Genomic DNA, 55,097 nt, shown 5'->3' with positions numbered 1-55,097 from the left:
GCGAGAGCGTCGAGGCCGCCAAGCGCGCGCTGAGCTTCTTCCCGGCCCACTACCAGGGCGCCCTGCAAGAAGGCCAGGCCGTCACCAAGCCGGCCTTCGCCAGGACCTGATCATGAGCGGCGAAGTCTCTTCCCTGTTCCCGGCGGCCAGTGCCTCGGCCATTGCCCTCTATGCCCGCGAGACGGCAGGCTTCGAGGAACGCCTGGCCAGGACGGTCGCATTGCTGAAGCAGGCCCATGCCGACTACGGCGACGGCCTGATCCAGTCGACCAGCCTGGGCGCCGAGGACATGGTGATCACCGACCTGATCGCCCGCCATGCGCTGCCGATCTGTATCGCGACGCTGAACACCGGCCAGCTGCACGATGAGACCCTGGCGCTGATCCCGGCCATCGAGGACCGCTATGCACGGAAGGTCGAGGTCTTCAGCCCGGTGCAGGAGGCGGTGATCCATTTCGTCAGAACGAATGGCGAGCGCGCGATGTACGAGAGCCTGGCGCTGCGCAAGGCCTGCTGCGGCCTGCGCAAGCTGGAGCCGCTGGGTCGCATGCTGGCCGGCCGCACGGCCTGGATCACCGGCCTGCGCCGCGAGCAGAGCAGCAACCGCGCCGAGGTGCCTTTCTCCGAGCCGGATGGCCAGGGCCGCACCAAGCTCAATGTGCTGGCCGAGTGGAGCTGGGCGGACGTGTGGCAATACATCGCCACCCACGATGTGCCCTTCAACGCCCTGCATGACCAGTTCATGCCCAGCATCGGCTGCGCCCCCTGCACCCGCGCGATCTCGGTCGGAGAGGACTTCCGCTCGGGTCGCTGGTGGTGGGAGGACGAGAACGCCAAAGAGTGCGGCTTGCACAAAGCCCATAGCAATGAAGAACTGAAGTCAGGAGCCCAGGCATGAATGCCCCGATCACTCTGCAACAGCTGGCCGCCACGGTGGACCAGCGCCACCTCGACCATCTGGAAGAAGAAGCCATCTTCATCCTGCGCGAGGTGGCGGCCGCCTTCGAGCGCCCCGCCCTGCTGTTCTCGGGCGGCAAGGACTCCTGCGTCGTGCTGCGCCTGGCCGAGAAGGCCTTCAAGCAACGCGTGGCCGGCAACGAGTTCAAGGGCAAGCTGCCTTTCCCGCTGGTTCATGTGGACACCGGCCACAACTTCCCCGAGGTGATTGAGTTCCGCGACCGCCGCGCTGCCGAGATGGGCGAGCGCCTGATCGTCGCGCACATGGACGAGTCGATCAAAAAAGGCACGGTGCGCCTGGCCCATCCGCTGGAGTCGCGCAACGGCCACCAGACCGTGACCCTGCTGGAAGCGATCGAGGACAACCGCTTCGACGTGCTGATCGGCGGCGCCCGCCGCGACGAGGAAAAGGCCCGCGCCAAGGAGCGCATCTTCAGCCACCGCGACAGCTTCGGCCAATGGCAGCCCAAGGAACAGCGCCCCGAGCTGTGGAGCCTGTTCAACACCCGCATCCGTCCGGGCGAGCATTTCCGCGCCTTCCCGATCAGCAACTGGACCGAGCTGGATGTGTGGCTCTACCTGGCGCGCGAGAACATCCCGCTGCCGGGCCTGTACTACGCGCACCAGCGCCAGGTGATACGCCGCAAGGGCCTCTTGGTGCCGCTGACCGAGGTGACGCCGCCCGAGGCCGGCGAACAGGTCGAGACCGCCACCGTGCGTTTCCGCACCGTCGGCGACATGACCTGCACCTGCCCGGTCGAGAGTGATGCCGCCAGCGCCACCGACATCGTGGCCGAGACCCTGACCGTCACGGTCAGCGAGCGCGGTGCGACCCGCATGGACGATCGCACATCCGAGGCCTCGATGGAGCGCCGCAAGAAGGAAGGGTATTTCTGATCATGAGCGCACGACTGAACACTCTCGTCCACGACGCTGAGGTCGATACCCACCACCGCGCGCTGCGCTTCCTGACCGCCGGCAGCGTCGACGACGGCAAGAGCACGCTGATCGGCCGCCTGCTGTTCGACAGCCGCGCCATCCTGGCCGACCAGCTCGACACCTTGGAAAAACGCGCCGCCGGCCAGCCCATCGATTTGAGCTTGTTGACCGACGGCCTGGAAGCCGAGCGCGAGCAAGGCATCACGATCGATGTGGCCTACCGCTATTTCGCGACCAAGACGCGCAAGTTCATCATTGCCGACGCGCCCGGTCATGAGCAGTACACCCGCAATATGGTCACAGCCGCCGCCGGCTCGGACGCCGCCGTCGTGCTGGTCGACATCACCAAGCTCGATGTGAGCCAGGACCAGGTGCAGCTGCTGCCCCAGACCCGCCGCCACAGCCTGCTGGCCCATCTCTTGCGCGTGCCGAGCATCGTGTTCGCGATCAACAAGATCGACGCGGCCGAAGATCCGGGTGCCGCCTTCGCCGCCGTCAGCAAGGCCTTGCGGGCTTTTGCTGCACAGGCCGGCATCGAAGTCACCGCCATCGTGCCGGTCTCGGCGCTGCGCGGCGACAACGTGACCCAGCCGCTGGACGCCGCCTGGTATGACGGCCCCTCGCTGCTGCAGGTGCTCGAAGGCCTGCCGGCCGCGCAGGAGAAGGTCGAGGGTCAGCTCTTGATCCCGGTGCAATACGTCGCCCGCGAGGGTGAAGGCACCGGCAACCAGCCGCGCACGCTGTGGGGCCGCATCGCTCACGGCCAGGTCCAGGCCGGCGACACGGTGCAGATCCTGCCCAGCGGCGAGACGGCGGTCGTCGCCGAGGTGCGCCGCGCCGGCGAGACCGTCGCCCACAGCGTGGCCGGCGAGTCGGCCGGCGTCGTGCTGGACCGCCAGCTGGACGTCAGCCGCGGCGACTGGATCGTCACGCCGGGTTCGGCCAAACCCGTGCAGAGCTTCGCAGCGACCTTGGCCTGGCTGGACACCGAGCCCGCGCAGATCGGCCGCAAGTACTGGGTGCGCCACGGCAATCGCTGGGTCCAGGCCCGCATCAGCGTGATCGAGCACAAGCTCGACGTCAACAGCCTGGCCGAGACCGAGGCTCATGAGCTGGCGGTCAACGAGATCGGCCATGTGCGCATCGAGGTGCAGCAGGCCCTGCCGGTCGAGCCCTATGCCAGCAACCGCGTCGGCGGTGCGCTGATCGTCGTCGACCCGACGAGCAACCGCACCAGCGGCGCGCTCTTGGTACGCTGATCATGGCTGCCGGCAAGGTCATCTTCGTCAGCGCCGGCCCGGGCGCGGCCGATCTGATCACGCTGCGCGGCGCACGGGCGCTGGCGACCGCCGATGTCGTGCTGTTCGACGCCCTGACCGACCCGGCGCTGCGCGAACTGGCACCGCAGGCGCGCTGGCTGGACGTGGGCAAGCGCGGCTTCACCAACAGCACCGCGCAGACGGCCATCAACGCCCTGCTGGTCAGGCAGGCGCTCAGCCATGCCGTGGTCGTGCGGCTCAAGGGCGGCGATGCCAGCATCTTCGGCCGGCTCGAAGAGGAGCTGCTGGCGCTTGACCAGGCCGGCATCGCCTGCGAGGTCGTGCCGGGCGTCACCGCCGCGCTGGCCGCCGCCGCCCACACCCGGCGCCCGCTGACCCGGCGCGGCCAGGGCCGCAGCGTCAGCCTGACGACCGCGATGACGCAGGAGGGCGATCTGCGCGCGCTCCGCTCGGCCGACACCGAGGTCTTCTATATGGCCGGGCGCCAGCTCGCCGCGCTGTCGCGCAAGCTGGTCGAGGCCGGCTGGCCGGCCGACACGCTGTGCAGCGTGGTCTCGCGCGCCGGCTGCGTCGACGCGCTGGCCAGCGAGCACCCGGTGTCAGGTCTTGCGGCCGCCGCCTTGCTGCACAAGGGCCGGCCGACCGTCGTCACTGTGGGCGCCGGCGCCCGGGTGGTGGTGAAAACCGTGCCCAAAGCCCCTGAGCTTGAGCGGCCACAAAGCCGGGCCAAGACCCTCAGTGATTAAAATCTGCCTCTTGCCACCGCCGGGCCGTCCAGGCCCGACCGGCACCTGGCCCTCAAAAACCCGAGTTTTCCCATGACACACGTCGTTACCGAAGCCTGCATCCGCTGCAAATACACCGATTGCGTGGATGTCTGCCCCGTCGATTGCTTCCGCGAAGGCCCGAACTTCCTGACCATCGACCCCGATGAGTGCATCGACTGCGCCGTGTGCATCCCGGAGTGCCCGGTCAATGCCATCCTGCCGGAGGAGGATGTGCCGGGCAATCAGCAGCACATGATCAAGATCAACGCCGATCTGGCCAAGAACTGGCCCAGCATCACCAAGCGCAAGCCGGCCCTGCCCGATGCGGATGACTGGAAAGATCGCACGGACAAGCTGTCCGAGCTGATCCGCTGAGCCCGTTGAGCCCGCACGCCGCCGTGATGACAGCGCTGCCCGTGATCGAGACCGATGCCGTCATCGTCGGTGCCGGCCCGGTAGGCCTGTTCCAGGTCTTTGAGCTGGGCTTGCTGGAGATCAAGGCCCACATCATCGACTCGCTGGCCTATCCCGGCGGGCAATGCATCGAGCTCTATCCCGACAAGCCGATCTATGACATCCCGGCCGTGCCCGTGTGCACCGGCAAGGAGCTGACCGACAGCCTGCTCAAGCAGATCGAACCCTTCGGCGCGAGCTTCCATCTGGGCCAGGAGGTCACGGTGGTGCAGAAGCAGGAGGACGGTCGCTTCTTCGTCGCGACCGCCAAGGGCACGCAGTTCCTGAGCAAGACCCTCTTCATCGCCGGCGGCGTTGGCAGTTTCCAGCCGCGCAGCCTGAAGGTCGAGGGCGCCGAGGCCTTCGAGGGCTCGCAGCTGCATTACCGCGTGCGCGGCCCGGAGCAGTTTGCCGGCAAGCACCTGCTGGTGGTCGGCGGCGGTGATTCGGCGCTGGACTGGGCGCTGAACTTCTGCGCCGGCAATGCCGACGGCAACCCGCACAAGGCGGAGAGCGTGATCCTCTTGCACCGGCGCGACGGCTTCAAGGCCGCGCCGGCCAGCGTGGCCAAGATGCGCGCGCTGTGCGAGGCGCAGGAGATGCAGTTCCTGGTCGGCCAGGTCAGCGGCCTGGTCGAGGAAGGCGGCGCGCTGACCGGCGCCCGGGTCACCGGCGCCGACGGCGTCACCCGCATCGTGCCCTGCGACCAGGTGCTGGCCTTCTTCGGCCTGAGCCCGAAGCTGGGCCCGATCGCCGAATGGGGCCTGGCGCTGGAGCGCAAGCAGATCGTCGTCGACACCGAGAAGTTCGAGACCAGCGTGCCGGGCATCTTCGCGGTGGGCGACGTCAACACCTATCCGGGCAAGAAGAAGCTGATCCTGTCCGGCTTCCACGAGGCCGCGCTGGCCGCCTTCGGAGCCGCGCCCTATGTCTTCCCCGACAAGCGCATCCATCTGCAGTACACGACCACCAGCCCGAAGCTGCACAAAGTGCTGGGGGTCGAATCCCCCGTGTTCGACTGAGAACGCGGCGCCGCTACAATCCGGCCACGCTCCACGGCTTTGCTGTGGAGCTCTTCGCTAGGGGTGTTGGCTCACCAGATGAGCCGACTGAGAAAGTCCCTTTGAACCTGATTGAGGTAATCCTCGCGCAGGGAAGCAAGCAAGAGCCGCCGTCGACCACCATTCCTTTCTCCTGCCGACGTGTGCGTTCCTGTGACGCCGACCTGCCATCGCTTGCAGTCCCGATGGCACATCAACACCTGACCCTCCTGGCCACCGCGCTGCTGTGCAGCACGCTGGCCCATGCCCAACAAGCGTCCGAGGCCCTGCCCGCCGTCTCGGTCAGCGGCCGCTCGGCCGACACACCCGTCAGCATCGGCGGCTTTGGCGACACACCCATCGCCAAGCTGCCGATCCAGGCCACCTTGCTGGGCAGCGAGCGCCTGCTGGACCTGGGCCTGAGCTCGCTGGCCGGCATCACCGCACTCGATGCCAGCATCGGCGACGCCTACAACTCGCAGGGCTATGTCTCTTATCTGAAGATCCGCGGCTTCGACCTCGACAACCGCTTCAACTACCGCCGCGACGGCCTGCCCATCAATGCCGAAACCGCGCTCAGCCTGGCCAATAAAAGCAGCATCGAGGTGCTCAAGGGCAGCTCGGGCATCCAGGCCGGCACCAGTGCGCCGGGCGGGCTGGTGAACCTGGTCGTCAAGCGGCCCACCGCCGCGCCGCTGAGCAGCCTGCTGCTGAGCGTCAGCGAGCGCGGCACGGTCGAGGCCGGTGTCGACCTGAGCCGCCGCTTCGGCGAGGCTCAGGTCTTCGGCCTGCGCCTCAATGCCAGCGCCGCCGAACTGCGTCCGCAATTGCGCGACGCCAAGGGCGAGCGCCGGGCTGTTGCGCTGGCCGGCGACTGGCGTCTGGCACCCGACACGCTGCTGGAGGCCGAGTTCGAATGGAACCGGCAGAGCCAGCCCAGCCAGGCGGGCTTCAGCCTGCTCGGCGAGCGCCTGCCCGATGCGAAATCGATAGACCCGCGCATCAATCTGAACAACCAGGCCTGGAGCCAGCCGGTGGTGTTCGACAACCACCATGCGTCGCTGCGCCTGCAGCAGCGCCTGAACGCGGACTGGAAGGCGCAAGCCCATCTGGGGCTGCAGCGGCTGAAGACCGATGACCGGCTGGCCTATGCCTCGGGCAAATACGACCCGCTGACTTACGCCTGCGCACCCTGCGACCGCTATGCCGAGGACGGCAGCTTCTCGGTATGGGATTTCCGCAGCGAGAACGAGCGCCGCGACAGCGATGCGCTGGATTTGTCGCTGGCAGGCCGCTTCATCGCCGCCGGCCTGCGCCATGAGCTGAGCACCGGGCTGTTGTTGAGCCGCTTCGAGAGCCGCTTCCAACGTCAGGCCTACAACCTCGTCGGCGTCGGCACGATAGACGGCAAGACCCAGGTCGGCGCCGACCCCAGCCTGACCGACGAGAACACCGGGCGCGACGAGCGCAGCCGCGAGTTCTATCTGCGCGACACGATACAGCTCGGCGCCCAGTGGCAGGCCTGGCTGGGTCTGCGCCACACCCGGTTGACGCGCGACAGCGTGCGCACCGATGGCTCGCGCCCCACCCACTACAGCCAGAGCTTCACCACGCCCTGGCTGGGCCTGAGCTATGCGCTTTCCAGCCAGCACATGGTCTATGCCAGCTGGGGTGAAGGCGTCGAGTCCGAGGTCACGCCCAACCGCAGCCGCTACACCAATGCCGGCCAGGCCCTGCCGGCGCTGAAGAGCGAGCAGTTCGAGATCGGTTTCAAGGCTGGCAGCAACACGGTGGATTGGGGCATCAATGTCTTCGACACCCAGCGCCCGGCCTGGCGCGATGTCGGCGCCTGCGACGACGACAACAGCTGCACGCGCGTCGCCGATGGAGAAGCCCGCCATCGCGGCGTCGAGGCGCAAGCCGACTTGAAATGGCGCGGCGGCGGCCTGCTGGCCAGCGCGATGAAGCTGCGCGCGCGCCGCCAGGGCAGCGCCGACCCCAGTCTCAACGGCCTGAAGCCCGCCAATGTGGCCGAGCGCTCGCTGAAGCTGCAAGCGCGGCAGAGCCTCGGCCTGCCCGGCCTGCAGCTGCAAGCCGGCCTGGTGTATGAAGGCGCACGCGCCGTGCTGCCCGACAACAGCCTCAGCATCCCGAGCTGGACCCGTCTGGATCTGGGGGCGCGCTACGAGCACAGCCTGGGCAATCAGCTGCTGATCTGGCGAGTCGGCGTCGACAACGCCAGCAATCGCCGGGCCTGGAAGGAGTCCCCCTTCCAATACGGCCATGTGTACTTGTACCCACTCGCGCCCCGCACCTGGCGCGCAAGTTTGGAACTCAGCTTGTAAAGCCTAAAAAATCCGGTCTATAATGCAAGGCTCTGTTCCTCGATAGCTCAGTCGGTAGAGCGCCGGACTGTTACTCCGTAGGTCCCTGGTTCGAGTCCAGGTCGAGGAGCCAGAATTTCAGCCGCCGTGGTACTGATCCACCGCGACAAACAAGAAGAACCTACCGAACAATTCCTCGATAGCTCCGTCGGTAGAGCGCCGGACTGTTAATCCGTAGGTCCCTGGTTCGAGCCCAGGTCGAGGAGCCAGAATTTCAGCCGCCGTGGTACGGATCCACGGCGACAAACAAGAAGAACATACCGAACAATTCCTCGATAGCTCAGTCGGTAGAGCGCCGGACTGTTAATCCGTAGGTCCCTGGTTCGAGCCCAGGTCGAGGAGCCAGAATTTCAGCCGCCGTGGTACTGATCCACCGCGACAAACAAGAAGAACATACCGAACAAGTCCTCGATAGCTCAGTCGGTAGAGCGCCGGACTGTTAATCCGTAGGTCCCTGGTTCGAGCCCAGGTCGAGGAGCCAAATATTGAAGCCCTGCATGTGAAAGCGTGTGGGGCTTTTTTCTTGCCCAGTCACACTCCGCCATGAAGCCCCTCATCCGACTCTTCTTCAGAACCCTGCGCACCCTGCTCGGCCCGGTCATGCTGCTCAAGGAGCGCCTGTCCCGCCCGGCTCCCCTGCAGCGGCCCGCCGAGCAACAGACCGAGGTCGATCGCCAGTGCGACAACCTGGCGCTCTATCAGTTCACGACCTGCCCCTTCTGCATCAAGGTCCGCCAGGAGATGCATCGCCTGGCCCTGCCGATCCAGCGCCTGGACGCCCAGCATGAAGCCCAGCATCGCACCGCCCTGCAGCAAGGCTCGGGAGCAAGCAAGGTGCCCTGCCTGAAGATCACTGACGACGCCAGCGGCACCGTGCAATGGCTGAGCGAATCGGGCGCCATCATTGCCTATCTGCGCGGGCGCTTTGCGGCATGAGCGCCCTGCCGAACTGCCCGCAGTGCCAATCCGCATTCACCTACGAAGATGGATCCATGCTCGTCTGCCCGGAGTGCGGCCACGAATGGTCGGCTCAAGGTTCGGAGCCCGCGGTGACTGAAGAAGTGCGCATCATCCGTGACGCCGTGGGCAAGGAGCTGAAGGACGGCGACACCGTCACGGTGATCAAGGACCTGAAGATCAAGGGCTCGTCCCTGGTCGTCAAGGTCGGCACCAAGGTCAGAAACATCCGCCTGGCCGACGGCGATCACGACATCGACTGCAAGATCGACGGCATCGGCGCGATGGGACTGAAGTCGGAATTCGTCAAGAAGGCCTGAGCGCCGGCAGCATCGATGAACACCCATACTCTTGAACATCTGCGCGCCGGCACCCTCGCCGGCGCGCGCCGGCTGACACTGCGCGAGGGCCTCAGCGAATTTCCCCGCGAGATCTTCGAGCTGGCCGAGACGCTGGAAGTGCTCGATCTGTCCGGCAACCGGCTGGCCAGCCTGCCCGACGACTTGCCCCGCCTGCACCGGCTGCGCATCATCTTCTGCTCGAACAACTGCTTCACCGCGCTGCCGGCGGTGCTGGGCCGCTGCGCCCAGCTGGAGATGGTGGGCTTCAAGAGCAACCAGATCCGCCAGGTGCCGGCCGAGGCCCTGCCCGCGCGGCTGCGCTGGCTGATCCTGACCGACAACGAGATCGAGGCCCTGCCCGCCGCGATCGGCCGCTGCGGCCGGCTGCAGAAGCTGGCGCTGGCGGGCAATCGCCTGCGCGCGCTGCCGGCCGACATGGCCGCCTGCACCGGGCTCGAACTGCTGCGCATCTCGGCCAACCGGCTGGCGGCCCTGCCCGACTGGCTGCTGACACTGCCCAGGCTCAGCTGGCTGGCCTATGCAGGCAATCCTTTTTGCGAAGCCCTGGAACAGGCCAGGTTGGCGCAGGCACCGCTGACCACCATACCCTGGCACGAGCTGCGCCTGCACGAGCAACTCGGCGAGGGCGCCTCCGGCGTGATCCATCGCGCCGAGCGGCTGGGCTGCGGCACGCCGCTTGCCGTCAAGATCTTCAAGGGCGAGGTCACCAGCGACGGTCTGCCGCGCAGCGAGATGGCGGCGGCAATGCTGGCCGGCGAGCATGCGAACCTGATCCCGCTGCTGGGTCGTCTCAGCGGCCATCCGACCCAGGCCCAGGGCCTGGCGATGCAGCTGATCCCGCCCGAATTCCACAGCCTGGCCCAGCCGCCCAGCCTGGACTCCTGCACCCGCGACGTCTACCCGGACGGCAGCCGTTTCGAGCTCGACAACGCGTTGGCGCTAGCCCGGGGCATCGCCTCGGCGGCACACCAGCTGCACCAGCGCGGCGTCAGCCACGGCGATCTGTACGGCCACAACATCCTGCACAACGGCCGGGGTCAGGCCTTGCTGGGCGACTTCGGCGCGGCCTCGCTGTTCGACCCCGACGACACGCCGATGGCCCTCGCCCTGCAAGGACTGGAAGTGCGCGCCTTCGGCTGCCTGCTCGAAGAGCTGCTGGCCCACATCGCGCCCACGCCGGCCACTCAAGCCCGGCTTGAGTCGCTGGATGCACTGCGCCGGGCCTGCCTGAGCGATGCGGTGGCAAGCCGACCGCTGTTCGCGGATCTGGAGCGAGCGCTGCGCTGAGCGAAGCGGTCCTCGCGTCAGCTGCTTATGCCCCATGGTGAGCATCCACTACAGCGACAATCTCAACTCATGACGTCCGCGACCGACCCCGACCCCATGCCCCAGCCGCCGGCACCGCCGGACCTCGACGCCTGCTGCGGCAACGGCTGCGAGCCCTGCATCTTTGACCTGCATGACCTGGCGATGGACCAGTACCGGCAGGCCATGCGGGCCTGGCGGGCACGGCAGGAAGACCCAGGCAAAGCCTGAAACCGGGAGCCTGGGCATGCCGATCTCCGATCCCTTGCTGAGCAGGCTGCAGGCCCAGGGCGCGCCGCAATCGCACATCGAGCGCCTCGACGGCTTGATCGCCCTGGCCGGGGGCGACTCCCGCTGGCTGGCCATCATCCTGGTTGGCTCCTATGCCAAAGGCTGTGGCGACCGGGTTTCGGACCTGGACCTGGTGGCGATAGCGGCCCCGGGGCACGGCGACGCGGTGCTCCAGGCCGCGCATCAGTGGCTAGCTCGCTCGGAGGTTCTCGACCAGTTCGGCGGCACTCATGCCGGCGGCGGCGCATTTCACAAACTGGTCTACCTGGACTTCTCCAGCGTCGAATTCCATGTCTTCGAGCCCGGGAGCCCGTTCCGTTTGAAGCGCCCCTATCTGCCGGTTTGGGATCCGCAGGAGCTGCTGGCGAGCTACGTCACCGACGGCGAGCCGATAAGCCCCGAAGACTTCGCGGCCTACGAGTACGGCGACAAGGGGCTGATCTGGGAGCTGGTCGATTGCATCAAATGGCTGTCCCGAGGACGCAACGCGCTGGCGAAGGGCTACATCAAGAAGCTGGCGGCTGAGATCGAGAGGCGCGAGCCTGGTCGGTGAGTGGCCGCGCCTGCGCCACTCAGCGCACTCAACCGCCGTTGGGTGGCACCCTGAAGTTCTCGGCGATTCGCTGTTCAGCCCGCTGCAAAACCGACCCGGCCTTGTCGGCCCAAGCGTGCAAGAGCGAACGCCATCTCGGCAGGTCCCGGTGGCTCAGGGTCGGGAACCGGCAGGAGGCCGCCCTCGGAAGCGCATCAGCGACAGGAGATTCGATGTGTTTGACCATGGCGGGCGATGCTCGCGTCTGGTCTACCATCTGTAAAGTTGAATCAAATGACTTTCAGATTCACAATTTCTGATGCGTAACCTGAATCTTGATCAGCTGCAGACGCTGATCACCATCGCGGACCTGGGCACCTTCGCCGCCGCAGCGCAGGCGCTTCATCTCGCACCGCCCACGGTCAGCCTGCACATCAAGGAGCTGGAGTCGCGCCTGGATGCCGTCCTGCTGACACGCGGCAGAAGACATGCCGAACTGACACAGGCCGGCGATGCCCTGGTCAGGGAGGGGCGCAAGCTGCTGGCTGCCAGCGACGATCTGATGGAGCTGGTTCGGCGCCGGGCCTCCGGTCGGGAGGGCATCGTCAGGATCGGTGCGTCGGCCGGCGTGAGCACGCGCCTGTTGCCGCTGATGCTCGAGGCTTTGACGCGGCGCAATCCGGGCGTGGAAGTGCGGCTGGAGGCACTGGGCTCGGCCGAAGCCATGCGCCGTCTGAAGGCCGGCAGCCTCGATATTGGCATCGTCGCAAGCCCGCAGCCGCCCGTCGCCGAGGTCCGCTTGATTGCGTGGAGAAACGATCCCATGGTGGTGCTGCTGCCCTCATCTTGGCGGGCACCGGAGTTCGTCACGCCGGACTGGCTGGCCGGGCAACGCTGGGCTTCTTTCGCCCCGGCCACGCAGATGCACGGCCTCATCGCGGCCTGGTTCGCTCAGGCGGGTCTTCACCCGCGGCCCTTTCTCACGATGAGCTACCCCGGGGCCTTGAAGAGTCTGGCCATTGCCAGCCAGTGCGCGGCCCTTCTGCCGCTGGAAGAGGTGGAAGACCAACAGCACGCTCCGGACGTGCAAGTGCGCCATCTGTCCCCGCAGGTCATGCGGCCGATGGCCGTCGCGCATCGAAGCACCCCGGCGCCCAGCATCGCGGTCGCCAGCGTGCTGGAGACGCTCGCCGAGTTTGCCAACTGAGGGTTCAGGAGATCCCGTCGGCATGCTTGTCGTCAATGGATTCCCTTGATCGCCCATAGCGCCTGCGGGCGCAGTGATGCGCGATCTTCAGGGGGCCGTAGGTGGGCGCAGCCAGCTGTATCACGAGTAGCCAACGCAATATTTGAAACCGCTGTCTTGAGTCAGTCGAAACAGCGCTGATACCGCAGCAGCTCAGAGTTCGGTTCACCGTAAAACTCCGAGCTCTCCGATGCCCTCCTTCACTTCACGATGCGCCCTCGCGCTGGCCAGCGCCGGTCTGTGCGGCGCAGCCTGCGCCCAGATCAGCGCCGACGATGCACAGCTGGCCCGGCTGGCCGTCTGCGCCGACTCCTGGTACGAATGGAATCAACAGGAGCCGCAGCTCATGCGCGGCTTCGCCCAGGCCTTCCGGACGCGCTTCACCCAGGTGCCCAAGGAGCCGGCCTTCGACCCGAAAGCGCCGCTGACGGTACTGGGGCTGCCGGTGCTGCAAGCCTTCCCGGGCAGCGTCGGCATGGGCCTGGGCTTCTCGCTGAGCGTGCGCGCCGGCTTTGCCGAGGCGCGCCAGGCGATGGAGAAGCAGCTGGGCCAGGCCATGCAGTGCGAGCGCAGCGACGGCGCGATGGCCTGTGAGCTCAAGCTTGGCGAGAAGAAGACCGCGATGCTGATCGCGCCGCTGCAAGGCGACAGCCGCCAGCCGACACTGCTGGGCTGCTACTACTTCTATCAGCCCTGAGCAGGCCTGGCCGGATGGCCCATCAGGGCCGCGCCAAGGCCTCCACGGGGTCAAGTCTTGCCGCGCTGCGTGCCGGCAGGAAGCCGAAGACGATGCCGATCAGGGTCGATACCGCGAAGGCACCGATGATGGCGCTGCTGGAGAACACCATGCGGAAGTCCCCGGCGAAGTGATCGAACAGCGCGCCGGTTCCCAGCGCCAGCGCCACGCCCATCGCGCCGCCGAGCACGCAGACCAGCACCGCCTCGATCAGGAACTGGCGCAGGATGTCGCCCTGGCGTGCGCCCACCGCCATGCGCACACCGATCTCCTGGGTGCGCTCGGTCACCGACACCAGCATGATGTTCATCACGCCGATGCCGCCGACCAGCAGCGAAATCAGCGCGATCGACGAGATCAGCAGCGTGATGGTCTGCGTTGTCTGCGCTATGGTCTGGCGGATGCTGTCGGTATTCATCAGGAAGAAGTCGTCCTTGCCATGGCGCTGAGCGAGCAGCCGGCTGATGCCCTGCTCGGCCACGGTGCTGGCCACCGCATCGCTGACCCGCACCGTGATGCTGCGCAGATAGTCCTGGCCGGTCATGCGGCTCATCGCGGTGGTGTAGGGCAGCCAGACATTGAGCGCGTCGGCGTTGCCGAAGGCGCTGCTCTTCTTCTCGGTGACGCCGACGATGCGCAGCGGCACGCTGCCCAGCAGGATCACCTCGCCCAGCGCAGGCTCGCCATTGGGGAACAAGGTCTTGCGCGCGTTGTCATCGATCACCGCCTCCTGGGCCTGCAGGCGCACCGCGTCCGCGTCGAAGGCCTGGCCGGCCGCGAAGCTGTAGCCGCGCACGCGGAAGAACTGCTCGCCGACCCCGCTGATGCTGGCCGAGACATCGACATTGCGGTAGCGCAGGCCGGCGTTGACGCTGACCGTCGGCGTCACGCTGTCCACATAGCCGAGCTGGGCCAGCGCCTGCGCGTCGCCCGAGCGCAGCGTGCGGATCGCGCCGGCGCGCCGGTCGCCGAAGCCGCTGCCGGGCATGATGTCTATGGTGTTGGTGCCCATCGCGCTGATGTCGGACAGGATGCGCTGGCGCGAGCCCTCGCCCAGCGCGACCACCGACACCACCGAGGCGATGCCGATGATGATGCCCAGCATCGTCAGCAGCGTGCGCAGCCGGTGGTTGACCATCGCACGCAAGGCCATGCGCGTGGCCTCGCCGATGCGGCCGATCAGGGCGCCCAGGGCGCTGCCCGGCTTGGCCAGTGCCTCGCGCTGCAGCCGCGCCGGCGCCGGCGCGCCTGATCTGCGCCGGTCGGCGACGATCTCGCCGTCGCTGATCTCGATGACGCGCTGTGCATGGGCGGCGACTTGGGCATCGTGGGTCACCAGGATGATGGTGTGGCCGTCGGCATGCAGCTCCTCGAGGATCTTCATGACCTCCTGGCCGCTGGCCCGGTCCAGCGCACCGGTGGGTTCGTCGGCCAGGATCACATCGCCGCCATTCATCAGCGCCCGTGCAATCGAGACCCGCTGCTGCTGGCCGCCCGAGAGCTGGCCGGGCCGGTGCTGGGTGCGCTCGGCCAGGCCCAGCCGGGCCAGCAGGCGCTGGGCGCGCGCGTGGCGCTGCGCCGCGGCGGTGCCGGCGTAGATGGACGGGATCTCGACATTGCCGACCGCGCTGAGATCACCCAGCAGCTGGTAGCGCTGGAAGATGAAGCCGAAATGCTCGCGGCGCAGCCGCGCCAGTGCGTCGGGCGCCATCTCGCCGGTCTCCTGGCCGGCCACCTTGTAGCTGCCGCGGGTCGGCCGATCCAGGCAGCCAAGGATATTCATCAAGGTGGACTTGCCCGAGCCCGAGGGCCCCATGATGGCCACCATCTCGCCGGCCTCGATCGCAAGATCGACATTGCGCAGCACCGCGACGACGCCCTCGCCGGCCGGGAACTCGCGCGTCAGTCCGCGCACCTCCAGAAGCGCTGTGCTCATGCTCAGAACATCCGCACGCCGCGCGAGCGCGGCATCGCCGAGGCGCCGGCCGTGCCGGCCTCGCTGGTGATGACCTGCTCGCCGGCCTTCAGCCCGTCCAGCACCTGGGCCTGCACACGGTTGTTCAGGCCTATGCGCACGGTCTTCTCGACGATCTTGCCCTCACCCTCCAGCACCTTCACGCGGTAGCTGCCGTCACGCGCGCGTTGGCCCAGCGCTGCGCTGGGCAGGGTCAGGACTTGCTGGGCCCGGGCCAGCACGATGGTGGTCTGGGCCGTCATATTGATGCGCAGCCTGCCCTCGGGGTTGGGCACATCGAAGATGCCGTTGTAGTAGATCGCGCTGGTGGTGCTGGTAGAGGCCGAACTGGTGGCGCTGGTCTCGCTGGCCAAGGTCGTCGGCCCCGGCTCGACCGCGCGCAGCTTGACCTCGATGCGCCGGTCCGGCTCGCCCAGCAGGCTGAAGTAGACCGGCATGCCGGGCTTGACCTTGGGCACATCGGCCTCGGAGATCTGGGCCTTGACCGTCATGGTGTCCAGCCTCGCCAGCTTGATGATGGTGGGGGCCGACTGATTGGCATTGACCGTCTGGCCCTGCTCGGTGACCACGGCCACAACCATGCCGTCCATCGGCGCGGTCACCCGGGTGTAGCCCAGATTGACCTTGGCCGTGTCCTCAGCCACGCGGGCCTGCGCGATCTGGGCCTGCTGGGCGGCGATCTCGGCCGTGGTGCTGCTCAGCGTGGCCTCGGCCGCCTCCAGATCGGCGCGGGTGCCGGCATCGATGGCCACCAGCTCGCGCAGCCGCGCGGCCGCCAGCGTGGCCTGCTTCAGCGCGGCCTGGCGTGCGGCCAGCTGGGCCTGGGCGCTTTGCAGCGCGGCCTGGGCATTGCGCAGATTGTTCTGCTGGGTCAGCGCGTCGATTTCGGCGATCAGCTGGCCCTGCTTGACGGTATCGCCCAGGGCCACATGCAGGCGCTTGACCTCGCCGGTCACCTGCGCGCCGACGCTGACCAGCTTGTAGGCGCCGATGGTGCCGGTGGCCAGCACGCTGTCCTCGATATCGCCCAGGGCCACGGCGGCGGTGGCCACCTGGGGCGCGGGCGGTGGCGTGAACCAGAAGTGTTTGACCGCGAAGCTGGCGGCCAGCAGCACGGCGAGCAGGACCAGCCAGCCCCAGGACTTCATCATGTTCTTCAGCGGCATATCAACGTCTCTCATCATCATTCCAGCCACCGCCCAGCACCTTGTAGAGCGTGATGCGGTTGCTTTGCTCGGTCAGGCGCAGCGCGATCAGCGCCTGCTGCGAGGCGTAGAGCGAGCGCTGTGCGTCGAGCACCTCCAGCCGGGTCGTGCTGCCGGCGCGGAACTGCGCTTCGGCCAGGCGCAGCTGGCGCTCGGTGGCCTCGTTCAGCGAGCGCTGGGCGGCCAGACGCTCGGCCAGGGTGGCGCGCTGGGCCAGCGCATCGGCCACCTCGCGGAAGGCGGTCTGCACCGCCTTGTCATAGCCGGCCAGCGCGATCTCGCGGTTCAGCTCGGCCACCTGCACCTGGGCGCGGCTGGCACCGCCATCGAAGATAGGCAGTGTCAGCGAGGGGCCGAAGCTCCAGCTGCCGCTGCCCGACTTGAACAGCCCCGACAGCTCGCGGCTGGCGCTGCCGGCCGAGGCCGTCAGCGAGATGCGTGGAAAACGCTCGGCCCGGGCCACGCCGATATCGGCCAGGCTGGCGCGCAATGCGTGCTCGGCCGCCAGCACATCGGGGCGGCGCTGCAGCAGGCTGGACGGCACACCGGCCGGCAGCTCGACCAGGGCGCTGACCGCGCCCAGGGCCTCGTCGGCGCGCGGCAGCAGCTCGGCCGGCGCGGCCGCGCCGAGCAGCAATTCCAGCGCGTTGCGGTCCTGCGCGATCAGCGTCGCGTAGTTGGCGATCTCGACCCGGGCCGCATCGACCGAGCTCTGCGCCTGGGCCAGCGCCAGCCCGGTGATCGCACCGAGCTCGTGCATGCGCTGGGTCAGCGCATAGCTGCGCTGGCGTGTTTCCAGGGTCTGCTGAGCCAGGCGCTGGCGCTCCAGATCGGCCGCCAGGCTCAGCCAGGCATTGGCCGTCTCGGCGACCAGGCTGATCTGCACGCTGCGGCGCGATTCGGCGGTGGCCAGATAGCTCTGCAGCGCCGCCTCGCCGAGGTTCTTGACGCGGCCGAACAGGTCCAGCTCGAAGCCGGCCAGGCCGACACTGGCCGACAGGCTTGTTGCCTTGTCGGAGCGGCTGGCGCCGGCACCGAGATTGACGCTGGGCAGGCGGGCCGCGTCGCTGATACGGTACTGGGCACGGGCCCGCTCGACGTTCAGCGCCGCGACGCGCAGATCGCGGTTATGGGCCAAGGCCGAGGCCACCACCGCGCGCAGACGCGGATCGCTGAAGAAGCTGCGCCAGCCCAGCGCGGCCACGTCCTCGGCCAGCGGCTGCGCGGCCTGATCGGCATGGGGCACGGCGGGGTCGGGTCTTGCATAGGGCGGGGCCAGATTGGCACAACCGGCCAGCGAGACCAGGGCCGGCACCAGCCATCGGGGGGAGAACAAGCGCATCGGAATGCCTTTGTGAAGACGGCTTGATGATGGCAGAGCCATGTACCGGTCCCTTGAAGCCTGTGTAAAGAACTGCGGACCAAGACTGGATCGCCATTCCCTTGCTTATCGTCAAATCACCGTCACAAAGCGCGTGCACAATGCAAGGCACTGAGACAAACAAAACCGGCTGCAGATTGGGCAGAGTTCTGGAACCCGTCACCAGCGTCTGATCAGTAACACCGTCTTGCCACATCGGTGGCATGTCCGGAAGCCACGAGGGCCACACCGCAAGGTGGTGGCCCTTTGCTTATGGGGCTGTGGCGATAGACCCACGCCGATGCTTGACGCTGCCCGTCCGAGCGCCGCACACTGCGCTCCTTCATCCACCCACACAGGAGTCCGCTATGGCTGCACATGATCTTGCCCTGCCGCTGTCGGCCGACATCCTGCCGGGTCTGCGCTGCGCAAACGCCTGAGCTTGCGAGTGCCCCGCCGCTGGTGAGCGGCCGACAACACGACGACCTTCCCACCCGATGCTGAGCGCATCGGCCAGGGTTTCCTTCGTTCGCCTGTTTGTCATTCCATCACCATGCTAAGCACCACCCTTATCGAGGCCCTGCGTCCGCTGGGCCTGAACCTGTCCCTGCTTCCTCAACTCGCCCAGCTTGACTGGCGCCAGGACGCCACGCTGTGGCGCATCACCGAAGTCCAGCGCGACCAGCTGGGCCTGCAATCCGAGCAAGGCATCTGCCGCGCCCGCGCGCTGCCGGCGCTGCAACAGGCCTTGTACGCCGACTCGCGCCAGCTGGCCGTCGGCGACTGGGTGCTGGCGCGCCGCAACGCGCTGGGCGAGACCTGGGTGCACGAGCTGCTGCCGCCGCTCAACAGCCTGAGCCGCCGCGACCCGAACGGCCAGCGCCAGGCCCTGGTCAGCAATGTCGACACCGCGCTGCTGGTCATGGGGCTGGACCATGACTTCAACCTGGCCCGGCTGGACCGCTATCTGGTGCTGGTGCGCGGCTCCGGCGTGCCGGCCGTCGTCGTGCTCAGCAAGGCCGATCTGTGCCGCGATGTGGCGGCCCGGGTGGCCGAGCTGCGCGAGCATCTGGCGCTGAGCCGCAATGCGGTGATGGAGGTGCTGGCGGTGGACGGCACGCAGGCCGGCACGCGCGCGCAACTGGCACCCTGGCTGGGCCTGGGCCAGACCCTGGTGCTGCTGGGCTCCAGCGGTGCCGGCAAGTCGACCCTGACCAACACGCTGTGCGAGGCGGCGTTGCAGGACACCGGCGGCGTGCGCCAGGACGACAGCCGCGGCCGCCACACGACCACGGTGCGCAGCCTGCACCGCACGGCCGACGGCGCCTGCATCATCGACACGCCGGGCCTGCGCGGCCTGCAGCTCGATGCCAGCGCGGCCGAGCTGGATCAGGCCTTCGACGATGTGCTCGGCCTGGCCCGCGAATGCCGCTTCCGCAACTGCACGCATGGCGACGAGCCCGGCTGCGCGGTGCGTGCCGCGCTGCCGCCGGCGCGGCTGAAGAGCTATCAGAAGCTGCAGCGCGAGGCCGGCCGCGACAGCATGGGGCCGCTGGAACGGCGCGCCCGACTCAGTGAGTGGAAGGCGCGCGGGCGGGCGGCGCATGCGCACATACGCTCGAAGCGAGGTGAGGGATGAGCGGTGCGGCGCTCGCACGGCGCTGCCCGAACCGCATGCGACACTGGCCCGACTCAGGAGATGCCCGCGATGAAGACCGATCTGCACAGCAAAGTCGATGCCCTGTTTGCCGACCTGGCCGGTCGTGCGGTGCCAGGTCTTGCCGTTGGCGTGCTGCGCGAGGGCGAGGTGCTGCTGAACCAGGGCTACGGCCTGGCCAGCCTGAGCCAGCTCACGCCGATCCGCGGCGACACGCGCTTTCGCATCGCCTCGGTGTCCAAGCAGTTCACCGTGGCTGCGGCCCTGCTGCTGGAGCGACGCGGCCTGCTGAGCCAGGACGACGAGGTGCGCAGCCATGTCCCCGAGCTGGCGGCCCTGCCCGAGCGCGTGACGATAGGCCATCTGATGCGCAACACCAGCGGCCTGCCGGATGTGCTGGAGCTGCTGCGCCTGGGCGGCGTCAATCTGGACCAGCGGGTCGACCGGGCCGGCCTGCTGGCCGCGATGGCGCGCAACAGCCATCTGAACTTCGCGCCCGGCAGCCGCTTTCTCTATTGCAATAGCGGTTTCGCGCTGCTGGGCCTGATTGTCGAGCGGGTCTCGGGCCGGAGTCTGGATGCCTTGCTGCAGGCCGAGTTCTTCAGCCCGCTGGGCATGGGCTCGACCGCGATGCTGGTCGAGAGCGATGTGCCGCTGCCTGGCCTGGCCTCACCCTATCTGCCGGATGGTCAAGGCGGCTGGCGGCGCGCCCAGCACGGCTTCGAGCATGGCGGCGAAGGCGGCCTGGTCTCCAGCGTGCCGGACCTGCTGCTGTGGGCCGCCCATCTGCTGAAGCCGACGCCGGGCGTGGCCGATCTGGCCGAGGCGCTGGGCGCGCGGGTGCCGCTGAACCAGGGCGCGGACTCGCCCTATGCCCATGGCCTGGAACACAGCCGCCTGGACGAATTCGCGGCGCTGGGCCATGGCGGCCTGTGGCCCGGCTACCGCACCGAGTTCCTGCTGCTGCCCGAGGCGCAGCTGGCCGTGGTCGTGATCAGCAATGACGGCGCGCAGAACCCCTACAAGATCGCCCGCGACATCGCCCGGCTGGTGCTGGGCCGGCCGGCGCCGGTGCCCCGCCCGGATGCCGCAGCGGCCCTGCTCGGCACATGGCTGAACGCCGAGCAGGGCCAGCTCTTCGAGCTGAGCCTGCAGGGCGGGCGGCTGATGGCCCAGCAATGGGGGGCCAGCTTCGAGCTGCAGCCCGAGGCCGATGGCCGCTGGCTGCCGCTGCGCGGCGCCTATGAGTTCGAGCTGCTGGGTCTGCAGCAGGACGGTGGCCTGCGGCTGGGCATGGGCGCCGGCCGCAGCGTCGACTGCCGGCGCGTCACGAGCCGGGCGGCGCTGCCGGCCGGGCTGGCCGGCGACTACTGGTGCGAGGACATCGCGACGCGGTGGCGCATCGAGGCCCATGAACAGGGTCTGCGCGTCTGGGTCCAGGGGCCGCTGCTGAAGGCGCAGCAGGCCTGGACCCTGCACGGCCTGGACGATCGGCTGTTCGAGCTGCGCGGTGCCGGCTACTGGGCACCCACCCATCTGCTCTTGCGGGCCGAGTACGGCCATGACCAGGCCGTCAGCGACTTGATCGTGGACAGCGCCCGCATCAAGGGTTTGCGCTTCAAAAGACACACAGCTCTGTAAAGAAACTTAAACCCGGCAGCGGCACGGCGAGAGCCCGCTGCGGGCATGAGATGCTTCGCCCGCCATCCTCCAGCTTCGAGGCCCGCGCTCGTCTCCATGCCGTCCAGCCCATTCCGTCGTCCGCCATTCCGCCCCCTGGTCCTGAGCCTTGCGCTGAGCCTGCTGCCCTGGGCCGCCCAGGCCCAGGGCACGTCCGACAGCGCCCCGGCGGCCAAGCCGCCGTCGCCCGCCCCGCAGCGGCGACCGGCACGCCCGCCGACCGCCAGCCCCGAGCAGCTCGACCGGGTGCAGATCCAGGGCGGCCCCAGCGACACGGTGCAGCGCCGCGCCTCCACCGCCTCCAAGATCATCATCGGCCGCGAGGAGCTGGACCGCTTCGGTGATCCCAGCGTGGCCGACACGCTCAAGCGCCTGCCCGGCGTCACCCTCGGCGGCCGTCCCGGGCGCGGCGGCGGCGTGCGCATGCGCGGCATGGGCGGCGGCTACACGCAGATCCTGGTCAACGGCGAGCGCATGCCACCGAGCTTCTCGCTGGAGGAGCTGCCGCCCGACCAGATCGAGCGCATCGAGGTGATGCGCGCGCCGACCGCCGAGTACGGCGCCCGCGCGGTGGCCGGCACGATCAATATCGTGCTGCGCGAGGCCTTGCAGAAAAAGATCAACGATGTGGCGCTGGCGCTGGCCGGCGAGCGCGGCGTCGTCAGCCCGCAATTCTCCTGGACCCGCAACGACAAGCTCGACGATGAGGGCAGCGCCTACAGCCTCTCGGTCAATGCCGGCGAGAGCAAGCGGCGCGACGATGCCGACAGCCTGGCCACGACCCGCCGCCTCTCGGACGGCCTGATCCTCAACGAGCAGCGCAACACCGGCCAGAGCGAGGATGATCGCCGCCGCGTCAATCTGAACGCCCGCATCCAGTGGCGGCTCGCCGGTGGCGACACGCTGACCCTGATGCCGATGCTGGCGGCCGCCAAGGGCACCAGCAGCAGCCTGCGCCGACAGGACGCCAGCAACGGGATGCTGCACTACGACACCGCGCAGACCCGCAATGACAGCGACTTCAGCCTGCTGCGCCTGAATGGCACGCTGAGTCGGCGGCTCGGCGAGGACACGCGGCTGGAGCTGCGCGGCGCCATCGGCCGCGCCGATATGGACAGCGAGAGCCTGCGCCGCGAATGGCTCAAGAACGAGCCGCTGCCCGACCAGCTGGAGGCCAGCCGCAACCGCGACCGCTCCTGGAACCTGGGCGCCAAGCTCTCGCACCTGATGGCCGAGGAGCACAGCCTGGTGGCCGGCCTGGAGGCCGAGGGCAACCGCCGCAGCCAGACCCGGCGCAGCCTGATGGACGGCATGCGGGTGATGGCGCTGGAGGAGTTCGGCGACGAGTTCGAGGCCTCCAGCCTGCGCCTGGCCGCCTATGCGCAGGACGAGTGGAAGCACAACGCCAACTGGTCGGCCTATGCCGGCCTGCGCTGGGAGGGCATACGCACCGAAAGCGATGCGCGCAACTACAACGTCAAGAACGACTCTTCGGTCTGGACCCCGCTGCTGCATGCGGTCTGGAAGCCCGACGAGAAGAGCCGCGACCAGGTCCGCATGAGCCTGACGCGCAGCTACCGCAGCCCCAACACCCAGGACCTGATCGCCCGCCCGGTGATCAATGCCCAGTTCCCCGGCGGCGCCAACGAACCCAACTATGCGGACCGGGTCGGCAACCCCGATCTGAAGCCCGAGCTGGCCACCGGCATCGACCTGGCGCTGGAGCGCTATCTGAGCAAGGGCGGGGTGCTCAGCGTCAGCGTCTTCGCGCGCCGCATCAAGGATCTGATACGCACGACCACCACGCTGGAGACCGTATCCTGGTCCACCGAGCCGCGCTGGGTGGCGCGGCCCAGCAATATCGGCAAGGCCGTCACGCGCGGCATCGAGCTGGAGGCCAAGTTCCGGCTCGACGAGTTCATCGAAGACGCCCTGCCCGTCTCGCTGCGCAGCAATATCAGCTTCTTCCGCTCCAAGGTCGACGGCATCCCCGGCCCCAACAACACGCTGGACCAGCAGCCCCGCTACACCGCCAATCTGGGCGCCGACTACCGGCTGCGCAGCCTGCCGCTGACCCTGGGTGCCAGCGTCAACTGGGTGCCGGCCACGACCATCCAGCAGACCCTGATCCAGTCCAGCAGCGCGCCGCGCCGCCAGGTCATCGACGCCTTCGCGCTGTGGAACATCAACCGCAGCACCGCGTTGCGCCTGTCCGGCGGCAATCTGGCGCCGCTGGACTACGACACCGGCAGCGTGATCACGACGGCCGACAAGTCCATCACGAGCGAGAACTACGGCCGCACATTCATGAACTGGCAGCTGCGGCTGGAGATCAAGCTCTAGCCCCGGTCAGGCTCAGAGCTTGACCACCGGAATGCAGATTTCGCAACTGAAGCGGCCGGTCGCCGGGTCGTAGCTGTTCTCGTCGGCATAGTGCTCGAAGCAGGGCCGGCCGTCGCAGCGCAGGCCGGAGCTGGGCAGCCACTCGCGGAACAGCGCGGACCAGGCCGCGCCGATCTCGGCGCCGCTGCCCTCGAAGCGCGCCACCGCATAGCGCCCGCCGGGCAGCTCGGTGATGCTGGCCTCGCCGCTGGCCTGGTAGTCGGGCGGCACGGCCACGGCCGCGTCGTAGCGGCAGCGATCGGCCGGCGTGACGCTGGGATCGTCATGGCTGATGCCATAGCTGGGCCGGCCGAGCAGGCCCTCGGCCTGCATCCAGGGCGCGACTTTCTCGCCCCAGAACTGGGTGACGGCCGGGCCGTAGGCGCCGATATAGCGCAGATAGGCGATGCGCTGCGGCGCCAGGGTCTTGATCTCGACTTGCATGCTGTGTGACTCGATGAAGTTGCGGGAGTCGCCATCTTCGGAGCCGACGCTCCGCCCGTCCTGATCGAGCTTGCGGAGTTGCGCCAGCTGCTCGCGCTGGGCCTGCAGATAGCGGCCCCAGCGCTCGGTCGACCCGGCGCGCCAGGCCGTGGGCGTGCAGCCGAAATGCAGCTTGAAGGCGCGCGCGAAAGCCTCGCCCGAGCCGAAACCGACACGCAGCGCCACCTGCAGCACCGAGGCTTCCGGCATCAGGGTCAGGCCTTGCGCGGCCGCCTCCAGGCGCCGCCGCTGCAGATAGGCGCCCAGGGTCTCGCCCATCCAGGCCGCGAACAGGCGGTGGAAATGGAAGGGCGAGAAATGCGCCAGCGCGGCCAGCGCTTCCAGGTCCAGCGGGCTGTCCAGGTGCGCATCGATATGGTCCAGCACCCGGTTCATGCGCCGCGCGTACTGGCGCCGGCTGGTGTCGGGCGCGGTCATCAGCCCTTCAGGTGCTTGTCGAGGAACTCGACGATGCGCCGGAAGGCCTCGGCCTCGTTCTTCTTCTTCGCGAAGCCATGGCCCTCGTCGTCGAACACCAGGTAGTCGACCGGCACGCCGTTCTTCTTGACCGCCTCGACGATCTCGTCGCTCTCCGGCTTGATGACGCGCGGATCGTTGGCGCCCTGCACCACCAGCAGCGGCACGCGGATGTTCTTGGCGTGGAACAGCGGCGAGGTGGCGATCAGGAAGTCCTTGTCCTTGACCGGATCGCCGACCTCCTGATAGAGCGCCTGGCGGAAGCTCTCCCAGTAAGGCGGGATCGATTCCAGGGTGCGCAGCCAGTTGGAGACGCCGAAGATGTCCACGCCCACCTTGAAGGCCTCGGGCCGGAAGGCCAGCGCCGCCAGGGTCATATAGCCGCCGTAGGAGCCGCCCATGATGGCGATGCGCTCGGGGTCGATCACGCCGGTGCTGGCGAGCCAGGTCTTGGCCTCGATGCAGTCCCACAGCGGCTCGCGGCCATGCTTGCCGTCATCGGCGATATAGAAGCTTTTGCCATAGCCGGAGCTGCCGCGGTTGTTGATGCCCAGCACCGCATAGCCCTGGTTGGCCAGGTATTGCGACAACACCGAGTAGCCGCGCGTGGTCTGGCCGCCGGGGCCGCCGTGCACCAGCACCACGGCCGGCACCTTGTGCTTGGCCGAGGCGCCCTTGGGCTCGTAATAGACCGAGGGGATCACCAGGCCGTCGAAGGACTTGAAGCGCACGATGCGGGCCTCGACCAGATCGTTCGGGTCGATCGCCTTGGACAGGCTTTGCGTCAGCTGGCGGACCTGCTTGCTGCCGAGGTCGTAGACGAAGAGATTGCTGGGCGCGCGGTCGCCGTTGACATAGAAAGCCAGTTGCTTGCCGCTGCGCGAGAAGCGCGGGCCGCGGATCTGGCCCTCGGGCAGCTTGGGCAGGGCCAGCGGTTTGCCGTCCGGCCCGCTGAGGCGCACCTGCACGCTGGCATCGGCATTGATGCCGGTGACGCGGTAGCGCCCGTCGCGCGAGTACTCGCTGAACAGGATGTCCCAGTCCGCCTTCTCGAACTCGCTCTTGGCGCCGCTTGCCAGCTCATACGCCACCAGGCGGCTGAACTCGCTGCCCTCGTTGGACAGCAGCAGCAGGCGCTTGGAGTCCGGCGTGAAGCTGGCCGCCTCGAAGGAGGCGACGCCCTGGTGCGGCGTGATGTGCGTCGTCTGCTGGGTCTGGGTGTCGTAGAGATAGACGTCCGAATCGGCCGTCGTGTTGGTCTTGACCAGCGCGATCCAGCGGCCGTCGCGGCTGATCTCGCTGACGCTCAGGCCCTGCTCGTTCTTGTAGACCAGGCTGCGGGCATAGGTCTTGGTGTCGACGCGGTAGAGGTCGTGAAAGCGCGCATCGCGCTCATTGGTCGCGACATAGAAGGCGCTGTCGTCATGGGCCCAGCCGGCGAAGATGGCCTTGAGCTTGTCGCCGGGGGTCAGGTCTTTCTCACTGCCGTCGAGCTCGCGCACATAGAGATGGTTCTGCTCGTTGCCGCCCTGGTCGCGGGTGAACAGCACGCGGTCGTCGGCCGGGAAGTAGCTGACCGCGTAATTGCTGTCGGTGGTCGAGCGGGTCAGCGCCTGCGGCTCGCCGCCGGCCACCGCCATGCTGTAGACATTGACGATGCCCGAGGCATTGCTGGAGAACAGGATGCGTTTTTCATCGGCCGAGAACGAGGCGCCGCTGATGCGGGTCGTCGCCATGAACTGCTCGATGCTGTAGCGCTTGACGGCCTTGCCGTGCTCGGCCGCAGGCTTCGGAGTCGCCGGGGCCGCCAGCGCCGAGGCGCCGGCCAGCATCAGGCAGCCGGCCAGCAGTGCGGCCTTGTGGATACGGATGTTCAATCGTCTCTCCTTGTCACTGATCCCCGCTGCATGCAGCCGGTAAGACGCGGACTATAGAGAGACCGGCCCCGCGGCCGCACAGGGTTTCTGACGGACTGCGGATTCGCGGGGCCGACCTGCCCCCCGCACAAAGCGCGCGGGGGGGCAGTGTTGGCTTACTTGCCGCTGGGCACCTTGCCCTCGACGCCCTTGATATAGAAGTTCACGCCCGACAGGAACTTGTCGTCGGCGACCTCGCCGTCCTTGAGCACCGGCTTGCCGTCTTGGCCGGTGATCGGGCCTTTCCAGATCGAGAAGGAGCCGTCCTTCAGGCCGGCACGTATCGTGTCGATCTGGGCCTTGACCTCGGCCGGCACGACCTCGTTGATCGAGACCATATCGATCGCGCCTTCCTTGACGCCCCACCAGGCATGCTTGCCGGCGCCGGCCGTCCACTTGCCGTCCAGCGCCTCGCGCACCGAGGCGATGTAGTAAGGCGCCCAGTTGATGATGGCCGAGCCCAGGTGGGCCTTGGGGCCGTAGGCCGTCATGTCCGAATCCCAGCCGAAGGCGTATTTGCCGTTCTTCTCGGCGGTCTGCAGCACGGCCGACGAGTCGGTGTTCTGCATCAGCACATCGGCGCCGCCGTTGATCAGGCTTTGCGCGGCCTCGGTTTCCTTGGGCGGGTTGAACCACTCGTTGACCCAGACCACCTTGACCTTGATCTTCGGATTGGTGCTCTGCGCGCCCAGCGTGAAGCTGTTGATATTGCGGATCACCTCGGGAATCGGGATAGAGCCGACCACACCCAGCGTGTTGCTCTTGGTCATCTTGCCGGCGATCACGCCGGCCATATAGGCGCCCTCGTAGGTGCGCGAGTCGTAGCTGCGCAGGTTCTCGGCCTGCTTGTAGCCGGTGGCGTGCTCGAACTTGACGTCTTTGGCATCGGGCGCGACCTTCATCATCGGCTCCATATAGCCGAAGGTGGTGCCGAAGATCAGCTTGTTGCCCTGCCCCACCATATCGCGGAAGACCCGCTCGGCATCGGCCGACTCGGGCACCTTCTCGACATAGCTGGTGACGATCTTGTCGCCGAATTCCTTCTCGACCGCCTTGCGGCCGTTGTCATGCGCAAAGGTCCAGCCGCCATCGCCGACCGGGCCGACATAGGCGAAGGCGATCTTTAGCGGCTCGGGCTTGGCCGGGGCGGCGGCCGAGGCCGGAGCCGAGGCGGCATCGGCGGCCGGCGCGGCCTCCTCCTTCTTGCCGCAGCCGACCAGGGCGGCGGTGGCGGCCAGCGAGGACCAGCCGGCCAGTTTCAGCAGATCGCGTTTGCTCTTCTTGATGCTCATTGCACTCTCCACAGTTGCATTGTTTCGGTCAGGAACCCGGAAAAAACGGCTTGCCCAGCGAGGCCGGCATATTGGCACGGATGAAGCTCGCGTTGCTGGAGATCAGCACCAGCACCGCGATGGTGGACAGATAGGGCAGCATCGACAGGAACTGGCTGGCGATCTGCACGCCCTGGCCCTGCAGATGGAACTGCAGCATCGTGACAAAGCCGAACAGATAAGCGCCGAGCAAGACGCGTGCCGGGCGCCAGGTCGCGAAGGTCGTCAGCGCCAGCGCGATCCAGCCCTTGCCGGCCATCATGCCTTCGACCCACAGCGGGGTGTAGATCACCGAGACATAGGCGCCGGCCAGCCCGCACAGCGCGCCGCCGCTCATCACCGCAGCCAGCCGGATGCGCCGCACCGGATAGCCCAGCGCATGGGCCGACTCGGGCGACTCGCCGACCGCGCGCAGCACCAGGCCCGCGCGCGAGCGGTAGAGGAACCAGGCCAGCAACACCGTCAGCGCGATCGCCAGATAGACGACGGGATGCTGGCGGAACAGCGCCGGGCCCAGCAGCGGGATATCGCCCAGCCAGGGCAGCGCAAAGCGCGGCCGCTCCAGCAGTTTCTCCTGCACATAGCCGATGCCGACAAAGGCCGAGAAACCGCTGCCGAACAGGCTCAGCGCCAGGCCGGCCGCGTACTGGTTGGTGTTGAGCCAGATCACCAGCACGCCGAAGGCACCTGCCATCAGCGCCCCTGCCCCCATGCCGGCCGCGAAGGCCAGCACATCGCTGCCGGTGTGGACCGCGGTGGCGAAGCCGGCGATGGCCGCCACCAGCATCATGCCCTCGGCGCCGAGGTTGACGATGCCGGCCCGCTCGTTGATCAAGAGGCCCAGCGCGGCGATGGCCAGCAAGGTGCCGGCGTTCATCGCGGCAGCGACCAGCAGTGCATAGCTTTCCATCGTCAGGCCTTCAGACGCCAGCGCAGGCGGTAGTGGATCAAGGTGTCGCAGGCCAGCAGCGTGAACAGCAGCAAGCCCTGGAACACGCCGGTGATCGACTTGGGCAGGCCCATGCGCGACTGCGCCAGCTCGCCGCCGATATAGAACATGCTCATCAGAATGCCCGAGAACACGATGCCCACCGGATGCAGGCGGCCGACAAAGGCCACGATGATGGCGGCGAAGCCATAGCCGGCCGGCACATAAGGCGTCAGCTGGCCCAGCGGCCCGGCCGCCTCCAGCGCCCCGGCCAGCCCGGCCATGCCGCCCGACAGCAGCAAAGCCGTCCACAGCGCACGACGCGAGGAGAAGCCGGCATAGCGCGCGGCGGCCGGCGCCAGCCCGCCGACCTGCAGCGCAAAGCCGGCATAGCTGCGGAACAAGAACAGCCAGAAGGCCAGCACCGCGCCCAGCGCGATCAGCACGCCGATATGGATGCGCAGCCCGTCGACGAGGCGCGGGATCTTGGTCGACGCCAGGAAGCTGATGGTCTGCGGGAAGTTATAGCCCTGCGGGTCCTTCCAGGGGCCGTAGACCAGATAACCCAGCAGCAGATCGGCCACATAGACCAGCATCAGGCTGACCAGGATCTCGCTGGCGTTGAAGCGGTCGCGCAAGAGCGCGGTGATGCCGGCCCAGGCCATGCCGCCGGCCATGCCGGCCAAGAGGATCAGCAGGACGATGCTGCGGCCGGTGTCGGGTGTTGCCTGCATCGCGACCCAACCGCCGGCCAGCGCGCCGACGATGAACTGGCCCTCGGCGCCGATATTCCAGACGTTGGAGCGAAAGCACACCGCCAGGCCCAGCGCGATCAGGATCAGCGGCGTGGCCTTGATGCCCAGCTCGCTCCAGGCATAGGCGCTCTTGACCGGCTCCCAGAAGAACATCTGCAGGCCGCGCAGCGGATCCTTGCCCAGCAGCACAAACAACCCGAGGCCCAGCACCACGGTGATGGCCAGCGCCAGCAGCGGCGAGGCGACCGACATCCACTTCGACGGCTGCGGTCGGCTCTCAAGCTTGAGCATGGCCACCCTCCGTCGTCCACAAGCCGCTCATCCACTCTCCAATCTTCTCCACCGTGGCCTCGGCCACCGGCACGGCCGGCGACAAACGCCCCTTGGCCATCACGAGCAGCCGGTCGCTGATCTCGAACAGCTCGTCCAGTTCCTCGCTGACCACCAGCAGCGCACAGCCGGCATCACGCAGCTTCAGGAGCTCGCCACGGATCTGCGCCGCCGCCCCGACGTCCACACCCCAGGTCGGCTGCGCGACGATCAGCACGCGGGGCTTGGCCGCGATCTCGCGCCCGACCAGGAACTTCTGCAAATTGCCGCCCGACAGGCTTTTGGCCGCCGCGTCCGGGCCGCCGGCGCGGACGTTGAAGCGCGCGATCAGCTCGGCCGCCATCTGCCGCACCTGGCCCTGGGCGATCCAGCCGCCGGCCTTGACGGCCTCGGTGCGTGTCAGCAAGGTGTTCTGCGCTAGCGACAGGGTCGGCACCGCGCCGCGGCCCAGCCGCTCCTCGGGCACGAAGTGCAGCCCCAGCTTGCGGCGCTGGCGCGCGCTGGCGCGGGCGATGTCCTGGCCGAACAGCCGCAGCGAGCCCGGCGCGGCGCGCGGATCCTCGCCCGACAGCGCCGCCATCAGCTCCTGCTGGCCATTGCCCGAGACGCCGGCAATGCCGACGATCTCGCCGGCGTGCAGCTGCAGCGCCAGGTCTTCCAGGCTGGTGCCGAAGGGCGAGGCCTTGGCCAGGCTCAGGCCCTGGAGCTCCAGCGCCAGCTCGCCGACCGGCCGTGCCTGATGGTTGAGCCTGGGCGGCTCGGCGCCGATCATCAGGCGCGAGAGCTGGTCATTGCTCTGCGTGCGCGGGTCCACCTCGCCGGTGACCTTGCCCGCCCGCAGCACCGTGCAGTGATGGCACAGCGCGCGGATCTCGTCGAGCTTGTGGCTGATGTAGAGGATGGAGCAGCCCTTGTCGGCCAGCTGGCGCAGCGTGACGAACAAGGTGGCGACCGCCTGCGGCGTCAGCACCGAGGTCGGCTCGTCAAGAATCAGCAATTGGGGGTTGGTCAGCAGCGCCCGCACGATCTCGACGCGCTGGCGTTCGCCGACCGACAGGCTGTGCACCGGCCGCGCCGGGTCGACCGCCAGCCCGTAGGTGGCGGCGACCTGCTCGATGCGGGCCGTCACCTCGGCCAGCGACTGGGCCTTGTCCAGGCCCAGCCAGACGTTCTCGGCCGCGGTCAGCGTGTCGAACAGCGAGAAGTGCTGGTAGACCATGCTGATGCCCAGCGCCCGCGCCTGGGCCGGGCTCTTGATCGTGACCAGCTGGCCGTTCCAGCGGATCTGACCCTCGTCGGGCTGGACCGCGCCGTAGATGATCTTCATCAGCGTGGACTTGCCGGCCCCGTTCTCGCCCAGCACCGCATGGATCTGGCCGGGCGCGACGGCCAGGCCGACGCCGTCATTGGCCTTGACGGCCGGGTACTGCTTGCTGATGCCCGTGAGTTCGAGGCGCAGGGTCATGGCGCAATGTCGTCGCTGCGTTGGTAACGGGGCCGGCCGGCCACATAGCTGGCCACCAGATTGCGTTCGTCCGACAAGCTCATCCAGGCGAACACCCGCTCGTGCAAGCCCTGGACCCGCTCGTCGCGCGCCCGGGCCACCGGCCCGCAGGCCCAGTCCCAGACGCAAAGGTCGGCCAGTGTACCGAGGCCGAAGTGGCCGATCTCCTGCTGCAAACCCAGGCCCTCGGCCGCACCCAGGGTGGCCGCATGCAGGGCCGCCCAGGCCGTCAGGCGCTGGCCGGCCATGGCCTGGACCTTGTAGCCGTCCAGCAGATTGCGCTGCATCGACAGGCTGGTGCCACCGCCGACATCGCTGGCCGCGCTGACCGCGAAACCGGCCTCGCGCGCCGCCACCCAGTCGAACAGCCCGCTGCCCAGGAACAGATTCGACGAGGGGCAGAAGGCCACCTGGGCGCCGCTGTCGGCCAGCACCTGGCGGTCGGCCGCATCAAGCCAGATGCCATGGGCCAGCACCGCCTTCGGATGCAGCAGGCCCTCACGGGCATAGACATCCAGATAGCTGCGCGCGTCGGGGAAGAGCTGGCTCACCCATTCGACCTCGCTGCGGTTCTCGGCCACATGGGTCTGCATATAGAGCGAGGCATCGGCGCGGCACAGCGCGCCGGCCATGGCCAGCTGCTCGGGCGTGCTGGTCGGCGCGAAGCGCACCGTCACCGCATAAGCGAGACGCTCGCGGCCATGGAAGCGCTGGATCAGATCGATGCAGTCGCGCTCGGCGCCCGCCACATCGTCGCGCAGCGCCTCGGGCGCATGGCGGTCCATCAGCACCTTGCCGGTGATCAGGCGCATGCCGCGCTGCTCGGCCTCCTCGAACAAGGCCTCGGCCGAGACCTTGTGCACGGTCGGGAATACGACGGCCGAGGTCGTGCCATGGGCCAGCAGCGCATCGAGAAAACGCGCCGCGCCGCGCCGGGCCACGGCCGGGTCGGCATAGCGGCATTCGGCCGGGAAGGTATAGGTGTTCAGCCAGTCCAGCAGCTCGGTGCCATAGGAGGCGATCACATCGAGCTGCGGGCAGTGCACATGGGTGTCGATGAAGCCGGGCAGGATCAGCCGGCCGGCATGGTCCAGCCGGGTCCAGCTGGCGTCGGGTTCCTCGGGCTGGCAGCCGGCGATGCGGCCGTTCTCGATCAAGAGCCAATGGTCGGGCCGGTAGCGCACGGCCGGGCTGTCCAGCTCGGCCCAGCCGGGCAGCGCGGTGAAGTCCAGCAGATCGCCGCGCAGGGCCAGTTTTTCGGGTGTCGGATTCATGGATTCGTCATTGTCTCAGGCACGGACTTTCGCGGAGGCGGGCGCTTCGCTGACCAGGCCGCGCGCGACCTCGCGCACCTGCTCGCGCAGCCAGCGCAGCGCCGCGCTGCCATGGCTGAGCTCGTGCCAGAGCTGGTAATAGGCCATCGCCGGAAAAACCACCGGGCAGCGCACGATGCGCACCGGCAGCCGGTCCAGATAACGGGAACAGAAGAGCCGGCCGGTGGTCAGCACCAAGAGGCTGCGCGCCACCATCTCGGGCAGCTGACCGAAGTGCGCGCTGCGCACCGCGATCTGGCGGCTCAGGCCCTGGCTGGCCAGATGCTGGTCGATCACGCCCGGCTGGCCGGGGCTCAAGGGCATGGGCGCCAGATGCTGACAGGCCAGGTAGCGCTCGATGGTCCAGCTGCGCGCCTTGGCCAGCGGGTGATCGGCCGCCATCAGGCAGACCACCTCGTCGCTGAGCAGGCGGCCCAGGTGCAGCTCCTCGGGCGGCTGCAGCCAGTTGCCTATCACCAGATCGACCTCGCCCCGGGCCAGGCTGGCGCGGTAGTCGTACTCGGCGGACAAGGGCTGCAGATCCAGCTGCACACCCGGCGCGGCGCGCTGCAGCTGGGCCACCAGGGCCGGCAAAAAGAAGGGGTCCAGATAGTCGCTGGCGGCGATCCGGTAGCACAGCGTGGCAGTGGACGGGTCGAAGCCGCTGCCGCGCTCTGCACGCTCGCGCTGGCCGAACAGCATATCCGCCTCGCGCAGCAGGCGCTCGGCCGGCGCCAGCAGTTCCAGCGCGGCGGCGGTGGGCGTCATGCCGGCGCCGCTGCGCACCAGCAACGCGTCGCCGGTGAGCTCGCGCAGCCGCCGCAGCTGGGCGCTGACGGCGGGTTGACTGCTGTTCAGGCGCATCGCGGCCCGGGAAACACTGCGCTCGGCAATCACGGTGTGCAGAACCCGCACGAGTTGAAGCTCGATCTTGTCGAAATCTCCCCACCGCGTCATACGATATCCCTTATGCCCACCATGCCCATGATCGTATATGCAAGCCGTGCAGAAGGATTAAGGTGCGAAATTGTCCACAAGAGCGCGCCATGAACAGCAGCAGCACCCATCGTCCGATCCGCTTTTTCCACCAGGGCGAGATCAAGAACGTCGCCGGCCTGGCCCCGACCACCACGGTGCTGCAATACCTGCGCGAGCATGCCGCCGGCTGCAGCGGCACGAAGGAAGGCTGCGCCGAGGGCGATTGCGGCGCCTGCACGGTGCTGGTCGGCGAGCTGCGCAAGGACGGCAGGGTGGCGCTGCGCAATGTCAACGCCTGCACCCAGTTCCTGCCCACGCTGGACGGCCAGGCCCTGATCACGGTCGAAGACCTCGGCTCGGCGGAGGCCCTGAACCCGGTGCAGCAGGCGATGGTGGACTGCCACGGCTCGCAATGCGGCTTTTGCACACCCGGCTTCGTGATCAGCATGCAAAGTATTTACGAGCGCCACTGCGAAGCCGGCACCCGGCCGAGCCGCCAACAGCTGGCCGATGATCTGGCCGGCAATCTGTGCCGCTGCACCGGCTACCGGCCCATCCTGGACGCCAGCCAGCGCATGTTCGAGGCGCCGCCGCAGCGCCTGGACCTGGCGCCGGCGGCCCGGGCCCTGGCCGAGCTGCAGGCCGATGCGCCGCTGCACTACGCCGCCCCCAACCCGGCCTTTGCCGGCCGAGAGGACTGTTTCCACGCGCCGCGCAGCCTGGCCGCCTTCGCCGCGCTGCGGGAAGCCAGGCCCGAGGCCCGCGTGCTGGCCGGGGCCACCGACATCGGCCTGTGGGTCAACAAGCAGTTCCGCGATGTCGGCGAGCTGATCTATATCGGCGCCGTCGACGAGCTGCGCGAGATCCGCCGCGAAGACTTTGCCGGAGCGCCCGGCCTCTGGATCGGCGCCGCCGCCTCGCTGGAACAAGCCTGGGCCGCGCTGACCGAGGCCGCCCCGCCGCTGCGCGAGCTGTGGTTGCGCTTCGCCTCGCCGCCGGTGCGCCATGCCGGCACGCTGGGCGGCAATATCGCCAATGGCTCGCCAATCGGAGACGGTGCGCCGGCGCTGATCGCGCTGGGGGCCGACATCGTGCTGCGCAAGGGCACGGCACAGCGCCGCATGCCGCTGCAGGACTTCTATCTGGACTATATGAAGAACGCGCTGCTCAGCGGCGAGTTCGTCGAGGCCCTGCATCTGCCGCTGCCGGACCTGCAGCAAGCCCGGTTGCGCGCCTACAAGATCTCCAAGCGCTATGACAGCGATATCTCGGCCGTCTGCGCGGTGTTGAACCTGAGGCTGGATGCGGCAGGCCTTGTCAGCGAGGCACGCTTCGTCTTCGGCGGCATGGCCGCCATCGTCAGGCGCGCCGCCGGCGCCGAGGCCGCCGTGCTGGGCCAGCCCTGGAGCGAGGCCACGATGGCCGCTGCAGCGCTCGCGCTGAGCCAGGACTTCAAGCCGATGAGCGATCTGCGCGCCAGCGCCGCCTACCGCATGAAGGTGGCGCAGAATCTGCTGAAACGCTTCTGGCTGGAAACGCGCGAGCAGGCCCCGCTGGCCGCCTCGGCGACAAGCGTCTGGCGCGCCATCAGCCTGGAAGGGAGTGCCGCATGAACAAGCCTCTCGATCTGCCCATCGCCACGGTCTTGCCCCAGGTAGGGGTCAGCCGCAGCCACGAATCCGCCCATCTGCATGTCAGCGGCGAGGCCACTTATGTCGACGACATCGCCGAGGCCCAGGGCACCTTGCATGCCGCGCTGGGCCTGTCGCCGCTGGCGCACGGCCGGCTGCTGGCCATCGATATCGCGCTGATCCAGCGCCAGCCCGGCGTCGTCGCGGTGCTGACCGCCGCCGACTTCCCCGGCGAGAACAACTGCGGCCCGCTGCTGCACGACGACCCCATCCTGGCCGCTGACACGCTCGCCTATCTGGGCCAGCCGGTGTTCGCGGTGATCGCCACCGATCGCGAGCTGGCACGCCGCGCCGCAGCCCTGGCCAAGACCGCGATCCAGGCCGAGCCGCTGCCGGCCCTGCTGACCGCCCGCGAAGCCCATGCCGCCGGCCAGTACGTGATCCCGCCCATGCACCTGACGCGCGGCGAACCGGCTCAGGCGCTGGCGGCCGCGCCGCACCGGCTGGCCGGCGAGTGGGCCGTCGGCGGCCAGGAACAGTTCTATCTGGAGGGCCAGATCTCCTATGCGCTGCCGCAGGAGGACCGGGGCCTGCTGGTGCACTGCTCGACCCAGCACCCGTCGGAGATGCAGCAGCTGCTGGCCCATTGCTTAAGCTGGAGCGCCCACCAGGTGCAGGTGCAATGCCGGCGCATGGGGGGCGGATTCGGCGGCAAGGAATCGCAGTCGGCGGTGTTCGCCTGCGTTGCCGCGCTGGCCGCGACCCGGCTGAAGCGCCCGGTCAAGCTGCGCGTGGACCGCGACGACGACTTCATGATCACCGGCCGGCGCCACGGTTTCGACTACCGCTGGCAGGTCGGCTACGACGACGAGGGCCACATCCTCGCCGCCGAGATCGAGCTGATCTCGAACTGCGGCCACTCGGCCGACCTGTCGGCCCCGGTGATGGCCCGCGCGCTGTGCCATTTCGACAATGCCTACTGGCTGCCCCATGTGGCGATGCACGGTTATTGCGCCAGGACCAACACGCAGAGCAACACGGCCTTCCGCGGCTTCGGCGGCCCTCAGGGCGCGCTGGCCATCGAGATGATTCTGGACTCGGTGGCGCGCCGCCTCGGTCTGGACCCGCTCGTGGTGCGCCAGCGCAATTTCTACCGTGATGGGCAAGACCTGACCCCTTACGGCCAGCGGGTCGAGGACAACATCATCCAGCCGCTGACCGACAGACTGATCGCGACCAGCGACTACCACGCCCGCCGCGCCGAGATCACCGCCTTCAATGCGCAGAGTCCGGTGCTGAAGAAGGGCCTGGCGCTGACCCCGGTCAAGTTCGGCATCTCCTTCAACGTCGTGCACCTGAACCAGGCCGGCGCCCTGGTCCACATCTATACCGATGGCTCGGTGCTGGTCAACCATGGCGGTACCGAGATGGGCCAAGGGCTCAACACCAAGGTGGCCCAGGTGGTGGCCCATGAGCTGGGCCTGAGCCTGGCGCGGGTGCGCGCCAGCGCCACCGACACGCAGAAGATCGCCAACACCTCGGCCACCGCCGCCTCCACCGGCAGCGATCTGAACGGCAAGGCCGCCCAAGACGCCGCGCGCAAGATCAAGACCCGGCTGGCCACGCTGGCCGCCAAGCTGCTGGACTGCGACGAGACCGAGTTGCGCTTTGGCGGCGACCAGGTGCGTGCCGGCCATGGCCGCCGCATCGCCTTCACCGAGCTGGTGTCCAAGGCCTATCTGGAGCGGGTGCAGCTGTGGAGCGACGGCTTCTACACGACGCCCGGCCTGCACTGGGACCGGGTCAAACTGCAGGGCAAGCCCTTCTACTACTACGCCTACGGTGCTGCGGTGTCCGAGGTGCTGGTGGACACCTTGACCGGCGAGAGCCGGGTCTTGCGCACCGATGTGCTGCACGATGTCGGCCAGTCGCTGAACCCGGCGCTGGACATCGGCCAGGTCGAGGGTGCCTTCGTGCAGGGCATGGGCTGGCTGACCACCGAGGAGCTGGTCTGGCATCCGCAGACCGGCGCCCTGCTGACGCACGCGCCCAGCACCTACAAGATCCCGACCGCCAACGACATGCCGGCGGATTTCCGCGTCGCGCTGTTCGACGCACCGAACCGCGAGGACAGCATCCACCGCAGCAAGGCGGTCGGCGAGCCGCCGCTGCTCTTGCCCTTCTCGGTGCTGCTGGCGATCAAGGACGCGGTTGCGGCCTGCGGACCGGCGCGCTGCGACCCGCTGCTGCGCGCGCCGGCCACGGCCGAGGCGGTGCTGGACGCGGTGCAGGCCTTGGCCGCCCCCGCGTCAGCGGGCGGCTGACTTCGGCGCACGCCTCTGCTGGGTCGCGGCGTCCAGCGCGCCCGCCGCCACGATCCCCAGGATGCGGCGGAACTTGGGGCAGTCCATATGGCTGGGCTGAGGGCAGACGGCGGCATGCCGCAGGCCGTCGCGCATCGCGCTGAGCCGGCGTATCGTCCGGTCCAGCTCATCCGCCTTGTCCGCCAGCATCAGCCGGTCGATGCGCGCCTGCCCGTCCGGCGCGAACATCTGCGCAATCTGGTCCAGCGAGAAACCCGCGGCGCGGCCCAGGGCGATCAGCGCCAGCCGCTCCAGCACGCCGGGGTCGAAGAGGCGGCGCAGGCCCTGCCTGCCGATCGAGCTGATCAGCCCCTTCTCGTCATAGAAGCGCAAGGTCGAGGCAGGAACGCCGGACCGCCGTGACACCTCGCTGATATCCATGCCTTACCCCCTTGACTTCAAGTCGACTTGAAGTAGCACAGTCTAGCTTCCGCCCCCGGTGGGCACGCAAGCAAGGGCAAGATCATGAGCAGCGCACACCATGCCGAGCAGGCACAACTCTGGAACGGGCCGGCAGGCCATGCCTGGGTCGATATGCAGGCCTCGCTCGACCGGCTGTTCCGGCCCTTGGAGGACCTCTTGGTTGATGCCGTCGTCACCGCCAGCCCGGGCGGCCGGGTGCTCGATGTCGGCTGCGGCACCGGCGCGACCACGCTCGCGATCGCACGTCTGCACGGCGCTCAGCGGCGCTGCACCGGGCTCGACATCTCGGCGCCGATGATCGCCGCCGCCCGGACGCGCGCCGAGCGGGAAGACATCGCCCCGCCCCACTTCATCTGCGCGAATGCCCAGACCCACGCCTTCGAGCCCGACAGCTTCGACATGATTGTTTCTCGCCTGGGCGTGATGTTCTTCGATGATCCCGTCCGCGCCTTTGCCAATCTGCGCCACGCCGCGCGAGACGGCGCCCAGCTGCGCTTCATCGCCTGGCGCAGCGCGGCGGAGAACCCCTTCATGACCACCGCCGAGCGCGCGGCGGCGCCGCTGCTGCCCCATCTGCCCGCCCGCCAGCCGGGCGCGCCCGGGCAGTTCGCGTTCGCCGACCGGCAGCGGGTCCAGGCATTGCTGGAAGCAAGCGGCTGGGACGGGATCGACATCCGGCCGATCGATGTGGCCTGCGTCCTGCCCGAGCAGGACCTGCTCGCCTACCTGAGCCGCCTCGGCCCCGTCGGGCTGGCCCTGCAGACGGCGGACGAAGCAACGCGCGCCGACGTCATCGCCACAGTCAGAGCCGCTTTCGAAGCCTTTGTGCACGGCGACGAGGTCCGCCTGACGGCGGCCTGCTGGATGGTCGGCGCACGGGCACCGGCCGCGCCGGGAAAGGCCGCCGACCATGACTGAGACCGCCAACTACCTGGCCGGCGCGGTGCTGATCGGAGTCGGCGCGACGCTCGTGATGGACCTCTGGGCCTTCGTCCGGCAGCGGCTGTTCGGCATGGCTGCGCTGGACTATGCGCTGGTCGGCCGCTGGCTCATCTATATGAAGCGCGGGCGTTTTCGTCACCGCCCCATCGCCGCCTCGGCCCCCGTCAAGGGCGAGCGCGCCATCGGCTGGAGCGCCCACTATCTGATCGGCATCGCCTTCGCGGCCCTGCTGCTGGCGATCTGGGGGCCGGCCTGGGCTCGCCAGCCGACGCTGGGTCCGGCCTTGATCGTCGGCCTCGGCAGCGTGGCCGCGCCCTTCCTGCTGATGCAGCCGGGCATGGGCGCCGGCATTGCCGCCAGCCTCACGCCACGGCCCGCCGTTGCCCGCCTCCACAGCCTGCTGACGCACGGCATCTTCGGTCTCGGGCTGTATGCGGCCGGATGGCTGGCCCGCGGGTGCGGTCTGTTCCAGTAGCGCTCGCCCCGTATCATGGCCCGGCCGAGAAGGGTCTGCCATGCCGAAGCACAACGCTCTTGCCTACCTGCTGGCCGCGATCGCGCTGTTGCTGGCGCCGCTGCTGCTGCAGCAACTGGGCAGCGGGCCGGTACGCATCGTTGACCAGGCCCTGCTCTATGTGCTGCTGGCCCTGGGCATGAATATCGTCGTCGGCTATGCCGGGCTGCTGGATCTGGGCTATGTGGCTTTCTACGCGGTGGGCGCCTATGTCTTCGCGCTGCTGGCCTCGCCCCATCTGGTCGAGCAGTTCGCCGCCGTCCGGGCGCTGTTCCCTGCCGGCCTGCACGGGCCGTGGTGGTTGCTGATAGCGCTGGGGGCAGGTCTTGCCGGCCTGGTCGGCGTGCTGCTGGGCGCGCCGACACTGCGGCTGCACGGCGACTACCTGGCCATCGTCACGCTGGCCTTCGGCGAGATCATCCGCCTCTTCATCGTCAATATGCGGCAGCCGCTCAACCTGACCAATGGCGCGCACGGCATCAGCCAGATCGACGACATCCACTTCTTCGGCCTCGACCTGGGCGAGCCGCTGGAGCTGATGGGCCTGGTGCTGCCGCCGGTGACGCTGTACTACTACCTGTTCCTGACGCTGGTGATCATCGGCATCGTGATCTGCCACCGGCTCGAGCACTCGCGCATCGGTCGGGCCTGGAGGGCGATCCGCGAGGACGAGACAGCCGCCAAGGCCATGGGCATAGACACGCGCCGCCTGAAGCTGATGGCCTTCGGCATGGGCGCCGCTTTCGGCGGCGTGGCCGGGACCCTGTTCGCGGCCTTCCAGGGCTATGTCTCGCCCGAGTCCTTCAGCATGCAGGAGTCGGTGCTGATCGTCGCGATGGTGGTGATAGGCGGCAGCGGCCATGTCCCCGGCGTGATCCTCGGCGCCCTGCTGCTGTCGGCCCTGCCCGAGGTGCTGCGCTATGTGGTCGGCCCCTTGCAGGCCATGACCGACGGACGGCTGGACGCCCCCATCCTGCGCCAGCTGATGGTGGCGCTGGCCATGATCGCCACGATGCTGCTGCGCCCCCGCGGCCTCTGGGCCGCACACGAGCACGGCAGCGAGGCCTCGGCACCCCAGCCGACCGCGCCCATCGCCAGGCCGCTGACTAGCTCGGGCCGCTGACCCGGGCATGGATCGCGGCGGACTCGTCAGCGCCTCTGCATCAGCGCCAGCAGCTGCGAGACCTGCTCCCGCCGCCCCTTGTCCACATGCACGCCGATGACGACGACCCGGAAACGCCCCGGCAGCTCCATCGCGTCGTAGATCTGCTGGGCCAGCGCCTCAGCGGCACGTTGGCTCAGACCGGGCCGGCATTGCAGCCACAAGCTGTGGTGCGCCCGGGCCGGCTGGACCGGGATGTCCTGGCTGCCCAGCCAGGCGGCCTGCACATCGCGCTCGCGCAACAACTGACCCCGCAGCTCGCGCAGCACCGCCTCGTCCAGCTGCACCGGCAGCGGCCGCTCCCAGCAGGGCGTGTTGGCGAACTGCTCCCAGGACTGCCGCTCCTGCGCCTCGGCCAGGGCCAACCGGTCGCGCCAGCGCTGGCGCAGGTCGAAGGGCTGGGGCCATCCCGCGCCGGCACAGGCGTCCAGCCACTGGCGGGCCAGCGTGGCGGCGCGCCAGGCCTGTTGCGGATGCTGCTGATAGAGCTGATCGAGCCAGACGCCGACACGCTCGTCGTTACTGCCCAGCGACGCATGGTGTCGACACAGGCGCAGCAGCACCTGCTCGTGCTGCGGTGCCAGCAGCAGCGCGCGCTCCAGCACCGGGCTGGGGTCGCGCTCGCTCAGCGCTTGCATCGCCTCGGCCCAGCGCAGCAGCTCTTCGACGCCCAGCGCATCGCCGACTGTGCTGCGGGCCTGGAAGACCTTGATATCGGCGTGCAGCGTGCGCAGGCGTTCGCCGTGGCGGCCCCAGTCCTGCCGCGCGGTCTGCCACCACTGCGCGTCGAGTGCCGCGCCGATGCGCTCGCGGGCCGAGCCCAGCAGGCTCAGCGCGCTGCGCGGCGAGAGCTCGCCGAGGCCGACCGGCTGCCCCAGCGCCGCCAGCCGGTCCTTCAGCACCGGATGGGTGTCGTCCGGATCGGCCACCTGGCGCAGCTCCTGGCGCAGCGCCTGTTGCGCGCGCTCGGGCTGGACCACATGCAGCAGGGCATTGGCCATCTGTGCATGCGGTGCGGGCTGCTGGCTGCCGCTCAGACGCGCCAGCCGCCACCAGATGCGCCAGAAGTCCTCGGCATAGATACGGCTCTTGGCCGCCACCTCCTGCAGGGTCTGGCCGGCCAGCTCGGCACCGAACAGGCGGGCCGAGACGCGGTCGGCCTCGTACTCGTCCTGCCGCGCCAGCGCAAAGCTCAGCGCATTGAAGCGCGGGAAATACCAGCGCACGAAACCGGCCAGCGCCAGGCTGAGGACCGAGTCCTGTTCGCTGTAGCGCTCGCTGAGCCCGGCCCAGGCACGCCGGCTGCGGTAGATCCAGGCCGAGAGCTTGCCGTGCTCGCCGCGCAGATGGCCGTACTCGTGCGCGACCACCGCATACAGGCGCTTGGGCTCCAGCGCCGCCAGCATCGGCCAGCCGAGGATCAGGTAGTTGCGGTGCGCCAGGCCCAGCCAGAGCGGCTGCTGGACGATGGCGGCATTGAAATCAGCGCTGATGATGACCGCATGCAGGGCCGGCCCCTTGACCTTGCTGCGTATGCGGTCGAGGCCGGCAAACAGCTCGGGCGCATCCTCGCGCTCGACGCGCTCGCCCTCGGGCTCGCTGAAAGGCACGCGCATGCCGGTCAGCGTGGCCCACAGCAGGCCCAGGCAGGCCAGCGCCGGCCAGATCATCCAGCCGCGCGCCTGGCCCTGCAGCGCCCGCAGCGCGATCCAGGCCAGGCCGGCCACGGCCAGCAAGGCCAGCACAAACACCGCCAGATAGCCCAGCACGGCGAACCAGAGCACGCGGCGCCGGTAGGCCTCGGGCGCGTCCTGGCTGGCCTGCTCGTGGGTGCGCATCAGATGCACATAGTCCGAGTAATCCATGGCCTCGTCGTTCTCCCTCACTGATCGCGGCATTGTGCCGGCTGCACAATCAAAGCCATGATGCCCAAGCCCAAGCTCCGTCCATTTTTGGCACTTTGCTGCTGCGCCGCACTGGCGGCCTGCGCCGGCACACCGGCCCAGCAAGACCTGGCCCTGCCGACCATCATCACGGTCGACGCCTGGGGTGGCAGCGCCACCGCCGAGCCACCCCGGCCCCCGCAGCGCATCACCCACATCACGCTGCACCACCAGGGCGAGAGCTGGGCCGAGGGCAAGGATGTGGCCGCCTATCTGCGCCGGCTGCAGCAATGGTCGCGCCTGAGCAAGCGCTGGGTCGACATCCCCTACCACTATGTGATCGCGCCCGATGGCCGCATCTACGCGGCCCGCGATCCCGGCACGGCCGGCGACACCAATACCGAGTACGACCCGCGCGGCCATGCGCTGGTGATGCTGCTGGGCAATTTCGAGGAGGTCGAGCCCAGCGCGGCACAGCTGCGCGCCACCGCCGAGCTGATGGCCGCGCTGGCGCAGCGCCACGGCCTGTCGGCCGAGCAGATCGCCTCGCACAAGGACTACAGCGCGCAAACCCTCTGCCCGGGCCGCCATCTCTACCGCCATCTGCAGAACGGCTGGCTGCAGGGCGCCGTGACAGCCCGGCTGGCCGGCCGGCCCCTGCCCGAACCCGTCCCCTGAATCGGGCGTATCCCCCGGGTGGCGGCGGCGCCGGAAGCGCAATATAGTGAGATGTCGCCAGGATGACGGCTTACCGCACGGATTCCGCCTGCATGCTCATGTCACCCGCCACCGCACTCGCCAGGCCACTGAACCAGTGTCCCTATTGCGATCATGTGAGCCCGGCGAATTCCAAGTTCTGCAATGAATGCGGTGCGGCCCTGCATCTGAAGCCCTGCCAGCACTGCGGTGCGGTCAACGACGTGACCCTGACCAGCGTCTGCGCCCGCTGCAACGGCGCGCTCAACGAGGGCACGGCCGTCGCGCTGGTGGAAGCCGCCCCGGCTCAGCCGCAGATACCGACCGGGATGCCGATGACCGCGGTCGACTCGCTGCCCTGGCAGGAGGCACGCCCCGCGCTCGCGGCCAGCACATCGCCGTCGCTGCGCCTGCTGCTGGTCGCCGCGCTGGCCCTGGGCGGCCTGGGCCTGTATGCCTTCCAGCACAAGCCGGCGCCGCCCAGCCCATCGGCCGTCTCACCCGCACCGGCGCCAGCTGCCGTCGAGGCGAAGGCCGAGCTCACGACGCCGGCCATCGCCGCAGCGCCGGCGGCCGTGCCGGACCGCAGCGTCGAGCCCGCAGAGACGGAGGCCAGTGCGGCCGCAGTCACGGCCGCTATCACGGCAACCGTAGCGGCCGATCCGCCCGCGCTGGGCCGGCCCGCTGCCGCGACCAGACCCGCTGCCAGGCCTCCGCGAACCAGCCCGGCCCAGCGATCGGACGTCGAGCCACCGCCGCCCAATATCGGCCCCTGTACCGATGCCGTGGCCGCACTCGGCCTGTGCACCCCCGCTCCACGGAGACCCTGATATGCGATCCACCGTCTGGCGCTGCCTCGCGCTCACCCTTCTGGGCATCAGCAGTGCCATGACGGCGGCGGCACAGGCCCGCTACAAGATCGTCACCGCCTCCGACAAGGGTACCTACTACGCGATCGGCAAGGATCTGGCCAAGTTCGTCGCGCCCGATGCGGATATTGATCTGGAGGTGCTGGCCACCTCGGGCTCGGCCGCCAACGTCAAGCTGATGCGCTACGAGCCCGGGGTCAAGCTGGCCGTCGTGCAGGCCGATGTCTACCAGGCCTTCATCGACCGTGCCGACACCGGCAATAGCGAGGCCGCCGCCATCATCCGGCCGCTGCGCGTGATCCTGCCGCTGTACAACACCGAGATCCACTACATCGTGCGCGCCGACTCGCCGCTGAACTATCTGCACGAGATCAAGGACGCCAGGATCAACGGCGGCCTGGTCGGCTCCGGTGCGGCGCTGATCACGCACACGCTGTACCGCATGATGTTCGGCGGCCCGATGCCGGAGGCGCAGGCCGGCTATCTGTCCAACGAGGAAGCCCTGGTCAAGCTGATCGGCGACAAATCCGTCGACGTGGTCGTGGTGGCCGCCGGCCAGCCCGCGCCGCTGGTCGCGAACATGAAGCCCGAGGCGCAGAAGTTCATCAAGCTCCTGAAGTTCGACCCCGCCCATCCCAGCAGCAAGTCGCCGCTGACGGTCTATGCGCCGGCCACGGTGCGTGCCAGCAGCTACCCCAACCTGCTGAGCGAGGACTTCACGACGATCTCGGTGGGCGCCTTCCTCGTCACCTACGACTACAACACCCGCGGCACGCGCGACCACTTCAGCAAGCTGGGCCGCTCGATCTGCCAGAACTTCGAGCGCCTGCAGTCCGAGGGGCACCCGAAATGGCGCGAGGTCAGCCTGACCCTGCCCGAGCTGGGCAATGGCTGGAGCTATTACACGCCCATCACCCGCGAGCTGCGCAATTGCACGGCCAAACCGGCCAAGCCCAAGTGCTCGGCCGAGGAGCGCATCCTGGGACTGTGCCGCTGAGCTCGCTCAGTCCGCCGCCAGCTGCCGCAGCGCGGCCGGTGCCAGCAGGCTCACCGCATAGCCCTGCACCTCGATCAGGCCCTTGAGCTTGAGCTGGCGCATCATGCGCGACAGCGTCTCCGGCGTGATCGCCAGCTGGGCGGCGATATCGCGCTTGCGCTCGCCCAGCTGCAGCAGGGTCTCGCCATCGGCACGCTGCAGCAGCCAGGCCGCCAGGCGTTTCTCGGCATCCTTGTGCATCAGGTCATGGGCGGTGCCGGTCAGGCTTTGCACCGTGCGGGACAGCCCCACCATCAGGCGGTCCAGCATCAAGGCCTCGCGGCTCAGCAAGGTCCGCATCGCGGCCAGCGGCAGCGCCAGCACCTGCGCCTCGCCCTGGGCGCGCGCGTCCTGGGCAAAGCCCTGAGCAAGCCAGGCGCTGCTCAGGTCCAGCCAGGCCGGGCCCCGCACCGTGCGCTCCAGATGGAAGGGCTGGTCATGGCGGGCCTGCCCCAGCCCGACGGCACCGCGGAGCACGGCCAGCAGATGCAGCGCCGGCTGCTCGCGCTGCATCACCGGCGCGCCGGCGCTCAGGCTGCGCAGCTCCACCATCTGGTTCAGCGCGTGCAGCTCCGCCCCGTTCAGCGGCGGGCCGCCCAGCAGGGCTTGCCAGTCGCTGCCGGCAACGGGTGCGCAGGCCCGACCCGGCGCGATGGCCAAGGAGTCGATGCCGGATCTCGAGGCTTGGGGGCTGTCCACGGTGTCTGAGGCTCGGTCGGGGGATGATGGCTGCAATGTGGCCCAGACCGGTGCCGGCGTCCTTGCGCTTTGTCAAAGCCAGGCCAGGCGACAATCCGCCCCATGCGCATCGCACCCCAGCCCGGCAGCAGCTACCAGCAACCCTTCGAGCTGCTGGCGGCTTGTCATGAGCGGGTCGAGCGCAGCCTGAGCCTGCTGACGCGCCTGTGCGAGCACCTGACCACGGCCGGGCCGGATGCGGTGGCCCGGGACGCGGCCCGCGATGTGCTGCGCTATTTCGATATCGCCGCGCCGCTGCACCATCAGGACGAGGAGCTGCATGTCTTCCCGGCGTTGGCCAGCGATGCTGTGCTGGCACCGGTCTGCCGGCGGCTGCTGGCCCAGCACCGCGAGATCGAGGCCCAATGGCAGCCGCTGCGCGCGCTGCTGCAGGCCCTCGACCCGGCCGAGCTGGCCGCGCTGAGGCGGGCGGCCGAGGCCTTTGCGCGGCTGCACGACGAGCATCTGCGCAGCGAGAACGAGCTGGTCTTCCCGGCCGCCCGGGCGCTGTTGGGCGAGGCGCAAGCTCAGGCGATGGGTATCGAGATGGCCGCGCGGCGCGGCCTCACACTCACAGAATGAGCAGGGCCCGGAAGTCGTTCACATTGGTGAAGGTCGGCCCCGGCGAGACCAGATCGCCCAGCGGCGCGAAGAAGCCGTAGGCGTTGTTGGCATCGAGCTCGCGCTGCGCGCTCAGGCCCAGCGCAGCGGCGCGGTCCAGCGTGGTCGGCGTGACGAGGGCACCGGCGTTGTCCTCGATGCCGTCGATGCCGTCGGTATCGGCGGCCAGCAGATGCACACCCGGCTCGCCCTGCAGCGCGATCGCGGCGCCGAGCAGGAATTCACTGGCCCGCCCTCCCCGACCACCCTTGGCCTTCACCGTCACCGTGGTCTCGCCGCCGGACAGGATCACGCAGGGCTTCTTGAACGGCGCATCGCGCCGCGCCACCGCCCGTGCCAGCGCCGCATGCATCTTGCCGATCTCGCGCGACTCGCCCTCGATCTCGTCGCTGAGGATGTGGGCGTCCAGGCCCAGCGCGCGGGCGGCTTCGGCGGCGGCCTCCAGGCTTTGCTGCGGCGTGGCCAGCAGGGTCAGCCGGTGGCCTTCGAAGCGGGCGTCGCCGGGCTTGGGCGTCTCGAATTCGCCCGACTCCAGCCCGGCCAGCGCGGCCGGCGGCAGGGTGATGCCGTAACGCCGGCAGATCGCCAGCGCGTCGGCGCAGCTGGTGGCATCGGGCACCGTGGGCCCGGAGGCGATCACTGCCGGGTCGTCGCCGGGCACATCGCTGATGGTCAGGGTCAGGACTTGCGCCGGCGCGCAGGCGGCGCCCAAGCGCCCACCCTTGATGGCCGACAGATGCTTGCGCACGCAGTTCATCTCGCCGATGGCCGCCCCACTCTTGAGCAAGGCGCGGTTGATGGCCTGCTTGTCCTCCAGGCTCAGCCCCGGCGCCGGCAGGCTCAGCAGGGCCGAGCCGCCGCCGGAGATCAGGCAGATCACCAGATCGTCCGGGCCCAGGCCTTGGGTCAGCGCCAGCATGCGCGCGGCGGCCTCGCGGCCGGCCGCATCGGGCACCGGGTGGGCGGCCTCGACCAGCTCCAGCCGCTCGGGCCGGTAGCCGGGCGGCGTGTGGTCGTAGCGGGTGATCACCAGACCCGACAGCGGGGCCTGGCGCGGCCAGGCCGCTTCGAGCGCCTGGGCCATCGCGCCACCGGCCTTGCCGGCGCCCAGCACCAGGGTTCTGCCCTTGGGCGGCGGCGGCAGCTGCGCCGCCAGCACCTGGCCGGGCAGCGCGCGCGCCACCGCGACATCGTAGAGATGGCGCAGCAGCGCCCGCGGGTCGGTCAGCAGCAGATCAGCAGAGCTCATGCGTCGATTATGCGGACCCGCCCAACTCATGCTTGGCCAGCAGCTCCAGCGCCCGCACCAGGGCCGAGTGGTCCAGCTGCTCATCGCCCTGGGCCGCGCAGGCCTGCATCAGCTGGGCCGCGTTGGCGGTGCCGGGCAGCGCCATCTTCAGCGCCTTGGCACTCTGCAGCGCCAGGTTCAGGTCCTTCTGGTGCAGCGCAATGCGAAAGCCCGGATTGAAGGTGCGCTTGATCATGCGCTCGCCATGCACTTCGAGGATGCGGCTGGAGGCGAAACCGCCCATCAGCGCCTCGCGCACCTTGGCCGGGTCGGCGCCGGCCTTGGAGGCGAACACCAGGGCCTCGCTGACCGCCGCGATATTCAGCGCGACGATGATCTGGTTGGCCACCTTGCAGGTCTGGCCCGCACCGGCGCCGCCGACCAGCGTGATGTTCTTGCCCATCAGCTCGAACAGCGGGCGGATGCGGTCGAACACGGCCTGCTGGCCGCCGACCATGATGGTCAGCGTGCCGGCCTTGGCGCCGACCTCGCCGCCGGAGACCGGCGCGTCCAGCCAGGCGCTGCCGGCCGCCTCGATGCGGGCCGCGAAGTCCTTGGTCGCGATCGGGGCGATCGAGCTCATGTCGACGACGGTCTTGCCGGCGCTCAATCCCTCGGCCACGCCGCCGGCGCCGAACAGCACCCGCTCGACATCGGGGGTGTCGGGCAGCATCGTGAAGATGATGTCGGCCGCACGGGCCACCTCGGCCGCGCTGGCGCAGACGGTGGCACCGGTCGCCTTGACCTCCTCGCGCAGCTGGCTGCGGGTATGGACGAAGAGCTGATGGCCGCCGGCCGCCAGCCGCAGCGCCATCGGCGCGCCCATGATGCCCAGGCCGATGAAACCGATCTTGCTCATGAAAATATCCTTTGAATCAAACCTTGAACTTGTCGCAGAGCGCTTGTGTCGCGCCACGGAAGACGCCGAGATCGCTGCCCACGGCGACAAAGCTCGCACCCATCTCCAGGTAGCGGCGCGCGTCGGCTTCGACCGGCGCAAGGATGCCGATGGCCTTGCCGGCGGCCTGCACCGTCTTGAAGATCTCGGCCATCGCGGCCTGCACCTCGGGGTGGTTGGCATTGCCCAGGTGGCCGTAGCCGGCAGCCAGGTCCGAGGGGCCGATGAAGACGCCATCGACACCGTCGACCGCCGCGATCTCGCCGACCGCGGCCACGCCGGCCGGGCTCTCGATCTGCACGATCACGCTGATCTGCTCGTTGATGCCCTGGAAGTAGCCAGGCACCGTGTTGTAGCGGTTGCTGCGCTGGGACACCGACACGCCGCGGATGCCTTGCGGCGGATAGCGGGTGGCCGACACGGCGCGACGGGCCTCATCGGCGCTTTCGACGAAGGGCACGAGGAAGTTGTAGAAACCGGCATCCAGCAGGCGCTTGATCTCGATGGGGTTGTTGCTGGACGGGCGCACCACCGGCGCGCTGACGCTGTCCTTCAGCGCCATCAGCTGGGGCACGAAGCTGACCACGTCGTTGGGCGAGTGCTCGCCGTCGAGCAGCAGCCAGTCGAAACCGGCCACGCCCAGCGCCTCGGTGCTGATCGGATTGGCCAGCGAGCACCAGCAGCCGATCAGGCGTTCGCGGGCCAGCAGGCGCTGGCGCAGGCTGTTGGGGAAGTTGCAGTAAGGCGTAGGCATAAGCGTCTTTCGGAAGGGCCGTCCATCAGTCGAGCTTGAGCCCGCTCTTGGCGACCACGGTGGCCCAGCTCTTGCGCTCACGCGCGAAGAAGCTGGTGAATTCGGTCGGCGACATCGTGTGCACTTCGGCGCCCTGCGAGGCCAGGCGGGCGCGCAGGTCCGGCGATCGGATGATGCGTATCAGCTCGGCCGAAAGCTTGGCCAGCGCGGCCGGCGGCATGCCGGCGGGCACCAGAATGCCCTGCCAGGTGCCCGATTCGAAGCCGGTCGCACCCTGCTCGGCCAGGGTCGGCACCTGGGGCAGCAGCGGCACGCGAGTGGCCTTGGAGACGCCCAGTACCTTGAGCTTGCCGGCCTGCACCGAGGGCAGGGTCGCCAGCATGCCGTTCATCAGCACCTGGGTCTGGCCGGCGATGGTGTCGCCAATCGCCTGGGAGCCGCCCTTGTAGGGGATGTACTCCCATTTCGCGCCGGTGATCTCGGCCACCGCCATGCCCGCCACATGGGGGGCGCTGCCGACGGCGGTGACCGCGAAATCCATCTTGCTGGTCTTGGACAGCGCCACCAGCTCCTTCAGATTGTTGGCCGGCACCGAGGGGTGGACCACCAGCATATGGGGCGAGTAAGCCAGCATCGCCGCCCCCTTCAGGTCCTTGCTGGGGTCGAAGCCCAGCTTGGTATAGACCGAGGGGCTGATCGCCAGCGCCGTCACATCGCACAGCAAGAGGGTGTGGCCGTCATTGGACTTGGCCACCGCGTCGGCGCCCAGATTGCCGCTGGCACCGGCGCGGTTCTCGACGATGACTGTCTGCTTCAGCGCCTCGCCCAGCGGCTGGCTGATCGCGCGGGCGATGATGTCCGAGGTGCCGCCGGGTGTGTAGGGCACGATGATGCGGACGGTGCGATTCGGCCATTCCTGGGCCTGGGCCAGGCCGGCGGCGAACAGGCTAGCCAGCAGGGCGAGGCGAAGAGATTTCTGGGTCATGCGGTTGTCTCCGGCGTGTCGGTTTGTTTGTCAATCAGCGCAGCAGGCAGGGCTTCTTCGGATCGAAGGCCCAGCCCGGGATCAGGTACTGCATCGCCATCGCGTCGTTGCGCGCCCCCAGCCCATGCTGCAGATAGAGGGCATGGGCACGCTCGACGGCGGCCATATCGAGCTGCACGCCCAGGCCCGGCGTGCTCGGCACCCGCACCTCGCCGCCCTGGATCTGCAGCGGCTGGAGGGTCAGGCCTTGCCCGTCCTGCCAGATCCAGTGGGTGTCGATCGCGGTCAGCCGGCCTGGTGCGGCGGCCGCCGCCTGGGTGAACATGGCCAGCGAGATGTCGAAATGGTTGTTCGAGTGCGAGCCCCAGATCAGGCCATGGTCGCGGCAGGTCTGGGCCACGCGCACCGCGCCGCTGAGGGTCCAGAAGTGCGGGTCGGCCAGCGGGATGTCGACCGCCTGCAAGGCAATCGCATGGGCCAGCTGGCGCCAGTCGGTGGCCACCATATTGGTGGCGGTCGGCAGGCCGGTGGCGCGGCGGAACTCGGCCATCACCTCGCGGCCCGAGAAACCGTCCTCGGCGCCGCAGGGGTCCTCGGCATAGGCCAGCACGCCGTGCAGATCGCGCAGCAGGCGCACGGCGTCCTTCAGCAGCCAGCCGCCGTTCGGATCCAGCGTGATGCGCGCCTCGGGAAAGCGGGCCTTCAGCGCTCGGATGGCCTCCACCTCGGCCGCGCCGGCCAGCACCCCGCCCTTGAGCTTGAAGTCGGCAAAGCCGTAGCGGGCCTGGGCCGCCTCGGCCTGGGCGACGATGGCCTCGGGCGTCAGCGCCACCTGGTGGCGCTGGTGCAGCCAGCCGCCGCCCGCATCCTCGCGCACATAGGGCAGATCGGTCTTGCCGGCATCGCCGACGAAGAACAGATAGCCCAGCATCGCCACCGAGTCGCGCTGCTTGCCCTCGCCCAGCAGCTCGCACAGCGGCACCTCCAGATGCTGGCCCAGCAGGTCCAGCAGCGCGCACTCGACGGCGGTCAGCACATGGATGGTGGTGCGCAGATCGAAGGTCTGCAGCCCGCGGCCGCCCGCATCGCGGTCGGCGAAGCGCTCGCGCACCTGGCCCAGCAGGGCCTGCCAGCGACCCAGCGGCTGGCCGATGGTCAGCGCCGCCGCCTCTTCCAAGGTCTGGCGGATAGATTCGCCGCCGGGCACCTCGGCCACGCCGGTGCGGCCGGCGCTGTCTTCCAGCAGCAGCAGATTGCGGGTGAAAAAGGGCGCATGGGCGCCGCTGAGGTTCAGCAGCATGCCGTCGCGGCCGGCCACCGGGATGACGCGGGCGCTTTTGACGAGAGGAGTCTTGTGGGCCATTGCTCAATCCGCCGTGATCTTGCCGGTCTCGATGACGGTCTTCCAGCGCGCGAACTCGCTCTTCTGGAAGGCGGCGGCCTGCTCCGGCGTGCTGGCCACGGTCTCGATGCCGACCTCGGCCTGCTTCTGCTTCAGCGCCGCATCGTTCAGCGCCGCGACCAGGGCCTGGTGGATCTGGCCACGCAGCGGCGCCGGCAGGCCGCGCGGCGCGGCAATGCCCTGCCAGGAATAGACATCGGCGCCCTTGATGCCGGCCTCGCTTAGGGTCTGCACCTGGGGCAACACGGCCGAGCGCTTGTCGCCGGTGACGGCCAGCGCGCGCAGCTTGCCGCTCTGGATGTGCTGCAGCACCGCGTTGACGTTCTGGAACGAGGCCTCGACCTGGCCGCCCAGCAGATCGGTGATGGCCGGCGCGCCGCCCTTGTAGGGAATGTGCGAGCCGGAGGTGCCAGTCTGCTGCCAGAACAGCTCGGCGGTCAGATGGTCCGAGGAGCCGTTGCCCGAGGACGCGAAGGTCATCGCGCCGGGCTTGGCCTTCAGCTGGGCGATCACATCGGCCATGCTCTTCAGCGGCGACGCCGCCGGCACGACCAGCACATTGGGCGCCTGCACCGCAACGGTCAGCAGGTCGAGGTCCTTCAGCGCGTCGTACTGCACGGCCTTCAGCAGGTGCGGCGCGATCACATAGGGACCCAGCGAGGCCACCAGCAAGGTGTAGCCATCGGGCGCGGCGCGCTTGACCATGGCCGAGCCGACGGTGCCGGTGGCACCGGGCTTGTTGTCGACGACGACGGTCTGGCCCCAGCGCTCCTGCAGCTTGGCGGCCACCGCGCGGGCCAGGGTGTCGGTGGAACCGCCGGGCGGGAACGGCACCAGCAGGGTCACGGACTTGTCCGGAAACGCAGTGGCCGCGCCCGCCAGGCCGGTGGCCAGCAGCAGGCCGGTGAGCCAGCGATGCAGGGTCGAGGGTGTTCTCATGTTTGTCTCCATGATCTAGTTGTACGTCATCATACAACTAGCCTCTGAAAATTGCATGCGCATTTGCCCGACACTGTCGTCCGGGCAACGGCCCGCCGCGTTGGAACGGCACAAATTGCAATCAGGGAGCGCAGCAATGAGACATGCAGGCAATGGCTGGGCGAGGCAAGCCGTCTTTTTCCTGTTGATGGCCGGCCTGGGCACGGCGGCCCAGGCCCAGGTCTGGAAATGCAAGCAGCGTGATGGCGGTGTGAGCTTTTCCGATGTGCCCTGCCCCGGCGCCGGCGAGCCGGTCGAGCAGCGCCGGCTGCAAAGCAATGTGGCCGACGCCCCGCGCCTGCCGCCGCCCGAGAACAAGCCCGCCGCCAGCGGCCCCGCCCAGCCCCCGGCCAATGATTGCCCCGGCGATCTGGAACTGCGCAATATGGAGACCCGCGCCAACTCGACCAGCCTGGGCGACCGCGAGCGCGCCTTCATGCAGGACGAGATCCGCCGGGTGCGCCAATGCCGCAAGGGCCAGGGGCGCTACAGCGCCGAGGACTGGGCGCTGAGCCGCCAGGCCCAGGAAGCGCAGAGCAGCTCGAACGCGGAGAAGGAGCGCCTGCGCGCCGAGGGCATGCACAGCGCGGCCGACCCGCTGGAAGGCGAGCGCATCGTCCGCCAGCGCGAGAGCGAGGCCCTGGCCGCACGCAATCAGGCGCGGATGGAGCGACGCCGGGCGCAGCAGCCACAGCCGCCCGTCACCCCGCCCTGCCCGGCCAAGCCGGGCTCCGGCCCGGCGGCGCCCTGTCGCTGAGCGGTCTCGCGACCATGACGAAGGTCAGTTCGCCCATGGCGAAGTCAGAATGCTCGACGGCATCACTCCTGAGAACAGGCGAGCAGACATGAGCAGCAATGACAAGCCGCAAGGCGGCCCGGCCACTTACTTTCCGTCGATCGAGAAGAAATACGGCCAGCCGATCACCCATTGGCTGAGCCTGGCCGAGGGCCTGAAGGGCATGAAGCACATGGAGATGGTCGCCTGGTTCAAGACCGAACACGGCCTGGGCCACGGCCATGCCAACGCCATCGTGGCCTACCAGCTGGCGCGCAAGTAGGCGACTACTCGCCGCCGGCCGCCGCCAGCGCCGCCCGCCTTCGGCGCTCGCGGCTGTTGGCCAGATGGGTGCGCATCGCCGCGCGGGCGGCCTCGGGGTCCTGGGCGCTGATCGCGTCGAGGATGTGCTGGTGCTCGGCATTGACGCGCGTCAGATAGGCCAGGCGCTCGGCCGGGGCCACGCTGTCCAGGCCCGGCAGGCGTGCGCGCGGAATGCTGGGCGCACCCAGCGTGCCCATCAGCTGCTCGAAGTGCGGATTGCCGGTGGCGCGGGCGATCTCCAGATGGAACTGGAAATCGGCCGCCACCGCATCGCGCCCGGCCTCGGCGGCGGCGGCAAACGCGGCCAGCGCCTCATGCATCGCGGCCAGCTGGGCCGCGCTGCGACGCTGCGCGGCCAGCGCCGCCGCCTCGGTCTCGACGCCGATGCGCAGCTCCAGTACCGCGACCACGTCGGTGAGCGTGCCCATCTGATCGGGGGCGATGCGAAACGCCGCGCCCTCGCCCAGGCCCAGCACAAAGGTGCCGATGCCGTGCCGCGTCTCGACCAGGCCGGCGGCCTGCAGCTTGGAGATGGCCTCGCGCACCACGGTACGGCTGACCTCGAACTCGGCCATGATGGCCGCCTCGGTGGGCAGCTTGTCGCCGGCGTTGAGCCGGCCCTCGCGGATGCGATCGCCCAGCGCCTCCACGAGGCCCAGGGCCAGGGTCTTGGGGCGCCGTCGGCCGGTGATGGCGTTCGGACTCAAGCGCGTCCGGCCTTGGCCGGCGGGTCGAGCGGGAACTGCGTGCACCCCAGCCGCGCCGAGATGTCGCGGCTGGCCCCTTGCAGCATCGCCACCACCTCGCCCTCCTTGGCCTCGTCGTAGCGGAAGGTCGGGAAGGAGACGCTCAAGCCCGCGATCGGCTGGTTCAGCCGGTCGAAGATGGGCACGCCCAGGCAGCGGATATGGTCGTCAAACTCCTCGCGGTCCTCGCCAAAGCCCTGGGCCTTGACGCGGTCCAGTTCGGCCTGGAAGGCGGCCGGCTCGACGATGGTCTTGTCGCGAAAGCGCTTGAACTCGGCGCCCTGCAGGATGCGCTCGCGGCGCTGCGGATGCTCCCAGGCCATCAGCACCTTGCCGATCGCGGTGCAGTGCAACGGTGCACGCCGGCCGACGCGCGAGTACATGCCCAGCATATGGCGCGAGTCGACCTTGTGGACGTAAATGATCTCGCTGTCGATCAGGGTGCCCAGGTGGACCGTCTCGCCGGTGGCGTCGGCCAGCATCTGCATATGGTGCTTGGCCAGATCGATCAGCTCCGGATACTGCAGCGCCTTGGTGCCCAGCTCG

General features: G+C 68.7%; 51 protein-coding genes, 4 tRNA genes and 1 riboswitch (2 of these 56 only partly in view). Of the genes, 33 read left to right on the top strand and 22 right to left on the bottom strand.

Going from position 1 to position 55,097, the window contains the following annotated elements; all coding sequences use genetic code 11:
* The 19 genes from ABGI63_RS09990 to ABGI63_RS09900 form a co-directional block, all read left to right on the top strand.
* A protein-coding gene (locus ABGI63_RS09990; protein WP_349742275.1) for a DUF934 domain-containing protein crosses the window boundary here: on the top strand, nt 1–110 show its end. Its footprint begins 388 nt before the window's first position; only the last 110 of its 498 coding nucleotides appear in the window; its start codon lies off the left edge, out of view; its stop codon occupies nt 108–110.
* A gap of 2 nt (nt 111–112) precedes the next feature.
* Entirely contained in the window at nt 113–898 is a 786-nt protein-coding gene (locus ABGI63_RS09985; RefSeq protein ID WP_349742274.1) for a phosphoadenylyl-sulfate reductase, read from the top strand.
* Nucleotides 895–1,854, top strand: a complete 960-nt coding sequence (gene cysD / locus ABGI63_RS09980) for a sulfate adenylyltransferase subunit CysD (protein WP_349742273.1) — start codon at nt 895–897, stop codon at nt 1,852–1,854. The genes ABGI63_RS09985 and cysD overlap by 4 nt, the downstream gene beginning before the upstream one ends.
* Before the next feature lie 2 nt (nt 1,855–1,856).
* On the top strand, nt 1,857–3,155 hold the full coding sequence (locus ABGI63_RS09975) for a sulfate adenylyltransferase subunit 1 (protein ID WP_349742272.1): 1,299 nt from the start codon (nt 1,857–1,859) through the stop codon (nt 3,153–3,155).
* A gap of 2 nt (nt 3,156–3,157) precedes the next feature.
* Nucleotides 3,158–3,922 carry a uroporphyrinogen-III C-methyltransferase gene (gene cobA, locus ABGI63_RS09970; RefSeq protein ID WP_349742271.1) on the top strand — a complete coding sequence of 255 codons (765 nt, stop codon included), beginning with the start codon at nt 3,158–3,160 and terminating at the stop codon, nt 3,920–3,922.
* Between the two features lie 72 nt (nt 3,923–3,994).
* On the top strand, nt 3,995–4,318 hold the full coding sequence (gene fdxA / locus ABGI63_RS09965; RefSeq protein ID WP_137940938.1) for a ferredoxin FdxA: 324 nt from the start codon (nt 3,995–3,997) through the stop codon (nt 4,316–4,318).
* 26 nt (nt 4,319–4,344) lie between these two features.
* On the top strand, nt 4,345–5,418 hold the full coding sequence (locus ABGI63_RS09960; protein WP_349742270.1) for an NAD(P)/FAD-dependent oxidoreductase: 1,074 nt from the start codon (nt 4,345–4,347) through the stop codon (nt 5,416–5,418).
* Between the two features lie 49 nt (nt 5,419–5,467).
* A riboswitch (TPP riboswitch) is annotated at nt 5,468–5,569 on the top strand.
* A 73-nt stretch (nt 5,570–5,642) separates the two neighbouring features.
* Nucleotides 5,643–7,781, top strand: coding sequence for a TonB-dependent siderophore receptor (locus tag ABGI63_RS09955; RefSeq protein WP_349742269.1), 2,139 nt, complete (start codon nt 5,643–5,645; stop codon nt 7,779–7,781).
* A 36-nt stretch (nt 7,782–7,817) separates the two neighbouring features.
* Nucleotides 7,818–7,893 (top strand) — tRNA-Asn (locus tag ABGI63_RS09950).
* A gap of 60 nt (nt 7,894–7,953) precedes the next feature.
* Nucleotides 7,954–8,029 (top strand) — tRNA-Asn (locus ABGI63_RS09945).
* Between the two features lie 60 nt (nt 8,030–8,089).
* A tRNA-Asn gene (locus tag ABGI63_RS09940) sits at nt 8,090–8,165 on the top strand.
* Nucleotides 8,166–8,225: 60 nt separating this feature from the next.
* Nucleotides 8,226–8,301: transfer RNA gene (locus ABGI63_RS09935), tRNA-Asn, on the top strand.
* A gap of 62 nt (nt 8,302–8,363) precedes the next feature.
* Nucleotides 8,364–8,756 (top strand): glutaredoxin family protein, encoded by a 393-nt coding sequence (locus ABGI63_RS09930; RefSeq protein ID WP_349742268.1) that lies wholly within the window; start codon nt 8,364–8,366, stop codon nt 8,754–8,756.
* The gene (locus ABGI63_RS09925; RefSeq protein ID WP_349742267.1) at nt 8,753–9,097 is read left to right on the top strand and encodes a zinc ribbon domain-containing protein YjdM; all 345 of its coding nucleotides are present in this window, start codon (nt 8,753–8,755) and stop codon (nt 9,095–9,097) included. Before ABGI63_RS09930 ends, ABGI63_RS09925 begins: the two co-directional genes overlap by 4 nt.
* 15 nt (nt 9,098–9,112) lie before the next feature.
* A complete protein-coding gene (locus ABGI63_RS09920) occupies nt 9,113–10,426 on the top strand; it encodes a leucine-rich repeat-containing protein kinase family protein (protein WP_349742266.1) in 1,314 nt (437 codons plus the stop codon).
* 69 nt (nt 10,427–10,495) lie between these two features.
* Nucleotides 10,496–10,675: an oxidoreductase-like domain-containing protein gene (locus tag ABGI63_RS09915; RefSeq protein ID WP_349742265.1), complete on the top strand. Its 180-nt coding sequence runs from the start codon at nt 10,496–10,498 to the stop codon at nt 10,673–10,675.
* A gap of 16 nt (nt 10,676–10,691) precedes the next feature.
* Nucleotides 10,692–11,288 carry a hypothetical protein gene (locus tag ABGI63_RS09910; RefSeq protein ID WP_349742264.1) on the top strand — a complete coding sequence of 199 codons (597 nt, stop codon included), beginning with the start codon at nt 10,692–10,694 and terminating at the stop codon, nt 11,286–11,288.
* Nucleotides 11,289–11,586: 298 nt separating this feature from the next.
* On the top strand, nt 11,587–12,474 hold the full coding sequence (locus ABGI63_RS09905) for a LysR family transcriptional regulator (protein ID WP_349742263.1): 888 nt from the start codon (nt 11,587–11,589) through the stop codon (nt 12,472–12,474).
* Between the two features lie 229 nt (nt 12,475–12,703).
* Nucleotides 12,704–13,210 carry a hypothetical protein gene (locus tag ABGI63_RS09900; protein ID WP_349742262.1) on the top strand — a complete coding sequence of 169 codons (507 nt, stop codon included), beginning with the start codon at nt 12,704–12,706 and terminating at the stop codon, nt 13,208–13,210.
* A 22-nt stretch (nt 13,211–13,232) separates the two neighbouring features.
* On the opposite strand, the gene ABGI63_RS09895 is transcribed toward ABGI63_RS09900, so the two are convergent.
* From ABGI63_RS09895 to ABGI63_RS09885, 3 genes are read right to left on the bottom strand one after another with little or no spacing between them, the layout of a single operon-like run.
* Nucleotides 13,233–15,185, bottom strand: coding sequence for a MacB family efflux pump subunit (locus tag ABGI63_RS09895; protein WP_349742261.1), 1,953 nt, complete (start codon nt 15,183–15,185; stop codon nt 13,233–13,235).
* A 2-nt stretch (nt 15,186–15,187) separates the two neighbouring features.
* Nucleotides 15,188–16,390 carry an efflux RND transporter periplasmic adaptor subunit gene (locus ABGI63_RS09890; RefSeq protein ID WP_349742260.1) on the bottom strand — a complete coding sequence of 401 codons (1,203 nt, stop codon included), beginning with the start codon at nt 16,388–16,390 and terminating at the stop codon, nt 15,188–15,190.
* Between the two features lies 1 nt (nt 16,391).
* Entirely contained in the window at nt 16,392–17,771 is a 1,380-nt protein-coding gene (locus tag ABGI63_RS09885; protein WP_349742259.1) for an efflux transporter outer membrane subunit, read from the bottom strand.
* Nucleotides 17,772–18,342: 571 nt separating this feature from the next.
* On the opposite strand from ABGI63_RS09885, the gene rsgA reads away from it, so the two are divergent.
* The 3 genes from rsgA (at nt 18,343) to ABGI63_RS09870 (ending at nt 23,469) form a co-directional block, all read left to right on the top strand.
* On the top strand, nt 18,343–19,428 hold the full coding sequence (rsgA, locus tag ABGI63_RS09880) for a ribosome small subunit-dependent GTPase A (RefSeq protein WP_349742258.1): 1,086 nt from the start codon (nt 18,343–18,345) through the stop codon (nt 19,426–19,428).
* Between the two features lie 69 nt (nt 19,429–19,497).
* Nucleotides 19,498–21,087 (top strand): serine hydrolase domain-containing protein, encoded by a 1,590-nt coding sequence (locus ABGI63_RS09875; RefSeq protein ID WP_349742257.1) that lies wholly within the window; start codon nt 19,498–19,500, stop codon nt 21,085–21,087.
* A gap of 96 nt (nt 21,088–21,183) precedes the next feature.
* Nucleotides 21,184–23,469, top strand: a complete 2,286-nt coding sequence (locus ABGI63_RS09870; RefSeq protein ID WP_349742256.1) for a TonB-dependent receptor plug domain-containing protein — start codon at nt 21,184–21,186, stop codon at nt 23,467–23,469.
* 12 nt (nt 23,470–23,481) lie between these two features.
* Here the strand turns inward: ABGI63_RS09870 and ABGI63_RS09865 are convergent, their stop codons facing one another.
* The 8 genes from ABGI63_RS09865 to ABGI63_RS09830 all read right to left on the bottom strand — a co-directional run bounded on the left by ABGI63_RS09865 (nt 23,482) and on the right by ABGI63_RS09830 (nt 33,502).
* Nucleotides 23,482–24,429 (bottom strand): AraC family transcriptional regulator, encoded by a 948-nt coding sequence (locus tag ABGI63_RS09865; protein ID WP_349742255.1) that lies wholly within the window; start codon nt 24,427–24,429, stop codon nt 23,482–23,484.
* A complete protein-coding gene (locus ABGI63_RS09860) occupies nt 24,429–26,345 on the bottom strand; it encodes a S9 family peptidase (RefSeq protein WP_349742254.1) in 1,917 nt (638 codons plus the stop codon). The genes ABGI63_RS09865 and ABGI63_RS09860 overlap by 1 nt, the downstream gene beginning before the upstream one ends.
* 155 nt (nt 26,346–26,500) lie before the next feature.
* Nucleotides 26,501–27,676 (bottom strand): BMP family ABC transporter substrate-binding protein, encoded by a 1,176-nt coding sequence (locus ABGI63_RS09855; RefSeq protein ID WP_349742253.1) that lies wholly within the window; start codon nt 27,674–27,676, stop codon nt 26,501–26,503.
* A gap of 28 nt (nt 27,677–27,704) precedes the next feature.
* Nucleotides 27,705–28,625, bottom strand: coding sequence for an ABC transporter permease (locus ABGI63_RS09850; protein ID WP_262969874.1), 921 nt, complete (start codon nt 28,623–28,625; stop codon nt 27,705–27,707).
* Nucleotides 28,626–28,627: 2 nt separating this feature from the next.
* Nucleotides 28,628–29,689 carry an ABC transporter permease gene (locus ABGI63_RS09845; protein ID WP_349742252.1) on the bottom strand — a complete coding sequence of 354 codons (1,062 nt, stop codon included), beginning with the start codon at nt 29,687–29,689 and terminating at the stop codon, nt 28,628–28,630.
* Entirely contained in the window at nt 29,676–31,193 is a 1,518-nt protein-coding gene (locus tag ABGI63_RS09840; RefSeq protein ID WP_349742251.1) for an ABC transporter ATP-binding protein, read from the bottom strand. Before ABGI63_RS09840 ends, ABGI63_RS09845 begins: the two co-directional genes overlap by 14 nt.
* Nucleotides 31,190–32,506, bottom strand: coding sequence for a guanine deaminase (gene guaD / locus ABGI63_RS09835; protein WP_349742250.1), 1,317 nt, complete (start codon nt 32,504–32,506; stop codon nt 31,190–31,192). The genes ABGI63_RS09840 and guaD overlap by 4 nt, the downstream gene beginning before the upstream one ends.
* A 15-nt stretch (nt 32,507–32,521) precedes the next feature.
* Entirely contained in the window at nt 32,522–33,502 is a 981-nt protein-coding gene (locus tag ABGI63_RS09830) for a LysR family transcriptional regulator (protein WP_349742249.1), read from the bottom strand.
* An 89-nt stretch (nt 33,503–33,591) separates the two neighbouring features.
* Between ABGI63_RS09830 and xdhA the strand changes: the two genes are divergently transcribed.
* Entirely contained in the window at nt 33,592–35,136 is a 1,545-nt protein-coding gene (gene xdhA / locus ABGI63_RS09825) for a xanthine dehydrogenase small subunit (RefSeq protein ID WP_349742248.1), read from the top strand.
* Nucleotides 35,133–37,478, top strand: coding sequence for a xanthine dehydrogenase molybdopterin binding subunit (gene xdhB / locus ABGI63_RS09820; protein ID WP_349742247.1), 2,346 nt, complete (start codon nt 35,133–35,135; stop codon nt 37,476–37,478). The genes xdhA and xdhB overlap by 4 nt, the downstream gene beginning before the upstream one ends.
* On the opposite strand, the gene ABGI63_RS09815 is transcribed toward xdhB, so the two are convergent.
* A complete protein-coding gene (locus ABGI63_RS09815) occupies nt 37,464–37,898 on the bottom strand; it encodes a helix-turn-helix domain-containing protein (protein WP_349742246.1) in 435 nt (144 codons plus the stop codon). The two genes, xdhB and ABGI63_RS09815, sit on opposite strands and share 15 nt — an antisense overlap.
* An 84-nt stretch (nt 37,899–37,982) precedes the next feature.
* Between ABGI63_RS09815 and ABGI63_RS09810 the strand changes: the two genes are divergently transcribed.
* Genes ABGI63_RS09810 through ABGI63_RS09800 form a run of 3 tightly spaced genes read left to right on the top strand, consistent with a single transcriptional unit; the run spans nt 37,983 to nt 40,519 of the window.
* Nucleotides 37,983–38,858 carry a class I SAM-dependent methyltransferase gene (locus ABGI63_RS09810; protein WP_349742245.1) on the top strand — a complete coding sequence of 292 codons (876 nt, stop codon included), beginning with the start codon at nt 37,983–37,985 and terminating at the stop codon, nt 38,856–38,858.
* Nucleotides 38,851–39,357, top strand: a complete 507-nt coding sequence (locus tag ABGI63_RS09805) for a DUF2938 domain-containing protein (RefSeq protein WP_349742244.1) — start codon at nt 38,851–38,853, stop codon at nt 39,355–39,357. The genes ABGI63_RS09810 and ABGI63_RS09805 overlap by 8 nt, the downstream gene beginning before the upstream one ends.
* Before the next feature lie 40 nt (nt 39,358–39,397).
* Complete coding sequence (locus ABGI63_RS09800) at nt 39,398–40,519, top strand: branched-chain amino acid ABC transporter permease (RefSeq protein ID WP_349742243.1); 1,122 nt, start codon at nt 39,398–39,400, stop codon at nt 40,517–40,519.
* 26 nt (nt 40,520–40,545) lie between these two features.
* Here ABGI63_RS09800 and ABGI63_RS09795 read toward each other — a convergent pair whose 3' ends face one another.
* A complete protein-coding gene (locus ABGI63_RS09795; RefSeq protein WP_349742242.1) occupies nt 40,546–42,444 on the bottom strand; it encodes a M48 family metalloprotease in 1,899 nt (632 codons plus the stop codon).
* A gap of 36 nt (nt 42,445–42,480) precedes the next feature.
* Between ABGI63_RS09795 and ABGI63_RS09790 the strand changes: the two genes are divergently transcribed.
* The 3 genes from ABGI63_RS09790 to ABGI63_RS09780 all read left to right on the top strand — a co-directional run bounded on the left by ABGI63_RS09790 (nt 42,481) and on the right by ABGI63_RS09780 (nt 45,003).
* The gene (locus ABGI63_RS09790) at nt 42,481–43,119 is read left to right on the top strand and encodes a peptidoglycan recognition protein family protein (protein ID WP_349742241.1); all 639 of its coding nucleotides are present in this window, start codon (nt 42,481–42,483) and stop codon (nt 43,117–43,119) included.
* Between the two features lie 92 nt (nt 43,120–43,211).
* Entirely contained in the window at nt 43,212–43,967 is a 756-nt protein-coding gene (locus ABGI63_RS09785; RefSeq protein WP_349742240.1) for a zinc ribbon domain-containing protein, read from the top strand.
* Between the two features lies 1 nt (nt 43,968).
* Nucleotides 43,969–45,003, top strand: a complete 1,035-nt coding sequence (locus tag ABGI63_RS09780) for a TAXI family TRAP transporter solute-binding subunit (RefSeq protein ID WP_349742239.1) — start codon at nt 43,969–43,971, stop codon at nt 45,001–45,003.
* A gap of 6 nt (nt 45,004–45,009) precedes the next feature.
* Here ABGI63_RS09780 and ABGI63_RS09775 read toward each other — a convergent pair whose 3' ends face one another.
* Nucleotides 45,010–45,741: a Crp/Fnr family transcriptional regulator gene (locus ABGI63_RS09775; protein ID WP_349742238.1), complete on the bottom strand. Its 732-nt coding sequence runs from the start codon at nt 45,739–45,741 to the stop codon at nt 45,010–45,012.
* A 102-nt stretch (nt 45,742–45,843) separates the two neighbouring features.
* On the opposite strand from ABGI63_RS09775, the gene ABGI63_RS09770 reads away from it, so the two are divergent.
* On the top strand, nt 45,844–46,362 hold the full coding sequence (locus tag ABGI63_RS09770; protein WP_349742237.1) for a hemerythrin domain-containing protein: 519 nt from the start codon (nt 45,844–45,846) through the stop codon (nt 46,360–46,362).
* Here the strand turns inward: ABGI63_RS09770 and ABGI63_RS09765 are convergent.
* From ABGI63_RS09765 to ABGI63_RS09740, 6 genes are read right to left on the bottom strand one after another with little or no spacing between them, the layout of a single operon-like run.
* The gene (locus ABGI63_RS09765; protein ID WP_349742236.1) at nt 46,352–47,650 is read right to left on the bottom strand and encodes a glycerate kinase type-2 family protein; all 1,299 of its coding nucleotides are present in this window, start codon (nt 47,648–47,650) and stop codon (nt 46,352–46,354) included. The two genes, ABGI63_RS09770 and ABGI63_RS09765, sit on opposite strands and share 11 nt — an antisense overlap.
* 7 nt (nt 47,651–47,657) lie before the next feature.
* Entirely contained in the window at nt 47,658–48,548 is an 891-nt protein-coding gene (gene glxR, locus ABGI63_RS09760) for a 2-hydroxy-3-oxopropionate reductase (RefSeq protein WP_349742235.1), read from the bottom strand.
* A gap of 16 nt (nt 48,549–48,564) precedes the next feature.
* Nucleotides 48,565–49,341, bottom strand: coding sequence for a 2-dehydro-3-deoxyglucarate aldolase (gene garL / locus ABGI63_RS09755; protein ID WP_349742234.1), 777 nt, complete (start codon nt 49,339–49,341; stop codon nt 48,565–48,567).
* Nucleotides 49,342–49,366: 25 nt separating this feature from the next.
* The gene (locus tag ABGI63_RS09750; protein WP_349742233.1) at nt 49,367–50,326 is read right to left on the bottom strand and encodes a Bug family tripartite tricarboxylate transporter substrate binding protein; all 960 of its coding nucleotides are present in this window, start codon (nt 50,324–50,326) and stop codon (nt 49,367–49,369) included.
* A gap of 34 nt (nt 50,327–50,360) precedes the next feature.
* A complete protein-coding gene (locus ABGI63_RS09745; protein ID WP_349742232.1) occupies nt 50,361–51,689 on the bottom strand; it encodes an enolase C-terminal domain-like protein in 1,329 nt (442 codons plus the stop codon).
* A 3-nt stretch (nt 51,690–51,692) separates the two neighbouring features.
* Entirely contained in the window at nt 51,693–52,667 is a 975-nt protein-coding gene (locus tag ABGI63_RS09740) for a Bug family tripartite tricarboxylate transporter substrate binding protein (protein ID WP_349742231.1), read from the bottom strand.
* A gap of 136 nt (nt 52,668–52,803) precedes the next feature.
* On the opposite strand from ABGI63_RS09740, the gene ABGI63_RS09735 reads away from it, so the two are divergent.
* Together ABGI63_RS09735 and ABGI63_RS09730 are read left to right on the top strand one after the other, a co-directional pair.
* Nucleotides 52,804–53,463 (top strand): DUF4124 domain-containing protein, encoded by a 660-nt coding sequence (locus ABGI63_RS09735; protein WP_349742230.1) that lies wholly within the window; start codon nt 52,804–52,806, stop codon nt 53,461–53,463.
* An 88-nt stretch (nt 53,464–53,551) separates the two neighbouring features.
* Entirely contained in the window at nt 53,552–53,764 is a 213-nt protein-coding gene (locus tag ABGI63_RS09730; RefSeq protein ID WP_349742229.1) for a DUF4287 domain-containing protein, read from the top strand.
* A gap of 4 nt (nt 53,765–53,768) precedes the next feature.
* On the opposite strand, the gene ABGI63_RS09725 is transcribed toward ABGI63_RS09730, so the two are convergent.
* Both ABGI63_RS09725 and kdgR read right to left on the bottom strand, forming a co-directional pair.
* Nucleotides 53,769–54,512, bottom strand: coding sequence for a FadR/GntR family transcriptional regulator (locus ABGI63_RS09725; RefSeq protein WP_349742228.1), 744 nt, complete (start codon nt 54,510–54,512; stop codon nt 53,769–53,771).
* Nucleotides 54,509–55,097 carry the 3' portion of a DNA-binding transcriptional regulator KdgR gene (kdgR, locus tag ABGI63_RS09720; RefSeq protein WP_272647671.1) on the bottom strand. The gene runs 236 nt beyond the window's last position, so the window shows 589 of its 825 coding nt (coding positions 237–825); the start codon falls outside the window, past its right edge — the gene reads right to left on this strand; its stop codon occupies nt 54,509–54,511. The genes ABGI63_RS09725 and kdgR overlap by 4 nt, the downstream gene beginning before the upstream one ends.

Source organism: Roseateles cavernae (genome assembly GCF_040187885.1).
GTDB classification, from domain to species: Bacteria; Pseudomonadota; Gammaproteobacteria; order Burkholderiales; family Burkholderiaceae_C; genus Roseateles_E; species Roseateles_E cavernae.
This window is presented reverse-complemented; position numbering and strand designations above follow the sequence as displayed.

What these genes read in the sequence shown, in the direction of transcription:
- ABGI63_RS09985 (WP_349742274.1), top strand. Translation starts at nt 113, where the DNA reads ATGAGCGGCGAAGTCTCTTCCCTGTTCCCGGCGGCCAGTGCCTCGGCC.
- cysD (WP_349742273.1), top strand. Translation starts at nt 895, where the DNA reads ATGAATGCCCCGATCACTCTGCAACAGCTGGCCGCCACGGTGGACCAG.
- ABGI63_RS09975 (WP_349742272.1), top strand. Translation starts at nt 1,857, where the DNA reads ATGAGCGCACGACTGAACACTCTCGTCCACGACGCTGAGGTCGATACC.
- cobA (WP_349742271.1), top strand. Translation starts at nt 3,158, where the DNA reads ATGGCTGCCGGCAAGGTCATCTTCGTCAGCGCCGGCCCGGGCGCGGCC.
- fdxA (WP_137940938.1), top strand. Translation starts at nt 3,995, where the DNA reads ATGACACACGTCGTTACCGAAGCCTGCATCCGCTGCAAATACACCGAT.
- ABGI63_RS09960 (WP_349742270.1), top strand. Translation starts at nt 4,345, where the DNA reads ATGACAGCGCTGCCCGTGATCGAGACCGATGCCGTCATCGTCGGTGCC.
- ABGI63_RS09955 (WP_349742269.1), top strand. Translation starts at nt 5,643, where the DNA reads ATGGCACATCAACACCTGACCCTCCTGGCCACCGCGCTGCTGTGCAGC.
- ABGI63_RS09930 (WP_349742268.1), top strand. Translation starts at nt 8,364, where the DNA reads ATGAAGCCCCTCATCCGACTCTTCTTCAGAACCCTGCGCACCCTGCTC.
- ABGI63_RS09925 (WP_349742267.1), top strand. Translation starts at nt 8,753, where the DNA reads ATGAGCGCCCTGCCGAACTGCCCGCAGTGCCAATCCGCATTCACCTAC.
- ABGI63_RS09920 (WP_349742266.1), top strand. Translation starts at nt 9,113, where the DNA reads ATGAACACCCATACTCTTGAACATCTGCGCGCCGGCACCCTCGCCGGC.
- ABGI63_RS09915 (WP_349742265.1), top strand. Translation starts at nt 10,496, where the DNA reads ATGACGTCCGCGACCGACCCCGACCCCATGCCCCAGCCGCCGGCACCG.
- ABGI63_RS09910 (WP_349742264.1), top strand. Translation starts at nt 10,692, where the DNA reads ATGCCGATCTCCGATCCCTTGCTGAGCAGGCTGCAGGCCCAGGGCGCG.
- ABGI63_RS09905 (WP_349742263.1), top strand. Translation starts at nt 11,587, where the DNA reads ATGCGTAACCTGAATCTTGATCAGCTGCAGACGCTGATCACCATCGCG.
- ABGI63_RS09900 (WP_349742262.1), top strand. Translation starts at nt 12,704, where the DNA reads ATGCCCTCCTTCACTTCACGATGCGCCCTCGCGCTGGCCAGCGCCGGT.
- ABGI63_RS09895 (WP_349742261.1), bottom strand. Translation starts at nt 15,185, where the DNA reads ATGAGCACAGCGCTTCTGGAGGTGCGCGGACTGACGCGCGAGTTCCCG.
- ABGI63_RS09890 (WP_349742260.1), bottom strand. Translation starts at nt 16,390, where the DNA reads ATGCCGCTGAAGAACATGATGAAGTCCTGGGGCTGGCTGGTCCTGCTC.
- ABGI63_RS09885 (WP_349742259.1), bottom strand. Translation starts at nt 17,771, where the DNA reads ATGCGCTTGTTCTCCCCCCGATGGCTGGTGCCGGCCCTGGTCTCGCTG.
- rsgA (WP_349742258.1), top strand. Translation starts at nt 18,343, where the DNA reads ATGCTAAGCACCACCCTTATCGAGGCCCTGCGTCCGCTGGGCCTGAAC.
- ABGI63_RS09875 (WP_349742257.1), top strand. Translation starts at nt 19,498, where the DNA reads ATGAAGACCGATCTGCACAGCAAAGTCGATGCCCTGTTTGCCGACCTG.
- ABGI63_RS09870 (WP_349742256.1), top strand. Translation starts at nt 21,184, where the DNA reads ATGCCGTCCAGCCCATTCCGTCGTCCGCCATTCCGCCCCCTGGTCCTG.
- ABGI63_RS09865 (WP_349742255.1), bottom strand. Translation starts at nt 24,429, where the DNA reads ATGACCGCGCCCGACACCAGCCGGCGCCAGTACGCGCGGCGCATGAAC.
- ABGI63_RS09855 (WP_349742253.1), bottom strand. Translation starts at nt 27,676, where the DNA reads ATGAGCATCAAGAAGAGCAAACGCGATCTGCTGAAACTGGCCGGCTGG.
- ABGI63_RS09850 (WP_262969874.1), bottom strand. Translation starts at nt 28,625, where the DNA reads ATGGAAAGCTATGCACTGCTGGTCGCTGCCGCGATGAACGCCGGCACC.
- ABGI63_RS09845 (WP_349742252.1), bottom strand. Translation starts at nt 29,689, where the DNA reads ATGCTCAAGCTTGAGAGCCGACCGCAGCCGTCGAAGTGGATGTCGGTC.
- ABGI63_RS09840 (WP_349742251.1), bottom strand. Translation starts at nt 31,193, where the DNA reads ATGACCCTGCGCCTCGAACTCACGGGCATCAGCAAGCAGTACCCGGCC.
- guaD (WP_349742250.1), bottom strand. Translation starts at nt 32,506, where the DNA reads ATGAATCCGACACCCGAAAAACTGGCCCTGCGCGGCGATCTGCTGGAC.
- ABGI63_RS09830 (WP_349742249.1), bottom strand. Translation starts at nt 33,502, where the DNA reads ATGACGCGGTGGGGAGATTTCGACAAGATCGAGCTTCAACTCGTGCGG.
- xdhA (WP_349742248.1), top strand. Translation starts at nt 33,592, where the DNA reads ATGAACAGCAGCAGCACCCATCGTCCGATCCGCTTTTTCCACCAGGGC.
- xdhB (WP_349742247.1), top strand. Translation starts at nt 35,133, where the DNA reads ATGAACAAGCCTCTCGATCTGCCCATCGCCACGGTCTTGCCCCAGGTA.
- ABGI63_RS09815 (WP_349742246.1), bottom strand. Translation starts at nt 37,898, where the DNA reads ATGGATATCAGCGAGGTGTCACGGCGGTCCGGCGTTCCTGCCTCGACC.
- ABGI63_RS09810 (WP_349742245.1), top strand. Translation starts at nt 37,983, where the DNA reads ATGAGCAGCGCACACCATGCCGAGCAGGCACAACTCTGGAACGGGCCG.
- ABGI63_RS09805 (WP_349742244.1), top strand. Translation starts at nt 38,851, where the DNA reads ATGACTGAGACCGCCAACTACCTGGCCGGCGCGGTGCTGATCGGAGTC.
- ABGI63_RS09800 (WP_349742243.1), top strand. Translation starts at nt 39,398, where the DNA reads ATGCCGAAGCACAACGCTCTTGCCTACCTGCTGGCCGCGATCGCGCTG.
- ABGI63_RS09790 (WP_349742241.1), top strand. Translation starts at nt 42,481, where the DNA reads ATGATGCCCAAGCCCAAGCTCCGTCCATTTTTGGCACTTTGCTGCTGC.
- ABGI63_RS09785 (WP_349742240.1), top strand. Translation starts at nt 43,212, where the DNA reads ATGCTCATGTCACCCGCCACCGCACTCGCCAGGCCACTGAACCAGTGT.
- ABGI63_RS09780 (WP_349742239.1), top strand. Translation starts at nt 43,969, where the DNA reads ATGCGATCCACCGTCTGGCGCTGCCTCGCGCTCACCCTTCTGGGCATC.
- ABGI63_RS09770 (WP_349742237.1), top strand. Translation starts at nt 45,844, where the DNA reads ATGCGCATCGCACCCCAGCCCGGCAGCAGCTACCAGCAACCCTTCGAG.
- ABGI63_RS09765 (WP_349742236.1), bottom strand. Translation starts at nt 47,650, where the DNA reads ATGAGCTCTGCTGATCTGCTGCTGACCGACCCGCGGGCGCTGCTGCGC.
- glxR (WP_349742235.1), bottom strand. Translation starts at nt 48,548, where the DNA reads ATGAGCAAGATCGGTTTCATCGGCCTGGGCATCATGGGCGCGCCGATG.
- garL (WP_349742234.1), bottom strand. Translation starts at nt 49,341, where the DNA reads ATGCCTACGCCTTACTGCAACTTCCCCAACAGCCTGCGCCAGCGCCTG.
- ABGI63_RS09750 (WP_349742233.1), bottom strand. Translation starts at nt 50,326, where the DNA reads ATGACCCAGAAATCTCTTCGCCTCGCCCTGCTGGCTAGCCTGTTCGCC.
- ABGI63_RS09745 (WP_349742232.1), bottom strand. Translation starts at nt 51,689, where the DNA reads ATGGCCCACAAGACTCCTCTCGTCAAAAGCGCCCGCGTCATCCCGGTG.
- ABGI63_RS09740 (WP_349742231.1), bottom strand. Translation starts at nt 52,667, where the DNA reads ATGAGAACACCCTCGACCCTGCATCGCTGGCTCACCGGCCTGCTGCTG.
- ABGI63_RS09735 (WP_349742230.1), top strand. Translation starts at nt 52,804, where the DNA reads ATGAGACATGCAGGCAATGGCTGGGCGAGGCAAGCCGTCTTTTTCCTG.
- ABGI63_RS09730 (WP_349742229.1), top strand. Translation starts at nt 53,552, where the DNA reads ATGAGCAGCAATGACAAGCCGCAAGGCGGCCCGGCCACTTACTTTCCG.